The organism is Amycolatopsis sp. NPDC028719 (genome assembly GCF_055565395.1).
In genome coordinates this window covers 252,262-305,449 of the sequence record NZ_JBVHUL010000013.1, presented here as the reverse complement: position 1 = coordinate 305,449, position 53,188 = coordinate 252,262, and the positions used below count along the sequence as shown (strand labels likewise).

The 53,188-nt window shown below is 71.7% G+C and carries 49 protein-coding genes; 21 read left to right on the top strand and 28 right to left on the bottom strand.

The window, feature by feature from the left end; translation table 11 throughout:
• Positions 1-202 precede the first annotated feature (202 nt).
• The 14 genes from ACZ4TR_RS43195 to rsmD all read right to left on the bottom strand — a co-directional run bounded on the left by ACZ4TR_RS43195 (position 203) and on the right by rsmD (position 11,543).
• Positions 203-1,387, bottom strand: coding sequence for an MAB_1171c family putative transporter (locus ACZ4TR_RS43195; protein WP_465294117.1), 1,185 nt, complete (start codon positions 1,385-1,387; stop codon positions 203-205).
• A complete protein-coding gene (locus ACZ4TR_RS43190; protein ID WP_465294115.1) occupies positions 1,384-1,953 on the bottom strand; it encodes a hypothetical protein in 570 nt (189 codons plus the stop codon). The genes ACZ4TR_RS43195 and ACZ4TR_RS43190 overlap by 4 nt, the downstream gene beginning before the upstream one ends.
• A 521-nt stretch (positions 1,954-2,474) precedes the next feature.
• Entirely contained in the window at positions 2,475-2,909 is a 435-nt protein-coding gene (locus tag ACZ4TR_RS43185) for a helix-turn-helix domain-containing protein (protein ID WP_364522830.1), read from the bottom strand.
• A gap of 58 nt (positions 2,910-2,967) precedes the next feature.
• Positions 2,968-3,825 carry a bifunctional DNA-formamidopyrimidine glycosylase/DNA-(apurinic or apyrimidinic site) lyase gene (mutM, locus tag ACZ4TR_RS43180; RefSeq protein WP_465294113.1) on the bottom strand — a complete coding sequence of 286 codons (858 nt, stop codon included), beginning with the start codon at positions 3,823-3,825 and terminating at the stop codon, positions 2,968-2,970.
• A gap of 43 nt (positions 3,826-3,868) precedes the next feature.
• A complete protein-coding gene (locus ACZ4TR_RS43175; RefSeq protein ID WP_465294111.1) occupies positions 3,869-5,224 on the bottom strand; it encodes a chondroitinase-B domain-containing protein in 1,356 nt (451 codons plus the stop codon).
• A 90-nt stretch (positions 5,225-5,314) separates the two neighbouring features.
• Positions 5,315-6,064, bottom strand: a complete 750-nt coding sequence (rnc, locus tag ACZ4TR_RS43170) for a ribonuclease III (protein WP_465294109.1) — start codon at positions 6,062-6,064, stop codon at positions 5,315-5,317.
• 13 nt (positions 6,065-6,077) lie between these two features.
• Positions 6,078-6,260 (bottom strand): 50S ribosomal protein L32, encoded by a 183-nt coding sequence (gene rpmF / locus ACZ4TR_RS43165; RefSeq protein WP_013223689.1) that lies wholly within the window; start codon positions 6,258-6,260, stop codon positions 6,078-6,080.
• A 70-nt stretch (positions 6,261-6,330) separates the two neighbouring features.
• On the bottom strand, positions 6,331-6,933 hold the full coding sequence (locus ACZ4TR_RS43160; protein ID WP_465294107.1) for a YceD family protein: 603 nt from the start codon (positions 6,931-6,933) through the stop codon (positions 6,331-6,333).
• A 551-nt stretch (positions 6,934-7,484) separates the two neighbouring features.
• A complete protein-coding gene (locus ACZ4TR_RS43155) occupies positions 7,485-8,213 on the bottom strand; it encodes a DivIVA domain-containing protein (RefSeq protein WP_329050620.1) in 729 nt (242 codons plus the stop codon).
• 112 nt (positions 8,214-8,325) lie between these two features.
• Positions 8,326-9,009: a hypothetical protein gene (locus ACZ4TR_RS43150; RefSeq protein ID WP_465294105.1), complete on the bottom strand. Its 684-nt coding sequence runs from the start codon at positions 9,007-9,009 to the stop codon at positions 8,326-8,328.
• Complete coding sequence (locus ACZ4TR_RS43145; protein WP_465294103.1) at positions 9,006-9,509, bottom strand: SigE family RNA polymerase sigma factor; 504 nt, start codon at positions 9,507-9,509, stop codon at positions 9,006-9,008. The genes ACZ4TR_RS43150 and ACZ4TR_RS43145 overlap by 4 nt, the downstream gene beginning before the upstream one ends.
• A gap of 66 nt (positions 9,510-9,575) precedes the next feature.
• Complete coding sequence (locus ACZ4TR_RS43140; protein WP_465294101.1) at positions 9,576-10,286, bottom strand: ribonuclease domain-containing protein; 711 nt, start codon at positions 10,284-10,286, stop codon at positions 9,576-9,578.
• 155 nt (positions 10,287-10,441) lie between these two features.
• Positions 10,442-10,927, bottom strand: a complete 486-nt coding sequence (gene coaD / locus ACZ4TR_RS43135) for a pantetheine-phosphate adenylyltransferase (RefSeq protein WP_465294099.1) — start codon at positions 10,925-10,927, stop codon at positions 10,442-10,444.
• A gap of 58 nt (positions 10,928-10,985) precedes the next feature.
• Positions 10,986-11,543, bottom strand: coding sequence for a 16S rRNA (guanine(966)-N(2))-methyltransferase RsmD (gene rsmD, locus ACZ4TR_RS43130; protein ID WP_465294097.1), 558 nt, complete (start codon positions 11,541-11,543; stop codon positions 10,986-10,988).
• Positions 11,544-11,666: 123 nt separating this feature from the next.
• Between rsmD and ACZ4TR_RS43125 the strand changes: the two genes are divergently transcribed.
• Positions 11,667-13,784 carry a HelD family protein gene (locus ACZ4TR_RS43125; RefSeq protein ID WP_465294095.1) on the top strand — a complete coding sequence of 706 codons (2,118 nt, stop codon included), beginning with the start codon at positions 11,667-11,669 and terminating at the stop codon, positions 13,782-13,784.
• Between the two features lie 34 nt (positions 13,785-13,818).
• On the opposite strand, the gene ACZ4TR_RS43120 is transcribed toward ACZ4TR_RS43125, so the two are convergent.
• Positions 13,819-14,253 (bottom strand): MarR family winged helix-turn-helix transcriptional regulator, encoded by a 435-nt coding sequence (locus tag ACZ4TR_RS43120; RefSeq protein ID WP_465294093.1) that lies wholly within the window; start codon positions 14,251-14,253, stop codon positions 13,819-13,821.
• Between the two features lie 76 nt (positions 14,254-14,329).
• On the opposite strand from ACZ4TR_RS43120, the gene ACZ4TR_RS43115 reads away from it, so the two are divergent.
• Complete coding sequence (locus ACZ4TR_RS43115) at positions 14,330-14,728, top strand: nuclear transport factor 2 family protein (protein WP_364522855.1); 399 nt, start codon at positions 14,330-14,332, stop codon at positions 14,726-14,728.
• A 175-nt stretch (positions 14,729-14,903) separates the two neighbouring features.
• Here ACZ4TR_RS43115 and ACZ4TR_RS43110 read toward each other — a convergent pair whose 3' ends face one another.
• Genes ACZ4TR_RS43110 through ACZ4TR_RS43100 form a run of 3 tightly spaced genes read right to left on the bottom strand, consistent with a single transcriptional unit; the run spans position 14,904 to position 19,421 of the window.
• Positions 14,904-18,689, bottom strand: coding sequence for an nSTAND1 domain-containing NTPase (locus tag ACZ4TR_RS43110; protein ID WP_465294091.1), 3,786 nt, complete (start codon positions 18,687-18,689; stop codon positions 14,904-14,906).
• Positions 18,690-18,745: 56 nt separating this feature from the next.
• On the bottom strand, positions 18,746-19,213 hold the full coding sequence (locus tag ACZ4TR_RS43105) for a Clp protease N-terminal domain-containing protein (protein ID WP_465294089.1): 468 nt from the start codon (positions 19,211-19,213) through the stop codon (positions 18,746-18,748).
• A gap of 4 nt (positions 19,214-19,217) precedes the next feature.
• Positions 19,218-19,421 carry a helix-turn-helix domain-containing protein gene (locus ACZ4TR_RS43100; protein ID WP_155545168.1) on the bottom strand — a complete coding sequence of 68 codons (204 nt, stop codon included), beginning with the start codon at positions 19,419-19,421 and terminating at the stop codon, positions 19,218-19,220.
• A gap of 69 nt (positions 19,422-19,490) precedes the next feature.
• On the opposite strand from ACZ4TR_RS43100, the gene ACZ4TR_RS43095 reads away from it, so the two are divergent.
• The 13 genes from ACZ4TR_RS43095 to ACZ4TR_RS43035 all read left to right on the top strand — a co-directional run bounded on the left by ACZ4TR_RS43095 (position 19,491) and on the right by ACZ4TR_RS43035 (position 32,694).
• On the top strand, positions 19,491-20,870 hold the full coding sequence (locus ACZ4TR_RS43095; protein ID WP_465294087.1) for an FAD-dependent monooxygenase: 1,380 nt from the start codon (positions 19,491-19,493) through the stop codon (positions 20,868-20,870).
• An 8-nt stretch (positions 20,871-20,878) separates the two neighbouring features.
• Positions 20,879-21,871 carry an LLM class flavin-dependent oxidoreductase gene (locus ACZ4TR_RS43090; RefSeq protein ID WP_465294085.1) on the top strand — a complete coding sequence of 331 codons (993 nt, stop codon included), beginning with the start codon at positions 20,879-20,881 and terminating at the stop codon, positions 21,869-21,871.
• A gap of 374 nt (positions 21,872-22,245) precedes the next feature.
• Positions 22,246-23,040: an MlaE family ABC transporter permease gene (locus ACZ4TR_RS43085; protein WP_364522865.1), complete on the top strand. Its 795-nt coding sequence runs from the start codon at positions 22,246-22,248 to the stop codon at positions 23,038-23,040.
• A gap of 2 nt (positions 23,041-23,042) precedes the next feature.
• The gene (locus tag ACZ4TR_RS43080) at positions 23,043-23,894 is read left to right on the top strand and encodes an MlaE family ABC transporter permease (protein WP_364522867.1); all 852 of its coding nucleotides are present in this window, start codon (positions 23,043-23,045) and stop codon (positions 23,892-23,894) included.
• A complete protein-coding gene (locus ACZ4TR_RS43075) occupies positions 23,891-25,165 on the top strand; it encodes an MCE family protein (RefSeq protein ID WP_465294083.1) in 1,275 nt (424 codons plus the stop codon). The genes ACZ4TR_RS43080 and ACZ4TR_RS43075 overlap by 4 nt, the downstream gene beginning before the upstream one ends.
• Positions 25,162-26,166 carry an MCE family protein gene (locus tag ACZ4TR_RS43070; protein ID WP_364522870.1) on the top strand — a complete coding sequence of 335 codons (1,005 nt, stop codon included), beginning with the start codon at positions 25,162-25,164 and terminating at the stop codon, positions 26,164-26,166. The genes ACZ4TR_RS43075 and ACZ4TR_RS43070 overlap by 4 nt, the downstream gene beginning before the upstream one ends.
• On the top strand, positions 26,163-27,146 hold the full coding sequence (locus ACZ4TR_RS43065; RefSeq protein WP_465294081.1) for an MCE family protein: 984 nt from the start codon (positions 26,163-26,165) through the stop codon (positions 27,144-27,146). The genes ACZ4TR_RS43070 and ACZ4TR_RS43065 overlap by 4 nt, the downstream gene beginning before the upstream one ends.
• On the top strand, positions 27,143-28,177 hold the full coding sequence (locus ACZ4TR_RS43060; RefSeq protein WP_465294079.1) for an MCE family protein: 1,035 nt from the start codon (positions 27,143-27,145) through the stop codon (positions 28,175-28,177). The genes ACZ4TR_RS43065 and ACZ4TR_RS43060 overlap by 4 nt, the downstream gene beginning before the upstream one ends.
• Positions 28,174-29,235: an MCE family protein gene (locus tag ACZ4TR_RS43055; protein WP_465294077.1), complete on the top strand. Its 1,062-nt coding sequence runs from the start codon at positions 28,174-28,176 to the stop codon at positions 29,233-29,235. The genes ACZ4TR_RS43060 and ACZ4TR_RS43055 overlap by 4 nt, the downstream gene beginning before the upstream one ends.
• Entirely contained in the window at positions 29,235-30,434 is a 1,200-nt protein-coding gene (locus tag ACZ4TR_RS43050; RefSeq protein ID WP_465294075.1) for an MlaD family protein, read from the top strand. The genes ACZ4TR_RS43055 and ACZ4TR_RS43050 overlap by 1 nt, the downstream gene beginning before the upstream one ends.
• Complete coding sequence (locus tag ACZ4TR_RS43045; RefSeq protein WP_364522880.1) at positions 30,422-30,925, top strand: hypothetical protein; 504 nt, start codon at positions 30,422-30,424, stop codon at positions 30,923-30,925. The genes ACZ4TR_RS43050 and ACZ4TR_RS43045 overlap by 13 nt, the downstream gene beginning before the upstream one ends.
• A gap of 254 nt (positions 30,926-31,179) precedes the next feature.
• Positions 31,180-31,971, top strand: a complete 792-nt coding sequence (locus tag ACZ4TR_RS43040) for a hypothetical protein (RefSeq protein ID WP_465294073.1) — start codon at positions 31,180-31,182, stop codon at positions 31,969-31,971.
• 78 nt (positions 31,972-32,049) lie between these two features.
• Positions 32,050-32,694: a hypothetical protein gene (locus tag ACZ4TR_RS43035; RefSeq protein ID WP_465294071.1), complete on the top strand. Its 645-nt coding sequence runs from the start codon at positions 32,050-32,052 to the stop codon at positions 32,692-32,694.
• A 41-nt stretch (positions 32,695-32,735) separates the two neighbouring features.
• Here the strand turns inward: ACZ4TR_RS43035 and ACZ4TR_RS43030 are convergent, their stop codons facing one another.
• On the bottom strand, positions 32,736-33,608 hold the full coding sequence (locus ACZ4TR_RS43030; protein WP_465294069.1) for an RCC1 domain-containing protein: 873 nt from the start codon (positions 33,606-33,608) through the stop codon (positions 32,736-32,738).
• Positions 33,609-34,049: 441 nt separating this feature from the next.
• On the opposite strand from ACZ4TR_RS43030, the gene ACZ4TR_RS43025 reads away from it, so the two are divergent.
• Positions 34,050-34,688: a DUF6801 domain-containing protein gene (locus tag ACZ4TR_RS43025; RefSeq protein ID WP_364522888.1), complete on the top strand. Its 639-nt coding sequence runs from the start codon at positions 34,050-34,052 to the stop codon at positions 34,686-34,688.
• Positions 34,689-34,761: 73 nt separating this feature from the next.
• A complete protein-coding gene (locus tag ACZ4TR_RS43020; RefSeq protein WP_465294067.1) occupies positions 34,762-36,177 on the top strand; it encodes a DUF6801 domain-containing protein in 1,416 nt (471 codons plus the stop codon).
• A gap of 70 nt (positions 36,178-36,247) precedes the next feature.
• Here ACZ4TR_RS43020 and ACZ4TR_RS43015 read toward each other — a convergent pair whose 3' ends face one another.
• Positions 36,248-37,528: a PucR family transcriptional regulator gene (locus tag ACZ4TR_RS43015; RefSeq protein WP_465294065.1), complete on the bottom strand. Its 1,281-nt coding sequence runs from the start codon at positions 37,526-37,528 to the stop codon at positions 36,248-36,250.
• Between the two features lie 284 nt (positions 37,529-37,812).
• On the opposite strand from ACZ4TR_RS43015, the gene ACZ4TR_RS43010 reads away from it, so the two are divergent.
• Together ACZ4TR_RS43010 and ACZ4TR_RS43005 are read left to right on the top strand one after the other, a co-directional pair.
• Positions 37,813-38,508 (top strand): hypothetical protein, encoded by a 696-nt coding sequence (locus tag ACZ4TR_RS43010; RefSeq protein WP_465294063.1) that lies wholly within the window; start codon positions 37,813-37,815, stop codon positions 38,506-38,508.
• Positions 38,505-38,879, top strand: coding sequence for a GntR family transcriptional regulator (locus ACZ4TR_RS43005; RefSeq protein WP_465294061.1), 375 nt, complete (start codon positions 38,505-38,507; stop codon positions 38,877-38,879). The genes ACZ4TR_RS43010 and ACZ4TR_RS43005 overlap by 4 nt, the downstream gene beginning before the upstream one ends.
• A 61-nt stretch (positions 38,880-38,940) precedes the next feature.
• Here the strand turns inward: ACZ4TR_RS43005 and ACZ4TR_RS43000 are convergent, their stop codons facing one another.
• From ACZ4TR_RS43000 to ACZ4TR_RS42980, 5 genes are all read right to left on the bottom strand, one after another.
• A complete protein-coding gene (locus ACZ4TR_RS43000; protein ID WP_465294059.1) occupies positions 38,941-39,729 on the bottom strand; it encodes an arginase family protein in 789 nt (262 codons plus the stop codon).
• Between the two features lie 118 nt (positions 39,730-39,847).
• The gene (locus ACZ4TR_RS42995) at positions 39,848-43,225 is read right to left on the bottom strand and encodes a pyruvate carboxylase (RefSeq protein ID WP_465294057.1); all 3,378 of its coding nucleotides are present in this window, start codon (positions 43,223-43,225) and stop codon (positions 39,848-39,850) included.
• A 133-nt stretch (positions 43,226-43,358) separates the two neighbouring features.
• On the bottom strand, positions 43,359-44,261 hold the full coding sequence (locus ACZ4TR_RS42990; RefSeq protein WP_465294055.1) for a S8 family peptidase: 903 nt from the start codon (positions 44,259-44,261) through the stop codon (positions 43,359-43,361).
• A 37-nt stretch (positions 44,262-44,298) separates the two neighbouring features.
• Entirely contained in the window at positions 44,299-46,650 is a 2,352-nt protein-coding gene (locus ACZ4TR_RS42985) for a caspase family protein (RefSeq protein WP_465294053.1), read from the bottom strand.
• 53 nt (positions 46,651-46,703) lie between these two features.
• On the bottom strand, positions 46,704-47,843 hold the full coding sequence (locus tag ACZ4TR_RS42980; RefSeq protein WP_465294051.1) for an erythromycin esterase family protein: 1,140 nt from the start codon (positions 47,841-47,843) through the stop codon (positions 46,704-46,706).
• Between the two features lie 31 nt (positions 47,844-47,874).
• On the opposite strand from ACZ4TR_RS42980, the gene ACZ4TR_RS42975 reads away from it, so the two are divergent.
• Positions 47,875-48,510, top strand: a complete 636-nt coding sequence (locus tag ACZ4TR_RS42975; RefSeq protein WP_465294049.1) for a TetR/AcrR family transcriptional regulator — start codon at positions 47,875-47,877, stop codon at positions 48,508-48,510.
• Here the strand turns inward: ACZ4TR_RS42975 and ACZ4TR_RS42970 are convergent.
• From ACZ4TR_RS42970 to ACZ4TR_RS42960, 3 genes are read right to left on the bottom strand one after another with little or no spacing between them, the layout of a single operon-like run.
• Complete coding sequence (locus tag ACZ4TR_RS42970) at positions 48,470-48,940, bottom strand: GNAT family N-acetyltransferase (protein ID WP_465294047.1); 471 nt, start codon at positions 48,938-48,940, stop codon at positions 48,470-48,472. The genes ACZ4TR_RS42975 and ACZ4TR_RS42970 overlap by 41 nt on opposite strands.
• Complete coding sequence (recG, locus tag ACZ4TR_RS42965; protein WP_465294045.1) at positions 48,937-51,090, bottom strand: ATP-dependent DNA helicase RecG; 2,154 nt, start codon at positions 51,088-51,090, stop codon at positions 48,937-48,939. Before recG ends, ACZ4TR_RS42970 begins: the two co-directional genes overlap by 4 nt.
• Before the next feature lie 3 nt (positions 51,091-51,093).
• Positions 51,094-52,668, bottom strand: coding sequence for a DAK2 domain-containing protein (locus tag ACZ4TR_RS42960; RefSeq protein ID WP_465294043.1), 1,575 nt, complete (start codon positions 52,666-52,668; stop codon positions 51,094-51,096).
• Between the two features lie 143 nt (positions 52,669-52,811).
• Between ACZ4TR_RS42960 and rpmB the strand changes: the two genes are divergently transcribed.
• Entirely contained in the window at positions 52,812-53,003 is a 192-nt protein-coding gene (rpmB, locus tag ACZ4TR_RS42955) for a 50S ribosomal protein L28 (RefSeq protein ID WP_003091970.1), read from the top strand.
• Positions 53,004-53,188: the final 185 nt, after the last annotated feature.

The window sequence follows — 53,188 nt, the reverse complement described above, 5'->3', positions numbered from 1 at the left end:
ACCCAAAGTGGCGTTCGGTGCATGCCACGCACCCAAAGTGGCGTTCGGTGCATGCCACGCACCCAAAGTGGCGTTCGGTGCATGCCACGCACCCAAAGTGGCGTTCGGTGCATGCCACGCACCCAAAGTGGCGTTCGGTGCGTCCGGCTCACCCAATGCGGCGTTCGGTGCGTCCGGCGCACCCAACGCCACATTGGGGCGCTCAGCCGAGCGCGCCCTCCTTGACCCGTTCCACCACCGCGCCGCGCTGCCAGGCGCGGCTCACCCGGACCAGCCATGCCGCTTCCGCCACCACGTCCGCGTCCGCTTCCGCCTCTGCGAGGTGGCCGGGCTCGGCCCGTCCCGGCTCGAAGCGTCTTCCCTCGCGACCCGCTTCGATCGCCGCGGCCAGGGTCACCGCCTCCACCGTCGGGGCCAGCTCCGCTTCCGGGACTCCCGCCCGGCGGGCCGCCGTCTCCGCTCGGGCCGGGAGGTCCGGGTCGAAGTGGGCTCGGAGCGCCAGGTGACCGTCACGGATCTCGATGACCCTGCGGTACAGCGCGAACTCGGCGCCGCCCGTCAGCTCGCGGCCCGGGTCCAGTGCGATGCCCGGCACCGCCGCGCGCAACGCCGTCCACAGTGGCTCGATGCGGCGGTACGCCCGGTATGCCCGCACCCGGCCGATCACCGACGACACCGCCGGCGACCACGCGCTGAGCGTCGCGCCGGCCGTCACGAAACCGATCGTCGCCGCGGCGAGCACCGACGACGGCAGGTCCTCGCGAGCACCGATCCGGGCGGTCTCGGCGAGCCGGCGGACGTCGTCGATGTCCCAGAACGTCCACGCGAACGCCGCGCCCACGCCGACCACCAGCAGCCACAGCCCGGTGCGCAGCGGGCCTGGCTCGGCGTGCCACGCGCTGCGCGCGAACACCGCGATCAGCAGGCCGAGGCTGATTAGGCTGTAGACGAGGAAGATGAGCTTGTCGGCCACGGCGAAGGGCAGGCCGGCGTCCGGAAAGACCGTGTCGTCGCCGACGCGCCGCGGTTCCGACAGCGTGAAGCACGCCGCGAGCAGCACCATCGTCGCGCCGGTGAACAGCGCGTGTGGAGCGAGTCGGGCGCCTTCGCCGCGCCACACCGACTGCGTGAACGCCACGGCGAAGCCGATCGCGCCCAGCTTCAGCTCGTCGCCGGCCAGGCTGAGGACCCACTCGGCCACCGGGCCCGGGCCGGCGAGGGCCGCCATCGCGGGGGTCAGCACGCCGATGCCGGTGGCGATGCAGATCCCGAAGCCGGCGAGGAACCACATGGTGCGCACCGGCTGGCTGCGGCGCGCCTCGACGAGCTTGTACCCGAACCCGGCGAACCCGACCAGGCACAGGTGGTAGGCGAGGGTCTCGATCACAGCGTCCGGCGGCGGTCCCGGCCGCCGAAGAGGGAGTCGAAGCGCCGCACGCCGTCCGGGACGTCGGGCGCGAGTTCGCGCGGCTCCCCGGGCCGGACGACGCGCTGGGCGAGCAGGCTCGCGACGAGCTCTGCTTCGCGCTCTTCGACCTCGGTGTAGGTGGTGCGGCCGAGCACGCGCCGGACCAGCTCGGGCGAGAGGCTGGGCATGAGCTGCCGCCCGGCGGCGGCGTCGAGCGCGACACCGTCCGCGCCGCCGGCCGGGCCGGTGTGGCCGCAGAGCAGGTGGCCGACCTCGTGGAGCAGGATGTGCTGCCGGTGCAGGGCGGTGGTGGTGGTCGGGTAGAGGATGTAGTCGGCGCGGTCGGTGCTCATGAGCAGCCCGCAGGGAGCGCCTTCGGGAGCGCTGACGGGCATGAGCTCGATGGGGCGCCCCCGCTCGGTGGCCAGGCTCGCGACGAAGGCCTCGGCATCGAAGGGTTCGGGAAGGGTGACGGCATCGGCGACTTCCCGGGCCCGCTTCCACAGCACGCGCCCCGCCCGCCGGCGCCGAGATGTACGCGCCACGTCAGCCCTCCCTCACGCCGCGACCCCACGGCTCCGGCCGGTTCAACGCGACGACGGCGGCGGGGATACGCGCGGGAAGCAAGATCGGCCGCGCGAACTTCAGGCGGGCCATGGTGATGGGGGCGAACGACCGGCGGCCGGCAGGAGCGCTCGGCCGGCGGGGCGACGGAACGCTTGGTAGCGCGGGCAGTGCGGTACCCGGTCGGCAGCCGAGGGCAACGCCCGATCGGCAGCTCGATGCGGTGCCAGGCCGGCGCTTCAAGGCAACACCCGACCGGCCGCGGCGATCAACAACCGCCCAGCAACCCGGGGCGATGCCAAGCCGGCTGTTCAAGGTCGCACTCGGCCGACAGCCGAGGGCAACGTCCGCCCGACAACTCGGGGCGGTGCCAAGCCGGCCGCTCAAGGCAACACCCGACCGGTCAAGGTGACCAACGCCCGGTCGGCAGCTCGGGCCGGTGCCCCGCCCGTCGTCCGGAGCGGAAGTCGGCTCGCGTGCCGCATTCGCTGATGGCGTCACCTCAGCCCTCTCTCTTCGGTCCGCTGCGACCGGCCTCCCTTCGGGCGATCGCGTCGACCATGTCGCTGATCGTGTCCAGCCCGTCGGCCGACAACGTCACCGCTCGCAGTGCCAGGTCCCGCACCCCCGCGTCGCGCAGGGCCCCCAGCAAAGCCAGCTCCTCCGCGATCTTCGTGCTCTGCTCGTCGTCGAAGAAGTATGCCGGGGGCACTCCGAAGAACTGGGCCAGTGCTTCGAGGTGGCGCTTCGTCGGGTTGTCGCGGCGGCCCGTGCGCAGCTGCCACAGGTACGTCGTCGAGAAGCTCTCGCCTGTTGCCTCACGGCAGGCCTTCGCGACCTCTTCGTTGCTGTACGGCTCCCGATCGGGCCTGCGGACCACGTGGAACAGCCGGTCGATCTTGTCGGCCAGTGTCGACTTGCCGGGCTCCTTGACCACGATGCACTCCCTCAGCTACCAGGCACATTCATCCTAGCTGAAAGCTGAACACCATTTATCAACGCGAGTTCGCCCTCGGGCGCGGCTGGCAGCGGGGACAGGAGAACGACGACCGGTTCATGAACGGCTCCCGCCGGATCGCCGTGCCGCACCGGTGGCACGGCAGCCCTTCCTGGCCGTACGCGTCCAGCGACCGGTCGAAGTAGCCCGACTGCCCGTTGATGTTCACGTACAGCGCGTCGAACGAAGTGCCGCCCGCGCCCAGCGCCGCGTTCATCACGTCCGACGCCGCCGACAGCAGCTCGCGGCCCTTCGCCGGCGTCAGTTTCTCCGTCGGCCGGGACCAGTGCAGGCGAGCGCGCCACAGCGCTTCGTCCGCGTAGATGTTGCCGATGCCCGAAACCAGCGTCTGGTCCAGCAGCGCCCGCTTGACCTCGGTGCGCCGCGACCGCAGCGCGCGCACCGCCGCGTCGAGGTCGAACGCCGGGTCCATCGGGTCGCGGGCGATGTGCGCGATCGTGTCCGGGAGCAGCACCTCGTTGAGGTCGTCGAGCGCCAGGCCGCCGAACGTCCGCTGGTCGACGAACCGCAGCTCCGGCCCGTCGTCGTCGAAGCGCAGCCGCACCCGCAGGTGCTTCTCGTCCGGCGCGCCCTCGGGCTGGACGAGCATCTGCCCGCTCATCCCGAGGTGGGCCAGCAGCGCCTCCTTGTCGGACAGCTCCAGCCACAGGTACTTGCCACGGCGCCGCGCCGCCTCGACGCGGGTGCCGGCCAGCCGCTTCTCGAAGTCCTGCGCGCCGAGCGCGTGCCGGCGGATGGCGCGCGGGTGCAGCACCTCCGCCTCGCGGATGGTCCGGCCCGCGACGTGCGTCTGGAGGCCCAGGCGTACTACTTCGACCTCGGGGAGTTCGGGCATGCGTTCATTGTGCCCGGCGGGTACGACACTTTTGAAAAGGCGCTCAGGGTGCGGCCGGTCCGACGTCTGCCTTCGTCAGCGGAACCCGCGTCGCTCCCGAAGCGAAGTACTCGTCCGCGCCGACGTCAAAGGCACCCGACCGGGCCTGCAGGTCGAAGTCCTTCGCGGCGAACGGGTACGACCCCGCGCCCGCGTCGATCGCCGGGCTCCCCGGCGACAGCCGGTCCAGCCCGGCAGCGTCCTTGACCAGCTTCGGGTCCACCGACCGAGAAGGGATCCCCGCCGAGCCGCCGAAGGTGATGTTGCCTTCGTACTTCACCGTCGACCCGCTGGGCAGCGTCACGAGCGTGCCGGACGTCCCCCGCACGATGTTGTCCGCGACCACGCAGTCCTTCGGCTTGAAGTCGCCGCCGTCGCCGTCGATGACGCTCTTCGAACCCAGCACCGTGTTGTAGGCGACCGTCACCCGATCAGGTCGATCATGGAGCTTGCTCGACGGCCCGCTGTCGGCTTCGTCGCCGGAGCCGAACACGATCGCGCGATCACCGGAGTTCGCGACGTGATTGTTGACGATCTTGTGGTCGTTGCCGTGGAACCGGATGCCCGACCCGAACAGCAGGTTGCCCTCGACGACGCTGCGGTTGCCGTGACGCAGCACGATGTACCCCTTGCTGTCCCGGATCGTGTTGTACCGCACCACGTTGTCGGACGACTTGACCGAGATCGCCTCGCTGTCGCCGTCGGCCTTCTCGAAGAGGTTGTTCTCGATCAGCGCGTTCGCGGCGTAGGACTGGCGATCGCTCAGCCCGAGCCGGATCGACTCGCCGCCGTTGGACCCCGCGAACTGGTGGTTGAAGAAGTAGTTGTGGTGCACGTGGACGCGCTTCGCCATGGCGCCGGACGGCCCGAGGATCTGCAGGAACACGCCCTGGCTGGTGCGGTTCTGGAAGACGTTGCGGTCGACGACGGTGTCGTCACCGCTGACCGTCACCCAGTTCCCGTCGCCGGTGAGCTGGAAGTCGTTGCGCGTCAAGCGGTTGTGCGACGCGCCGGCGGGGACGCTCAGGGACGCGCCGCCCCGGAACTTGAAGCCCCGCAGGACCACGTTCGAGACGCCGCTCGCGAAGGCGAACGTCTTCGAGCCGGTGATGGTGGCCTTGCCGGTGTGCTCGGCGGCGACGGTCACGGGCGCGGAAGGGGTGCCGGACCGCTTGATCGAGAGCGTCGAGCCCGCCGGATACGAGCCGTCGGCCAAGACGATCGTGTCGCCCGGGTTCGCCTTGTCGAGCGCGGACTGCAGCGCCGGCAGCGAGGTCACGCGGACCTGCGCCGCCGACGCGGACGGGCCGGGCACGACGACGAGCGCCGCCACGAGCAGGGGAACGAAGAACAGACGCATCCGCCGGAACCTCTCAGTGAGTACGAGCGCGGCGGATGATCACCACGCTACTGAGCGGCAGGCGGAAACGTCAACGGAGGTTCCCGGTGATCAGGACTCCGTGTCGTCCTTCTTCTCGGCTTCGAGCTCGGCCGACAGCGAGCGCCAGGCCGTCTCGGCGGCCTTCTGCTCGGCTTCCTTCTTCGTCGACCCGGTGCCGTTGCCCAGCGGGCGGCCGGCGACGAGGACGGTGGCCGTGAACTCCTTGCGGTGGTCCGGCCCGGTGTCCTCGACCTTGTACTCGGGCACGCCGAAGCCGGCCGACGCGGTCAGCTCCTGCAGACTCGTCTTCCAGTCCAGCCCGGCGCCGCGCAGCGGAGCCTCGGCGAGCAGGCCGTCGAAGAGGTGGTGCACGAGCTTGCGCGCGATCTCGATGCCGTGCTCGAGGTAGACGGCACCGATGACCGCTTCCAGGCCGTCGGCGAGGATGCTCGCCTTGTCCCGGCCGCCGGTGAGCTCTTCGCCCTTGCCCAGCAGCAGGTGCGCCCCGAGCCCGCCCTCGCCGAGCCCGCGCGCGACCCGCGCCAGTGCGTGCATGTTGACGACGCTGGCGCGGAGCTTCGCGAGCTGACCCTCGGGCAGGTCGGGATGCGTGTTGTACAGGTGATCGGTGACGACCAGGCCGAGCACCGCGTCACCGAGGAACTCCAGCCGCTCGTTCGGCGGCAGCCCCCCGTTTTCGTACGCGTACGAACGGTGGGTCAGCGACAGCCGGAGCCGCTCGGGGTCGAGTGTGACCCCGAGCGCTTCGAGCAACGGCGCCGGATCGGCGGGTGGTCCCCCGGGCGTCTTGCCCCCCATGTCGGCTACCCGATCAGGCGGGCTCGACGACCTGGCGACCGTTGTGCTGGCCGCACGACGGGCACGCGATGTGCTGGAGCTTCGGCTGCTTGCAGGCGCGGTTGGAGCAGGGCACCAGCTGCACCGGAGCCGCCTTCCACTGGCTGCGGCGGGAGCGCGTGTTGGATCGCGACATCTTCCGCTTCGGGACGGCCACGAGTAGATCTCCTTATGACGGTCTGCTCGCGGTGCGAGCGAACTTCCTCCGCAACGAGCTGGGTCGCTCGTCAGGCTTGCTCAGCGGGACCCGGCGCAGGCTTCTCGCCCGCATTCTCGTCGAAGCGCTCGACCAGTGCGGCCCACCGAGGATCTATCTTCTCATGCCCGTGTCCGGGCTCGAGATCGGCCCACTTGACGCCGCACTCGATGCAGAGCCCGGCGCAGTCTTCGGTGCACAGCGGCGCCAGCGGCAGCGCGAGCACGGTGGCGTCGCGCACGATGGGCTCGAGGTCGATGCGGTCGTCGATCAGCCGGGGGATCTCGTCCTCGTCGGTGGTCTCCTCGGTGGCCGAGCCCGGGTAGGCGAACAGCTCCTGGACCTCGACCTCGATCTCCTCGGTCAGCGGGTCGAGGCAGCGCGCGCAAGTGCCCTTCGCGGTCGCCGTGGCGGTGCCGCTGACCAGGACGCCCTCCACGACGGACTCGAGCAGCAGGTCGAGCTTGAGCTCGGAGCCGGCGTCGATGGTGATGACATCGGGGACGCCGAGCGGCGTCTCCACCGGCACGCTGCGCGTGATCGCGCGGCTGAGGCCGGCGTGACGGCCGAGCTCACGGGTGTCGATCACCCAGGGGCTGCGGTCGTCGAGCTGGGGGGTCTTGTTCTCGGACATCCAGACCAGGGTACGCACCGGTCGCCACACCTTTTGCGCTGGCACCCGCGCAGGTCGGGCGGGACGCGGGGAGCGGTGTGCGGTGGGGGCTCGGGTTTGCGGAGGCGGTGCGGTGCGGCGAGGCGCCGTGAAGGGGGCGTTCGTGGCGCTCGGCGGGGCGCACGGCGGGTCCGGCGCGGCGAGGTCCCGTGAATGACTCATTTACCTCGTCGGACGACATGAATGGGTCATTCACGGCATCGGAGGAGCTACCTGGACGGCACCGACCCTAGTGAGCTGGCCATTCGCGGACGGCTCGCCCCACCGGTCAGCCCCTGCCCTCCTGGCAGAGTTCCGGCCAAGTCGCCCGGCCTGGCTGCCCGCTGGCAGGGGTCGACGGGTGTGATGTCCCGGGCAAACGTCTTGAATGAGTCATTCAAGACACTTGAATCCGGCTGCGGTGGTCGAGGCGGCCACCTGCCGAGGCGGTGGCGACACCGAACCGGGCTTCGCCGGGGTTCGGTGTCGCGAAACTCGCCCCGGCGGTCAGGACAGCGGGGTCGAGATCCTCGTCACACCTGGTAGTCGTACAGCGTCGGGCGCCCGCCTGAGCTCGGCAGGTTCGCCGGGGAACGCAGGTGGTTGCGGCCCGAATCGACCGTCCGCAGCGTCGTTGCCAGCAGCTCCGAGAACTCCGCCAGCTTGCCGTCCACGTACGCGTCGCAGTCCGCGCGCTGGCGGTCGGCTTCGGCGTGGGCTTCGTCGACGATGCGGGCCGACTCCGCGTGCGCCGCCTGGACCACCTCGGTCTGCGCCACCAGGCGGCCCTGCTCGGCGCGGCCGTCCTCGATGGCTCGGTCGTAGGCGTCGCGGCCGGCCTGGATCATGCGCTCGGACTCGGCGCGGGACCGGTCGGTGAGGTTCTGGTACTCCGCCTGGCCCGCCGCGACCGTGCGGTCGGCCTGGTCGTGCGCGTCGGCGAGCATCTGCTCGGCGCGGGCGCGCGCGTCGGCCAGGATGCGCTCGGCCTCGTCGGTCGCGTCGGCGATCGCGCGCTCGGCTTCGGCGTTCGCGCCGGCGACCGTCTCCCCCGCCTCCTTGCGGGCGGCGTGGATCAGGTCGTCGCGCTTGTCGAGCACGTCCTGCGCGTCGTCGACCTCCGCCGGCAGTGCGTCGCGGACGTCGTCGAGGAGTTCGAGGACGTCGCCGCGGGGCACCACGCAGCTGGACGTCATCGGGACGCCGCGCGCCTCCTCGACGATGGTGACGAGCTCGTCGAGCGCCTCGAAAACCCGGTACACGGCAACTCCAATCCCCTGTCGCTGGGACCAGTCTGCCCGTTCTCCCCGCGGAACCGGTGAACGCCACCGGCGCCGGGCGTGTCCCCCGGGACCACGCCCGGCGCCGGCGTCCCTAGGGCAGCGCGAAGGCCGGATCGGTGATCACCTTCGTGAGCTGCTCGTCGGTCAGGGGGTAGCCGAGGCCGCCGGTCACGATCACCGTCGAGCCGTCGGGGCGGTACAGGAACCCGGTGACGCCGTCGCGCACGGGAGCGCCGTTCCCGTCCCGGTAGACGAGTTCGGACAGCACGAGGACGCCGCCGCCGGGCTGCGGGAGCCGGACGCAGCGCGACTGCGAGCCGGGCGCGGTGCAGAGCCGGCCGGCCGGGACGACCTCGTGCGCGGCTCCCGTCCCGCGCACGGTCAGCTGGAAGTTGCCGGGCCGCCCGCTCGCGTCGACGAATTCGGCCGTCACGCTCATCCGGTCCGGGCCGATGCTGTCCGCCGGCGACCGGCCCAAGGTCAGGTCGTGGACGCCGGGCAGCGCCCGCGTGACCGCGTCGGCGAGGGCCAGGCGGAGCCGGGACTGCTCGGCGAGCGACGGCGGCACGGGGCCGTGGGCCGGGGACACGGGAGCGGGCCCGGGGCCGAAGAGGAACGCCGCCGCGACGGCAGCGCACGCGACGACCGTGACCGCGATCCCGGCGGCACGCGCACGCGACCGCGTGGCCGCCCGGTCGGCGACCACGTCCGGGTCGAAACCGAGGGGTGGCTCGTCGAGGTCGACGTCCCGCAGGCGGGTCTGGAGGTCGGTCACCACGTGCTCCTTTCCGTGCTGCGTTCGAGGACGCCGCGGAGGGTCTCGAGCCCGCGCGCGGCCTGGCTCCGGACGGTTCCTTCCGAGCAGCGCAGCACTTCCGCGACGTCCGCGGCCGGGAGGTCGGCGCAGTAGCGGAGCACCACGGCGGCGCGCTGCTTCGGCGGGACTTCGGCGAGGGCGCGCAGGAGCGGCGCGGAGATGCCGGCTTCGGGCGCGGACGAGGGCTGCTCGGGCACGACGCCGTCACGGCGTTCGCGGTGCCGCCACGGCCGTCGCCGCTCGTCGAGCCAGCAGCGCAGGAGGACCTGCCGGGCGTAGTTGTCGACCGGCCCGCGGCGGGTGATCTTCGGCCAGACCCGGTACAGCTTGACCAGGGCGTTCTGGACCAGGTCCTCGGCCAGGTGCCAGTCGCCGCAGAGCAGGTACGCCGTGCGTCTCAGTGCCAGTGCCCGTGCCCGGGCGAACTCCCGGAAGTCCGCGTCGTCCTCAGCGCGCATCGCGCCTCCCTCGTCCTGGTTCCGGTGTACCTCACGGACGGGGAGGCGCGGCGCGTTGCACGCGGGTCAGGAATTCAGGTCGATCCGCTTGAAGGTGACGTAGTGGTCGGGCGTGTAGGCCAGCTCGCCCGCCTTGCCGGAGATCACGCGGTCGTCAGTGCCGACGCTGAAGAGCTTGTAGTAGCCGGACGCGCAAGCCGGGAGCACGCCTTCGCGGTTCTCGTAGGTCGTGCTGCTGGAGGCTCCGCCGCGGACGTTGTCGACCACCGTGCGAGCCGCCGTGGAAAGCTGGGAGTAGCCGATCTTCGTGAGGCCGGACAGGTCGCCGCAGGCGTGCGTCGTGCCGCCGCCGCTGATGTCGATGACCTTGAAGGTGGCGTAGTGGTCGCCGGTGTAGAAGTACTCGCCGCCGGAGCCGGTCACGATGCGGCGCGTGCCGCGGTTGCTCGAGCCGGGCGTCGGCACCGTGTACTCGTGGTAGTAGCCCGACGCGCAGGACGGGAGGATGCCTTCCCGGTTGTCGAAGACGACGCCGTCGTTCTGCGGGTACGGGAACGGGCCGCCCTTCTGGATCAGGTTGTACGTCGTCGTCGCCTCGGCGGGCAGGGCCGGGAGCGTCGTGTGGGAGAACCCGGAGAGGTTCCCGCACGCGTTCTGGGCGGCGACGGCCGGTGAAGCCGGTGAAGCTGTCACCGCTTCGGCGGCGGTGACCCCCATGGACAGCGTGGCCAGGAGCGCGAACAGGACCGCGACCAGGCGTGATCGGTAGTTGGTCATTTTCGGACCGTAACCCGATCGGATGGTCGTCAGAAGACGCGCAGATGAACTCCGGCCGTGCGCGGCGGAAGTCCCGACGAACGTAGGGGGCCGAACGACGGGAACCGGACGTCCCGGGTTGCGCGCGGTCCAGTGTGGATGGACGCAGCGGAGAGTCAGCGCCCGAGCTTCGGGAACTTCTCCGAGAGGCGCTCGTAGACCACCGGCGGGACCAGGTGCTCGATGTCGCCGCCGAGCGCCGCGACCTCCTTGACCAGCGAGCTCGATACGAACCCGTATGCCGGGTTGTTCGCCATCAGCAGCGTCTCGACGCCGGTCAGCTCGCGGTTCATCTGCGCCATCTGCAGCTCGTAGTCGAAGTCGCTGACCGAGCGCAGGCCCTTGGCGATCGCCGCGATGTCGTTCTCGCGGCAGTAGTCGACCAGCAGGCCTTCCCACGAGTCCACCCGGATGTTCGGCAGCTTCGAGGTGATCTCGCGCAGCATCTCCAGGCGCTCTTCGATCTCGAAGAGACCCTTCTTGCTCTTGTTCACCCCCACCGCGACGACGACTTCGTCGAACAGGATGCTCGCCCGCTCGATGATGTCGAGGTGCCCGTTGGTGGCCGGATCGTAGGAACCGGGACAGACCGCACGCCGCATGGCGCGGACGCTACCGTGCCGCAGGTCGCGACGCCCGCTCTGCCGCGCGTGGGCCACGTCACGAAGTGCGGTAGTCCGCCCAGAAGACCGCCGTGTCGCCGTACTTCTTCGCGCGCGAGGGCTCGAAGCCCGCCGGCCAGTCCGGCTCGCCGTCGCGGGCCGCGCGTTCGACCACGACCAGCGCGCTCTCCCCCAGCCAGCCGCCCGCCGCCAGCGAAGCCAGCACCTTGCCGAGCGCGGCCGCGTCCACGGCGTACGGCGGGTCGGCCAGGACCAGGTCGTACGGCCGGGGCGCGGGCGCCGCGACCACCGTCTCGACCTGCCCGGCGCGGACCGTGCCGCCCAGGCCCAGCGCCGCGACGTTGCCGCGCAGGACGTCCACCGCGCGCCGGTCGGCCTCCACGAACAGCGCGTCGGCCGCGCCGCGGGAAAGCGCCTCGAGGCCGAGGGCGCCGGAGCCGGCGTAGAGGTCGAGGACGTGGGCGCCGTCCAGTTCGCCCGCCGTCTCCAGGGCGTTGAACAGGGCCTCCCGCACGCGTTCCGACGTCGGCCGGGTGCCCTTCGGCGGCACTTTCAGCCGCCGCCCGCCCGCCGTCCCGGCCACGATCCTGGTCACCCCCCGATTGTGGAGGGCGGACACGGCACGCGGATGACCGGGACACGGGTGTACCCGCCGGACCCACCGCGTAGAGTCGTTCTTCGCCCTCGGAGGCGATCCAGAGCTGTCAAGGAGCCATGCGTGTCGGAACCTCGGGTCAGACGGGCCGAGATCGCCATCGAACAAGCCCACGTCGATCGCGTGTACACCCGTCTGGACGAATTGCGCGTCCAAGCGGAGGCGATGCGCACCAAGGGCTACGAGATCGGCCAGGGCGCGCAGCGCGAGGCGATCTTCGAGCAGGCGTCGATGCTGTTCGAGCGGGACATGATGGTCTACCACGCCAATCAGACGCTCCAGACGCTCGACGCCGAGTACGAGGGGCTCGTCTTCGGCCGGCTCGACCACCTCGACGACGCCGAACGCACCTACGTCGGCAGGCTCGGCATCCGCGACGCGGAGTTCGACAACCTCGTGACGGACTGGCGCGCGCCGGCCGCGGCCGCGTTCTACCAGGCCACGGCCGAGGAACCGATGGACGTCGTGCGGCGGCGCGTGATCCGCTGCTCCGGCCAGAACGTCCTGGACGTCGACGACGACGTGCTGATCGCCGACGCCGTGCCCGAGGACATGCAGATCGTCGGCGAAGGCGCGCTGATGGCCGCGCTGGGGCGCTCGCGCGGCGAGAAGATGCGCGACATCGTCGCGACCATCCAGAAGGAGCAGGACGAGGTCATCCGGGCGCCGTGGCGCGGCGTCACCGAGATCACCGGCGGCCCGGGCACCGGCAAGACCGCGGTCGCCCTGCACCGCGCGGCCTACCTGCTCTACCGCTACCGCCGTCAGCTCGGCGGCGCCGGGGTGCTCGTGATCGGGCCGTCCGGGGTGTTCACCAGCTACATCTCGCGCGTCCTCCCCTCGATGGGGGAAACGAACGTCGAGCTGCGCGCGCTCGGCGAGGTCCTCGACGGCCTGGAGGCGACGCGGCAGGACGCGGCGCCGCTCGCCGCGATCAAGGGGTCGCTGCGGATGCGCAAGATCCTGCTGCGGGCGCTGCGGGACACCCCGCCGGAGGCCCCCGAAGAGATGCGGATCGTCTACCGCGGCGAGGTCCTCCGGCTGAACGCGCGGGAGCTCGAGAAGGTGCGCCGCAAGGCCCACACGCAGGGCGCGCCGCCGAACCGGTCGCGGATCCGGGCGGCCGAGCTGCTGCTCGACGCGCTGGCGGCGAAGGCCGAGGAGTACGCGAAGGCCGACGGCAAGCCGTTCGAGCGGGCGGACCTGATCACCGACCTGGGCGAGCGGATCGACTTCCACCGGTTCCTGGTCGTCTGGTGGCCGGTGCTGTACCCGGCGCAGGTCCTGAAGTGGCTGGGCGAGGAGAAGCGGCTCGCGTCGGTGTCGAAGGGCGTCCTGAACCGGCAGGAGATCTCGCTGCTGGCGGCGGACCTCGCGGACCGGTCACGGGGCTGGTCGATCGCCGACGTCGCGCTGCTCGACGAGCTGCGCGTGCTGATCGGGCCGCCGCCGAAGCGCAAGCGGCGTCAGATGATCGAGGTGGAGCCGCAGCGGTCCGGCGGCGCCCCGACCCGGCCCGAGCACTACGACGAGTACTCGCACGTGGTCGTCGACGAGTCGCAGGACCTTTCGCCGATGCAGTGGCGGATGGTCGGCCGGCGCGGGAAGTACGCGAGCTGGACGGTCGTCGGCGACCCGGTGCAGAGCTCGTGGCCGGACCCGGCGGAGGCGGCCCAGGCGCGCGACCAGGCGTTCGGGGTGAAGACGGCCCGGCGGCGGTTCACGCTGCGGACGAACTACCGGAACTCGGCGGAGATCTTCGACCTGGCGGCGAAGGTGGTGGCCGGGCACGCGGAGTCGGGCGAGCTGCCGGTGGCCGTGCGCAAGACGGGCGTGGAGCCGGAGGTCCGCCCGGTCGAGGCGGCAGGCCTCGCGTCCGCGACGCAGGCGGCGGTGAAGGAGCTGCTGGGCGCGGTCGAGGGCACGGTCGGCGTCATCACGGCGATGGACCGGGTGCCGGAGGTCGCGGGCTGGGTGTCGGCCCAGGCGGACGAACGGCTCAAGGTCGTCGGCAGCCTGGATTCGAAGGGCCTGGAGTACGACGCGGTGGTGCTCGTGGAGCCGAACGACCTGATCACCGAGTCGACGACGGGACGTCGGGTGCTGTACGTGGCGCTGACCCGGGCGACGCAGCAGCTCATCGTGCTGGCCTCGAACCCCGACTGGATCCCGGCGGCCTGACCCGGAGGGTCGGCTCGCGTGCCGGGAGGGTCGGTCACTCGTGGTGGGCCAGGACCTGCTTGAGCAGGCGGGCCAGCGTCCGCCGGTCCTCCTCGGGGAGCGGGGCGAGCAGGTCGGCTTGGACCTGGTCGAGGACCTCGTCCATGCGCCGCAGCTGACGCAGGCCGGCTTCGGTGAGCGTCACGCGGTTGCGGCGCCCGTGGTCCGGGTCCGGGGTGCGGTCGACCTGGCCCAGCTCCACCAGCTGCCCCACCGCCGCCACGACGTCGCTGCGGTCGACGCGGCACCGGCGGCCCAGCTCGGCCTGGCTCGCCGGCCCGAACTCGTGCAGCGCGGCCAGGATCCGGTAGTGGTACCCGCGCGCTCCCGCGGCGGCGAAGCCGTCGGACACCAGCCGGCGGACGTGCACGGCCAGCTGCGTGATCAGCCAGCTCGGCTTCGCCGTCAGGCGGCCCGGAATCTCGTCCATGCCGGGCCACTCTAATCGTGTTGGTGAGACCAACACCCTGTCGATAGTGTTGGTCCCACCAACACAACGAGCCCGGATGTCCGCCGAAGACCGCCTCGAGATCGCCGACCTCTTCGCCCGCCTGGCGAACCTGCTGGACGAATGCCGCCACGACGACGCCGGCGAGGTCTACAGCCCCGACGCGGTGGTGCACTCGCCGCGCGCGGACCTGCGCGGTCTCGACGAGGTGATCGCCTTCCTCAAGAGCAGCGAGGTCGAGGGGATCCGCACCCAGCACGTGCACGGGGACGTACTGGTGGAGGTCGACGGCGACCACGCGAAGGCCCGGGCCGGCCAGCTCGTGCACTTCTGGCGCGACGGCGAACCGCCGCACCGCAGCAGCGGCCTGCGCGTGTCCTGCACCGCGACGCGCACCCCGGCGGGCTGGCGGTTCGGCGAAATGGCCGCGACGCTCGCCTGGACCCGGGAGCAGTGACGCTGAAGGGCTCCTTCGAGGGGCGGGAGGCAGGTTCCCGTGCCCTTGAAGGAGCCCTTCAGACCCCCGGTGAGTGAAACGTCTCTCGGACGGAACCCGTCCGAGGGCATGTCTACTGGACAAGAGTTGTTCGGTGTCCGCGCACCGGCACCGAACAACAACATCGAACAACCGGTCAGGGGCAGGGCGGGGCGTAGTCGATGCCCGGCAACCCGGCCGACCACTCCGCCTCCGTGATCCGGGGCGCCGCGACCGCGCAGATCTTCGCCGCCGCCCGGGCGGGGTCGGTCTCGGCGAACCGGACCGTGCCGTCCGCGACGGTGGCCACCAGCGTATGGCCGTCCGGGGCGTACTGCACGGCGTAGACCCGGTCCGCTTCCTCGGGCAGCACCGCGTACGGCTCCCGCCGGGCGACGTCCCACAGCCGGACCGTGCGGTCGTAGCTGCCGGAGGCCAGCACGCCGCCGTCGCCGCTGAAGGACACCGACATGACGATGTCGGTGTGCCCGGCGAGGACCGCCGACCCGTGCGCGGCGGCGGGGTCGGCGACGTCCCACAGGCGGATCACGCGGTCGGCGGCGGCGGTCGCCAGTGTCCGGCCGTCGGGGCTGAACGCGACCGAGAAGATCGTGTCCGTGTGCCCTTCGAGCTTCGAGAGCGCCCGTGGCGACCGGGGCGCCGAGACGTCCCACAGCCGCGCGGTGTGGTCCCAGCCCGCGGTGGCCAGCGTCCGGCCGTCCGGGCTGAAGGCGAGCGTGTGGACGTCGTCCTCGTGGCCTTCCAGCCGGGCGATCTCCACCGGGTGCAGGCGGTCGGCGACGTCCCAGAGCCGGGCCGTGTGGCCGTCGCCCGCGGTGGCCAGGAGCCGGCCGTCCGGGCTGAACGCGACGGCGTCGATGTCGTCGTGCGGCCGCGAGAACACCACGGGCGGCCCGGGGTGGGCCGGGTCGGTGATGTCCCGCAGCGCCATCGTGTGGTCCCAGCTGCCGGTGGCCAGCGTCCGGCCGTCCGGGCTGATCGCGACGCCGCAGACCGGGTCGCCGAAGCCGCCGACGGTGGCGACGGTCCGGGGCGCGGCCGGGTCGGCGAGGTCGTGCAGCCGCACTGCCTCGTCGTAGCCGGCGGTGGCGAGCACGCCGCGGCCGAACGCGGCGTGGCACGCCTGCGCCGTGTGGGCCGGGATCGCCGGGCCGGGCAGGTCCCACAGCCGCGCGGTCTGGTCGTCGCTGGCGGTGGCGAGGGCGCGCCCGTCACGGGTGAACACCGCGGAGCCGACCGCGCCGGTGTGCCCGGGCAGCGACGACAGCTCGCGCGGCTGCCGCGGGTCGGCGACGTCCCACAGCCGCGCGGTGCGGTCGAAGCCGGTCGTGGCCAGGGTGTGCCCGTCGGGGCCGAACGCGACCGACCGCACGATCGCCTTGTGCGCCCCGAGCGACGCCCGTTGCCGAGGCATCGCAGGGTCGGTGACGTCCCACAGGCGCGCGGTCTCGTCGGCGCTCGCGGTGGCGAGGGTGCGCCCGTCGGTGCTGAACGCGACCGAGTGGACGACGTCGGTGTGCCCGGCCGCGACGCCGAGCTGACGCCGCGACGCGACGTCCCAGACGCGCGCGGTCTTGTCGGCCGACGCGGACGCGAGCAGCCGGCCGTCGCCGCTGAAGGCGAGGTTGTTGACGTAGGACGTGTGCCCGGCCAGCTCCCCCGCCGGACGCGGGTGAGCCGGATCAGTGGTGTCGTACAGCCGGAGCACGCCCGTGCCGTCGCCGGTCGCCAGCAGCGGCCCGACGGGGCTGAAGGCGACCGCGTAGGACTTCTTTTCGTGCTGTTCGACGATCACCCCGGGCCCCGGCCGGGCCGGGTCGCCGACGTCCCAGACCCGGACGGTGCCGTCGAACCCGGCAGTGGCGACGCTCCGGCCGTCGGCGCTGAAGGCGACGTTGTTGACGTTGCCGGTGTGCCCGGCGAGGACACCCTTCGGCACCGGGTGGTGCGGGTCGTGGACGTCCCACAGGCGCGCCGTGCCGTCCCAGCTCGCGGTGGCGAGGACCTGCCCGTCCGGCCGGAGGGCGACGGTGTTGACCCGGCCGGTGTGCCCGGTGACGCGGGTCGAGTACGGCGTCGCGAACATCCCGAGCACGCTGCTGCGCGCGTCGGCGCTCGGGTCGAGCCGGTACGCGGCGAGCGCGAGCTGCGCGGCCAGCGCGGGGTTGGTGGCGCGCATGGCCAGCGCCTGGCCGGCGACCTTCTGGGCGAGCGCGCTGTTGCGCTGGTCGGTGGCCGTGCTCTCGGCGCGCACGGCGTACGCGGTGGCCGCGACGGCGACGACCAGCAGCACGGCGAGCAGCGCGACGAGCTGCCGCAGCCGCCGCGTGCGACGGCGGTCGCGCTCCTGCTCGGCGTGCTCGACGGCGAGGCTCGCGTCGAGGAAACGCCGTTCCCGCCGGGAAAGCGCGGTGTCCTGGCGCGCCGCCCACTCCCGCGCGATGGCCAGCCGGGTGCCGCGGTAGAGCCAGCCGGGATCCTCCTCGACCGACTCCCACGCGTCGGTCGCCTCGGTGAGCTGCCGGTGCACGCGCAGGCCTTCGCGGTCCTGGGTGAGCCATTCCCGCAGCCGCGGCCAGCCGCGGATGAGGGCCTCGTGGGTGATTTCGATGCCGGTGTCGTCGAGGGTGACCAGGCGGGCCGCCGCCAGCTCGCCGAGCACGACGGCGGTGTCCTCGTCGTCGGTGTCGAGCTCGGCCCGGCTGATCCGGCGCTTGGTGTCCTCGGTGCCTTCGCCGAGCGCGGTCATCCGCAGGAAGATCTGCCGCGCCAGCCGCTGCTGACGCGCGGAGAGCGCCGCGAAGGTGCGTTCCGACGTCTGCGCGACCGCCCGCTCGATGCCGCCGGTGGATTCGTACCCGGCCAGGGTGAGCGTGGTGCCGCGCCGCCGGCGCCACGTTTCCAGGAGCGCGTGCGAGAGCAGCGGCAGCACGCCGGGCCGGCCGGTGGCGTCCGCGACGAGCCGTGAGACCAAGGCGTTCTCGACGCGGTACCCGGCGTCGACCGCGGGCCGCGAGATCGCCTGCCGGAGCTCCTCGGTGGTCATCGGGCCGACGAGCACCTGGGCGTCCTGCATGGCTTCGGCGAGGTCGGCGTGGCACGCGCAGTGGGTGTAGAAGTCGGTGCGGATGCCGAGGACGACCCGGGTCCGGCTGCCGGGTTCGGTGGTCGCGGTGACGAGCGCGCCGAGGAACCGCGCCCGTTCCCCGTCGTCCTGGCAGAGAGTGAAGACCTCTTCGAACTGGTCGACGACCACGACGACGTCGGTGTCGTCGGCTTCGGCGAGCTGCCGGGCGGCAAGGCCGAGGTTGCGCGGGTGCGCGGTGAAGTCGTCGAGCAGCGCGCCGGGGGCGACGCCGAGCGCCGCGGCGAACTTGACGGCGCACTCCTGCAGCGGCCGGGCGCCCGGGGTGAGCAACACGACCGGGTCCTTCACCGACGGCAGCAGGCCGGCGCGCAGCAGGGAGGACTTCCCCGATCCGGACGCGCCGAGGACGGCGAGAAAACGTTGTCTCGAAAGCCGGCCGACGAGCTTTTCGACCAGTCGTTCCCGGCCGAAGAATCGGCCCGCGTCGGCGGGCCCGAATGCGCTCAGGCCGACGTACGGCGGCTTTTCCCCGCTTTCCGGCTCGGGTGGTGAATCAGCACCCTCGGGGCGCGATCCGCCGGCCACGGCGTGCCAGCGTTCTTCCCATTCGCCGGGCACCCCGCCGCAGGCCCGGACGTAGGCCAAAGTGACCGCCAGGCTGGGGAGTTTCCGCCCACCGGCGGCCTCGGAAAGCGTCCCGGCCGAGTAGTGCGCGCGCCGGCCGAGCTCGCGGTACGTCGGATTCCCGGCGCTCTCCCGCAAACGCCGGAGATCGGCGGCGAATTCGGTCAGCGGGTCGTCGCCGGGATCCAAGGGTCGCTCCGGACGCGGCACCCCGTCCTCCCTTTGTCCGCCGGTTTGTCCCCAACCGTATCGGGTGCCGTGGCGCGTCAGGGTTCGTTCGGCGAAACCAGCCGCCGGTGGACGGCTCCGGCGTCGACGCCGAGTTCGGCGAGCAGGTCGGCGGCCGGATCGGGCGGGGTCACCTTCAGCAGCGCCCGCAGCAGTTCGGCGGGCTCCCGCGGCTTCCCGCGGATCGCCTCGTTGACGACCGCGCGGGCGTTCGACGTCAACGCGCCCGGCGTCAGGCGCCCGCGCTTCACCGGAACCTCCGGCGGCCGCAGCCCTTCCACTTCGATGCCGAGCGCCGCCAGGGCCGCGCGGTCGAGGCGGTCCAGGGCCGCGCGGGCCTCCTCGACGTTCTTGCCGAGGGCACGCGCGCTGTCCGGGTCGTGGAGGAGCCCGAGCAGCAGGTGCTCGGTGCCGAGGCGCCGGTCGCCCCGGCGGCGGGACTCCTCCAGGGCCGCCGTCACCACGACGGCGAACGGGCTCTTGGCGATCAGCCGGTCGAGCACCACGGCCTCACTTCCCGTACTTCGCGTGCACGGACTGGCGGGCGACGCCGAGCGCGTCCCCGATCTGCTCCCACGACCAGCCGCGCTCCCTCGCGTGCGCGACGGCGGCCGCCTCGACCTGCTCGGCGAGCCGGTGCAGGGCGCCGACCGCCCGCAGCGCGACCGCGGGGTCGGTTTCCGAGATCCGCCCGGAAAGCTCTTCCGCTTCCATGTGTGTCAGTCTAGCCTGACACCAGTTCGTCAGTTCAAACTGACAGTGCTGGCCGAAAAGGAGGACGTCATGGATGTCGCGGTGATCGGCGCGGGCCCGGTGGGCCTCATGCTGGCGGCGGAGCTGCGGCTCGGCGGGGCCGAGGTGGCGGTCCTGGACCGGCGGGCCGCGCCGGACGAGCGGCCGCGGGCGAACGGGCTCGGCGGCCGGATCGTCGAGCAGCTCGACCACCGGGGCCTGCTGGACCGGTTCCAAGCCGAAGCGGGCTTCGCCGGTCCGCTGCCCGGGTTCCCGTTCGGGCCGCTGCCCCTGGACTTCAGCGGCCTGGACTCGCCACTGCGCGGACTGATGCTGCAGCAGCCGCGGATGGAAGCCCTGCTGGCCGCCCGCGCGACCGAGCTCGGCGCCGAGCTCCGGCGGGGTCACGAGCTGGTGGACCTCGACACGGTCCGGGGTCCGGACGGTCCCTATCGGCTGGAGGCGAGGTACGTCGTCGGCTGCGACGGCGCGCACAGCCGCGTCCGCGAGCTGGCGGGCATCGGGTTCCCCGGCACCACCGACGACGAGCTGATGCGCCTCGGGCACTTCCGCGCCGACGTCGGCCTCTTCGCGACGGTGCCGGGGCTGGTACGGGGCTGGAACCGCCGGCCCGGCGGCCGGGTGCTGGTGACGTCGCTGACGCCGGGCGTCGTGATCGCCGGCGTTCGGGAGGTGGCGCCCGAGCCGGCCGGAGAGCCGACGCTCGGCGAGTTCCGCGACGCCGTCCGCCGCGTGCTCGGCACCGACCTGCCGCTGGAGGAGCCGCTGTGGCTGTCGCGGACGGTCAGCTCGGCCCGGCTCGCCGAGCGGTACCGCGCCGGGCGGGTCCTGCTGGCCGGCGACGCGGCACACGTCTTCCCCGCCGGGGGCTCTTCGCTCAACGTCGGGCTGCTGGACGCGGTCAACCTGGGCTGGAAGCTCGCCGCCGTCGTGCGCGGCGCCGCTCCGGAGAGCCTGCTCGACAGCTACCACGCGGAACGGCACCCGGTCGCCGCGCGGACGTTGACGCAAACCCGCGTCCAGGCGCTGCTGGACCGCCTCACCGGCGAAGACGGCGACGCGCTGCGGACGCTCTTCGGCGAACTCGCCGCGCTTCCCCAGGCGACGCGGCACCTGGCCGGGCTGCTGCGGGACGCCGACGAGCTGCCGTACGTCGCCGACCTGCCGCTGACCGTCGGCGGCCGCGCCACCCGCGTGGCCGAGGTCATGCGCGCCGCGCGTCCGGTGCTGTTCGACTTCGCCGACCGCGCCGACCTGCGGGAAGCCGCCGGCGCGGACGTGAAGATCGTCACGGCGGAGTGCGCGGGCGCCCCGGCCGAGGCGCTTTTCGTGCGCCCGGACGGCGTGGTCGCGTTCAGCGGCGACGATCCGGCGGCGTTGCGGGAAGCAATGACGGCACCGGGGCGTTGACCCCGGTTGTGAGCTCACTGCCTGACGTGCCGCTGTCCGTGCTCGACCTGTCCCCCGTTTCCGAGGGGGCCACCGTCACCGAGACGCTGCGAAACACCTTGGACCTCGCCCGCGCCGCGGAACGGCTGGGCTACCACCGCTACTGGCTGGCCGAGCACCACAACATGCCCGGCATCGCCAGCTCGGCGACGGTCGTGCTGATCGGCCACGTCGCCGACGCGACCGAGCGCATCCGCGTCGGCTCGGGCGGGATCATGCTGCCCAACCACGCGCCGCTGGTGGTCGCCGAGCAGTTCGGCACCCTGGAGGCGTTCCACCCGGGCCGCATCGACCTCGGCATCGGCCGCGCGCCGGGCACCGACCAGCGGACGGCGCTGGCGCTGCGCGGCCCCGGCGGGCTGTCCGCGGAGAACTTCCCGGAGCACCTGCAGGAGCTGATCGGCTACTTCACCCACTCGGAGGCGCGCGGCGTCAACGCGGTGGTGGCCGAGGGCAACCAGCCGCCGGTGTGGCTGCTGGGCTCGAGCGGCTTCAGTGCGCAGCTGGCCGGTCGGCTCGGGCTGCCGTTCTCCTTCGCGCACCACTTCGCGGCGGAGAACACCATCCCGGCGGTGCAGCTCTACCGGGAGAACTTCCGGCCCGGCGTCCTCGACGAGCCGTACGTGATGCTCGGGGTATCCGTGGTCGCCGCCGAGACCGACGACCGTGCGCAGTTCCTGGCCGGGCCGTCCGGGCTGACGTTCCTGAGCCTGCGCCGCGGCCGCCCGATCGCGCTGCCGACGCCGGAAGAGGCGGCCGAGTACCCGTACACGGAGATGGACCGCGCGTTCCTGGCCGAGCGGTTCGGGTCGAGCATCGTCGGCTCGCCGGAGACGGTCCACAAGGGACTCGAGCAGCTGCTGGCCGACACGGGCGCGGACGAGCTGATGATCACGACGATGGTCCACGGCCACGCGGATCGCGTCCGCTCCTACGAACTGATCGCCGGCCTCAAGTCCTGACCCGCGAGCTGAAGGGCACCTTCCTCGCACGAGACGCGACGAAGGTGCCCTTCGGCGCGTCCGGTGTTACAAAGGTGCCCTTCAGCCACTTCCGGCAGCCGGGTCGGTATTTTCTCTTGCCTCTTTGACAACAAGATCGGGCGCGGTTGTCAGCGCCGCACAAGAAATGCGCGGTTACCAGCCCGTGACCGCGCGATCCTGCTCAAGTTCTTGTCTCCCAGCAGGGCCGTGGTTAGCGTACCGACCAGTAGGAAACGGCACGGTGTCCCCCGAGACCGTGAATGGCCGACAATTTTTACCCCGTTCGGACCATTCCCCCTTGCACGACTCGGGTGTATTCGACGTGCCGTCGAAACCGCTGGGGAGGCACACGAATGGCCGAACGGACGACGACGCCGTCGTTCCCCGGGGCCGCCGCACTGCGGCAGACCGGACGGCTCTACGGGCTCGGCCTCGACGTCGTCCGGCTGACGTTCCGCCGCCCGTTCCAGGTGCGTGAGCTGATCCAGCAGTTCTGGTTCGTCGCGAGCGTCTCGATCCTGCCGACGGCGCTGGTCTCCATCCCGTTCGGCGCGGTGATCGCGCTGCACATCGGGTCGCTGACCACGCAGATCGGCGCGCAGTCCTTCACCGGCGCGGCCAGCGTGCTCGCGATCATCCAGCAAGCCAGCCCGATCGTCACCGCGCTGCTCATCGCCGGCGCAGGAGGAAGCGCCATGTGCGCCGACCTCGGCTCGCGCACCATCCGCGAAGAGATCGACGCCATGGAGGTCCTCGGCGTCTCGCCCGTCCAGCGGCTGATCGTGCCACGGGTGCTCGCCGCGATGGGTGTCGCGGTCTTCCTCAACGGCATGGTGAGCGTCGTCGGCGTGCTCGGCGGCTACTTCTTCAACGTGATCATGCAGCACGGCACGCCGGGGGCGTACCTGGCCAGCTTCTCGGCCCTGGCGCAGCTGCCCGACCTGTGGATCAGCGAGATCAAGGCGGTCATCTTCGGCTTCGTCGCCGGCGTGGTCGCCGCCTACCGGGGGCTGAACCCCAAGGGCGGCCCGAAGGGCGTCGGCGACGCCGTCAACCAGTCCGTGGTCATCACGTTCCTGCTGCTGTTCGTGCTGAACCTCGTGCTCACCACCGTCTACCTGCAACTCGTGCCGCCCAAGGGGAGCTGATCGTGACGACCACGGAAGTCCCCAAGGCCGCGCGCGTGCGCGAAGCCGTCGACCGCCGGTTCGGGTTCCTCGACACCCTCGGCGACCAGATCCTGTTCTTCCTCCGCGCGATCGCGTGGACGCCGCGGGCGCTGCGCCGCTACCTGCGCGAGGTCGTCCGCCTGCTGGCCGAAGTCAGCTTCGGCAGCGGCGCCCTCGCCGTCATCGGCGGCACGATCGGCGTGATGATCGGGATGACCGTCGCCACCGGCACGGTCGTCGGCCTGCAGGGCTACTCCGCGCTCAACCAGGTCGGGACGTCGGCGTTCGCCGGGTTCGTGTCCGCCTACTTCAACACCCGCGAGATCGCCCCGCTCGTCTCCGGCCTCGCCCTCTCCGCCACCGTCGGCTGCGGTTTCACCGCGCAGCTCGGCGCGATGCGGATCTCCGAGGAGATCGACGCCCTGGAGGTCATGGGCATCCCCAGCGTCCCGTACCTGGTGACGACGCGGGTGATCGCCGGCTTCCTCGCCGTCATCCCGCTCTACGCGATCGGCCTGCTGTCGAGCTACCTGGCCTCACGGCAGGTCACCGTGTGGTTCTTCGGCCAGTCCGCGGGCACCTACGACCACTACTTCCTGCTGTTCCTCCCGCCCGGCGACGTGCTGTGGTCGTTCGGGAAGGTGCTCGTCTTCAGCGTCGTCGTGGTCCTGGCCCACTGTTACTACGGCTTTCGCGCGAGCGGCGGCCCGGCCGGCGTCGGCGTGGCGGTCGGGCGCGCCGTGCGCACGGCGATCGTCGCGATCAGCATCATCGACTTCTTCCTGAGCCTGGCCATCTGGGGTGCGACGACCACCGTGCAGGTGGCCGGATGAGACGGGAGACCCGCCGCAAGGCCGGGATCCGCACCGCGGGCGTGCTGTTCCTGGTGGTCATGGGCGTGCTCGTGACGCTCTCGATCAAGGTGTACGACAAGGACTTCGTCGCCACCGTCCCGGTGACGCTCAAGGCGGACCGCATCGGCAACCAGCTCTCCCCGGGCGGGCAGGTCAAGGCCCGCGGCGTGCTCGTCGGCGAAATCCGCGAAGTACGGGCGACTCCGCAGGGCGCCGAGATAGCGCTTGCCCTGGAGCCGGGCAAAGTGGACATGCTGCCCCGCGACGTTTCCGCGTTGCTCGTGCCCAAGACGCTCTTCGGCGAGCGGTACGTCCAGCTGTCCATCCCGGACGGTGCCCGGGCCCCGCACCTGACCGCGGGCGACACGATCGCCCAGGACCGCTCGGCCAACGCGATCGAGCTGGAACGCGTCTTCGACAACCTCCTGCCGCTGCTCAAGGCCGTCCAGCCGCAGAAGCTCGCGACGACGCTGACCGCGGTGTCGACGGCGCTGCAGGGCCGCGGCGAACAGCTGGGACAGACGATCGGCACCGCGGCGGACTACCTGAAGGACTTCACGCCCGACCTGCCGACCTTGACCCAGGACATCCGCGACCTGGCCACGGTTTCCCGCCTCTACGGCGACATCGCCCCGGACCTGCTCGACGCGCTCACCTCCTCGGCCGTCACGCTCGACACGGTCAAGGACAAGCAGGCCGACCTCGCCGGGGTCTACCAGCAGGTGACGTCGTCGTCCCAGGAGGTCACGAACTTCCTGCGGAACAACCGGGACAACCTCATCGCCCTGGCCGCCGACAGCCGCGCGCCGCTCGAGATCGCCGCGAAGTACTCCCCCAGCTTCGCCTGCACCATCAGTTCGCTGAGCGCCCTGAAGGAATCCATGGACAAGGTCCTCGGCGTAGAACGGAAGGAACCGGGCCTGCACGCCGAGGTCTCCGTGACCGCCGACAGCGGCAAGTACCTGCCCGGCCGGGACGACCCGCGCTTCACCGGCGGCGGCGAACCGCGCTGCTACCCCTCCGGCGTCGCCCCGACCACCGGCACCGCCGCCGCGACCCCCGGCAGCACCGGCCACCCGCTGCTCACCGGCGGCCAGGGCGACCTCGGCGTCGCGAACTCGCCGCAGGAGGAACAGCTGCTGGCCACGCTGGTCGCGCCGTCGATCGGCGTACCGGCCGCGCAGGTCCCGGAGTGGAGCAGCGTGCTCGTCGGGCCGCTCTACCGCGGCACGGAGGTGAAGCTCAAGTGAGGAACATCGCCTCCCCGCTCATCAAGAGCCTCATCTTCATCGTCGTCACCGCCCTCGCGACGACGCTGCTGGCCGTGTCCATCACGAACTCCGGCGTCGGCGCGGGCGAGCACTACACGGCGAAGTTCCTCGACGCCACTTCGCTCAACGCCGGGGACGACGTGCGCATCTCCGGCGTCCGCGTCGGCCAGGTCGAGTCACTGGAGATCAGCGACCACAACCGGGCGCTCGTCGGGTTCTCCCTCGAGCAGGGCCGCCGGCTGCCCGCCGACGTCCACGCGGTCATCAAGTACCGCAACATGGTGGGCCAGCGGTACATCGCGCTCGAACGCGGGACCACCGGCACCCGGGACCAGCTGCCCGAGGGCGGCGAGATCCCCCTCGACCGCACGACCCCCGCCCTGGACCTCACCGACCTGTTCAACGGCTTCAAGCCGCTGTTCCAGGCGCTGTCGCCGAACGACGTCAACGAGCTCTCCGGCGAGATCGTCCAGGTGCTGCAGGGCGAAGGCGGCACCGTCGAAAGCCTGCTGGCCCACACCGGTTCGCTGACCACCACCCTCGCCGGGCGCGACAAGGTGATCGGCGAGGTGATCGGGAACCTCAACTCGGTGCTCAAGACCGTCAACGGCAAGGGCGACGCCCTGGCGAACCTGGTCTCCACGCTGCGGCAGCTGGTGTCCGGGCTGGCCGGCGACCGCGCCGCGATCGGCGACGCGATCGGCGGGATCGGCGACCTGACGCAGTCGACCGCGGGCCTGTTCGAGCAGGCGCGCCCGCCGCTGAAGGAGAGCATCGCCGGGCTGCAGGAGGTGGCGGGCACGCTGGCGCAGAAGCAGTCCGATGTGGACAGTTTCCTGACGAACCTCCCGGTCAAGTTCACCGAAATCGGCCGGGTCGCTTCGTACGGGACGTGGATGAACTTCTTCCTCTGCCGCGCCACGCTCCAGACCACGCCCCCGCGCGGGGTCTACGTCCCGACGGCGAGGTGCGACTCGTGAAGTCGTTCAAGGAGCGCAACCCGATCGCCCTCGGCGTGGTCGGCAGCGTCGCGCTGGCCGCGCTGCTCACCGTCACGTTCAACTACGACAACCTGCCGATCGTCGGCGGCGGCACCACCTACCAGGCCGAGTTCTCCGAGGCCGCCGGCCTGCAGCCGGACGACGAGGTCCGGATCGCCGGCATCAAGGTCGGCGCCGTCCGCGACGTCGAGCTGGCCGACGACCACGTCCTCGTGTCGTTCCGGGTCAAGGACGCGTGGATCGGCGACCGCACGACCGCCGACATCAAGATCAAGACGTTGCTGGGCCGCAAGTTCCTCTCGCTGAACCCGACCGGCGACGGCGTGCAGGACCCGGACCGGCCGATCCCGCGCACCCGGACCGTCACGCCCTACGACGTCACCGACGCGTTCAACGGCCTGGCCGACACGGTCGGCGCGATCGACACGAAACAGCTCGCGGACAGCTTCACCACGCTGTCCGACACCTTCCGCAACTCCCCCGAGCACGTCCGCAGCGCGCTCGACGGCCTGTCGCAGCTGTCCAAGACGGTCTCCAGCCGCGACGGCCAGATCGCCGAGCTGCTGGCCAACGCGCGGAAGCTGACCACGACGCTGGCGAACTCGAACGACGACTTCGAGAAGCTGATCGACGACGGCAACCTGCTGCTGACCGAGCTGAACCGCCGCCGCGACGCGATCCACGACCTGCTCACCGGCTCGGCGCGGCTGGCCGACCAGCTCCGCGGCCTGATCGCGGAGAACTCCGACCCGCTCGAGAAGGCGCTGCAGTCGCTGTCGCAGGTGACCGACCTGCTGAAGAAGCAGAACGACAACCTCACCCGGGGCCTGCAGCTGGCGGGGCCGTACTTCCGCGTCGTCACCAACACCACCGGCAACGGCCGCTGGATCGACGCTTACCTCTGCGGCCTGCTGCCGGAGAACCACGACCCCTGCACCGCGCCGGGAGGCACCAAGTGAGCGCGCTGACCACCACCCGCGCCGGGGTCCTGACCACCCGCTTCGTCGCCGCCGCGATCCTGCTCGCGCTGGTCGTGACGGCCGCCCTCTGGTGGGTGTTCTCCGGATCGGGCCAGCACCACGTCACGGCGTTCTTCTCCCGCGCGGTCGGCGTCTACTCCGGCTCCGACGTCCGCGTGCTCGGCGTCCGCGTCGGCCAGGTCGACGCGGTCACCCCGCGGGGCGAGCAGGTGCAGGTGGACATGACCGTCGACGGCTCGGTCGGCATCGCCGAGGACACCACCGTGCTGGTGATCGCCCCCAGCGTCGTCGCCGACCGCTACGTCCAGTTCGCCAAGCTCGCCCGCGGCGGCCCGCGGCTGAAGGACGGCGCGTCGATCCCGGTCCAGCGGACCGCGACCCCGGTGGAGCTCGACCAGCTCTACGCCAGCCTGGACACGCTGTCGAAGGCCCTTGGCCCGAACGGCGCGAACTCCCAGGGCGCGCTGTCGGACCTGCTCAAGACCGGGGCGCGGAACCTGCAGGGCAACGGGCAGGCGTTCAACGACAGCGTCCGCAACTTCGCCCAGCTCGCCCGGACCCTGGCCGGCAACTCGGGGGACCTGTTCGGCACCGTCGACGAGCTGCAGCGGTTCACGACCATGCTCGCGACCAACGACCAGCAGGTGAGCGGCGTCAACCAGCAGCTGTCGCAAATCTCCGGCACCCTGGCCGCCAACAGCGGCGAGCTGGCCCACGCCCTCGACAGCCTCGGCCAGGCGCTCGGCGACGTCCAGGCGTTCATCCGCGACAACCGCGGCGCCATCAAGTCCAATGTGGACAATCTGGTGACGACGACGCGGACGCTCGTCGAGCAGCGCCGGTCGCTGGCCGAGACGCTCGACGGCGTGCCGCTGGCGGTGTCGAACGTCCTCAACGCGATCGACCCGGCGACCGGGCGGCTGAGGGGCCGCGACAACGTCCTCGAGTACTACCCGGCGCTGCCGCTGCCGGCCACCGGCGACGTCTACACGAACGGCGGTGGGCGGTGAAGCGGATCCTCACGGCCGTGACCATCGGGTGCCTGGCCCTCGCGGGGTGCTCGGGCGGCGAGTTCAAAGGCGTCTACGACCTGCCGCTGCCCGGCGGCGCCGACCTCGGCGACCACCCGTACGCGGTGACCGCGCAGTTCGCCGACGTCCTCGACCTCGTGCCGCAGGCGGCCGTCAAGGTCGGCGACGTCCCGGTCGGGCGGGTGCGGGAGATCCGGCTGGGCGCCGACGGGTGGACGGCCGAAGCCGTGCTGGACGTCAACGGCGACGTCGTGCTGCCGGCCGGCGCCCTCGCGCGGCTGCGCCAGTCCAGCCTCCTCGGCGAGAAGTTCGTCGAGCTCGCCCCACCGGACGGCGAAGCGCAGAACGCGAGCGGTGCGCGACTGGTGAACGGCGCCACGATCCCCCTGGCGCGCACCAACCGCAACCCCGAGTTCGAAGAGATCTTCGGCGCCCTTTCGCTGCTGCTCAACGGCGGCGGGATCGGCCAGCTGCAGACGATCAACCGCGAGCTGTCGAAGGTGATGGACGGCAACGAGGCGCAGATCCGCTCGTTCCTGTCCGGGGTGAACACCCTCATGACGGACCTGGACGCGCACCGGTCGGACATCACCGAAGCGCTGGACGGGCTCAACCGGCTGTCCGCGACGCTCGCGAACCGCCACGAGCAGGTGTCCGGTGCGCTGACCGACCTGACGCCCGGCCTGCAGGCGCTGTCCGACCAGCGCACCCAGCTCGTCTCGATGCTGCAGGCGCTGGATCGCCTCTCCACGGTGGCCACCGACGTCGTCGACCGCAGCCGCGACGACATGGTGGCGGACCTGCGCGCGCTCGCGCCGATCCTGGGGCAGCTGGCCGACGCCGGGGCCGACCTGCCGAAGTCGCTGCAGATGCTGCCGACGTTCCCGTTCCCCGACTCCGTGCTCCCGGCGATCAAGGGCGACTACGTCAACGCGTACGCGTCGATGATCCCGGCGCCCGGCGTGCCCCTGCCCGCGCCCGGCGAGGGCGTGCCGCCGGGCCTGCCGCCGCTCCCGATCCCTTCGGGAGGCCGATGATGCTGACGCGCAGAGTGCGGATCCAGGTCGTGCTGTTCATCGTGATCGCCCTGGGCACGACGGCGTTCGTGGGGGCGAACTACGCCGGGCTCGGCCGGCTCTTCGGCTCGGGCAGCTACACGGTGAAGCTCGAGCTCGCCGAAGGCGGCGGGCTGTTCGCAGGCGGCGAGGTGACCTACCGCGGCGTCGCCGTCGGCCGGGTCGGCGAGCTGCGGCTCACCGTCACCGGGACCGAGGCCGACCTGCTGATCGACGACGGCGCGCCGCCCATCCCGGCGGACTCCCGCGCGGTGGTGGCGAACCGGTCGGCCGTCGGCGAGCAGTACGTCGACCTGCAGCCGCGCACGGCCGACGCGCCGTACCTCGAAGCGGGCTCGGTCATCCGGCGCGAGTCGACGACGCTGCCGCTGCCGGTGAACAACCTGCTGACGGACCTCGATTCGTTCACCGCGTCGGTGCCGACGCAGGACCTGCGCACGGTGGTCAACGAGCTCGACGACGCGCTGCGCGGCGCCGGCCCAGACCTGCAGACGCTGCTGGACTCGGCGACGACGTTCACGCACGAGGCGAGCGCGAACCTGCCGCAGACGTCGAAGCTGATCAACGACGGGGCGACGGTGCTGCGGACGCAGGTCGGCTCGTCGTCGGAGTGGCGCTCGTTCAGCAGCAACGCCCGGGTGTTCGCCCAGCAGCTCGCCCGCTCCGACGGGGACCTGCGGCGGTTGATCGCGACCGCGCCCCCGGCGGCGACGGAGCTTTCGGCGCTGCTGAAGGAGAACGACCCCGGACTGCCGATCCTGCTGGCCAACCTGCTGACGACAGCCAGGGTGTTCGGCACCCGCACCGCGGCGGAGGAGTCGCTGCTGGCGAACATGCCGCGCGCGGTGGCGGGCGTGGGGTCGGCGCTGAACCCCCGCGGCGACGCCCTGCGGATGGCGCTGGTGCTGAACTTCGACAACCCGCCGCCGTGCGTCCAGGGCTACGAGGCGACGCAGCACCGGCCGAGCGACGATCTTTCGCCCCTGCCGCTCAACACCGGAGCGGCCTGCACGCTGCCGTACGGGAACGAGAGCTCGGTGCGCGGCGTGCAGAACGCACCGCACCCGCCGGTGCCGGAGCCGGCGGTGCCGGGCGGGCTGACCGGACTCGACGGGCAGGCGACGTCGACGAGCCTCGAGGAGATGCTGTGGCTGCGCTGAAGCACGGTGCGGTGGCGGTCGCGGCGGCCGCGGCCGTGTTCGCGGGCTGGTCGGGCTATTCGTGGTACGCGGCGTCGCACGACGCGTCGCTGACGTACGGAGTGGCGCGCGACGAGGCGCTGGCGAGCGGCCGGACGCTGGTGGCGGAGCTGAGCAGCCTCGACTACCACGACGTGAACGGCGGGCTGGGCAAGTGGCTGGCGGCGTCGACGGGCCCGCTGCACGACCAGCTGGCCCGCACGGACCCGAAGACGAAGGAAACCCTGGCGGCGAACGCGACGGTGGCGACGGGCCGGGTCCTGGACGCGGCGCTGAGCGAGCTGGACGAGCACGCGGGCACGGCGAAGATGCTGGCTTCGGTGGAGATCACGATGGCGAAAGACGGAACGGCCCCGGCGGTGAAGCGCAACCGCTTCGCGGCAGCGTTGTCACGGACGGCTGATGGGTGGAAGTTGAGTGCGCTGGACCAGCTGCCGGTGGGTGCCCGATGAGCCGCGCGAGGGTGGTCGAGGTGCGGGCCGAGGAGACTCCGGCAGAGGTGGAGGCCCGGGACGGCTTGCGCGAGGGTGGAGCTGAGGACAGTTCGCCCGCCACCGAGCCCGGCGACAGCCCACCCGCGGCCGAGGCTGAGGCTGAGGTCAGCTCACCGGCGAACAGGTCCGAGGTCAGCTCACCCGCAACCGAGCCCGGCGACAGCCCACCCGCGGCCGAGACTGAGGTCAGCTCACCGGCGAACAGGTCCGAGGTGAGCTCACCCGCAACCGAGCCCGGCCACATTCCCGGAGCCGAGCCTCAGGCAACCGCCGAGCCGGCCGCGATCGCCGAGACCGAGTCCATCGAGTCCACCGAGTCCAGCGAACCGTCGGGCGAGTTCGCCGGCTCGCCGGAGAGCCGCGCGACCGAGGCCGAGCCGGCCAAAGCCACCGAAGGCGAAGCCGGAGCCGACCAGGCGACCGAAGCCGAACCGCCCGAGGCCGCCGACAGCGACCCGGCCGAAGCCGAAGCACAGCCTGAACCCGCCAAGCCACGCCCCGCCTGGCTCCGCCTGCCGGCCCTCCTCCTGGCCGCCGCCCTGGTCCTCACCGGAACCGGCCTCTGGTTCACCCTCGAAGCCCGCTCAGCGGTCGGCAACCCCGCCGCCGCGAACCTGGCGCTCACCGATGTCGGCGCCACCGCCGATGTCACCTCGGCCGTCACCCTCGCGATGAACCGGATCTTCTCCTATTCCTACGACAAGACCGACGTCACCGAAAAAGCCGCCGCCGCCGTGCTGCGGGGATCCGCGAAGGATTCCTACGACAAGCTCTTCGCCCAGGTCCGGCAGAAGGCACCCGAGCAGAAACTCGTGCTCACTTCGCGCGTTTCCGCGATCGCCGTGCAAGAACTCCGGAATGGTCACGCGCGGTTACTCGTCTTTCTCGATCAATCAGCCGTCCGAGCTGACAACAATGCGATCGACAGCGCCGCGGCGCAGCTTTCCGTGACCGCGGAACGCACGGGTGACGGCTGGGTCGTCACCGCACTGGAACCCCGCTGAAAGCAAGCTGCACAACGAGTACTTCACCGTTTCCGGGAGCACCCGGAAACGCTCGGGAAACGCAAAAGGAGGACAACCATGTCCGTGGCAACGCAGCTGAGGAGAATGGCCGTGCTCACGTCGGCGGCGGCCGTCGTGCTGACCGGGGTCGTGGTGACCCCGGCCTCGGCCGACGTCATCCCGATCCCCGTGTCCTACAAGGTGACCGGCAGCACCACGGTGAAGAAGACCGGCAGCGCCATGAAACTCGGCCCCGGCTCGCTCAAGGGCAACCTGCTGATCGACGACCAGACCGGCTCGGTCGGGCTCAGCGCGGACCTGGCGCTGCCGCCTTCCCAGGCCGACATCTCCCTGCTCTCGGGCGTCTTCCGGATCAAGGCCAAGGTCAAGGTGACCCCGCTCGGCCCGGCCACCGGCACGATCTCCGACGGCAACCTCGTCACCAAGGCCAAGGCCAACATGGAGATCTACGACATCTGGGCCGGGCCGATCATCCCGATCTTCCCGCTGCCGACCGTGCCGGGCAGCTGCAAGACGAAGACCCCGCTCGACCTGACGCTGTCCGCACAGGACATCGACATCACCGCGCCGGCCATCACGGTGACCGGCACGTACACGATCCCCGAGTTCAGCAACTGCTTCGTCGCCGACATCGCCCTCGGCGCCCTCGTTTCGGGGCCGGGCAACACCATTTCGCTCGACCTGGCCAGCGACGCCACCTGAGTGACCACGGGTGGCGGGCCGCGGCCCGCCACCCGCCGGCGTCAGCAGGGAGCGGCCGGATCTTCCTTCAGCGCGAAGCTGTCGTTGTCCCCGGCCGAGATCGCGTACACCGGTCCGCACCACGGGAAGTAGGACTCTCCGACGAAGTTCGAACCCCAGGTCACCACCGAGCCGTCGGTTTTGACGGCGATGTTGTGGTTGAACCCGGCGTCGATGCCCGCGACGTCGGACAGCGCCTCCGGCGGCACCTCGATCTGGTGGAAGTTGTCGCGGCCCCAGGCGTAGACCTGGCCGTTCTTCAGCGCCAGGCTGTGGTTGAACCCGGCGGACACCGCCGTGACACCGGAAGAAAGCCCGGCCGGCACCGTCGTCTGCCCGTAGGTGTTGCTCCCCCAGGCCAGCACGCCGCCGTTCTTGAGCGCCAGGTTGTGGTCGCCGCCCGCGGAGATCGCGGTCACGCCGGACTGGGCGGCCGCCGGCACGTCGGTCCGCGTCCCCCAGCTCACCACCAGCCCGCCCTGCTTGAGTGCCAGGCTGTGCATGTTGGACGTCGAGATCGCGAGCACGCCACTGGACACCGACGCGGGCAGCGTGGTCTGGCCGTACCAGTTGTTCCCCCAGGCCAGGACCTTGCCGTTCTTGAGGGCCAGCTCGTGCCCCCAGCCCGACGCGATCTGGCTGACCCCGGACGTCGCCGCGGAGGGGATCTCGTTGGCGCCCCAGTTGTTCGCGCCCCACGCGAGGACCGCGCCGCCCTTCAGCGCGAGCGCGGTGGTGCTCCCCGCCGACACGGCGGTGACGCCGGAAAGCGCGCCCGGCGGCGGGATCGTGACGTCGTAGTCCGGCTTGCCCCAGGCGATCACGCCGCCGACGGTGGCCGCGGACGCCGGCTGCGCGAACACCGAGGCGGCCATCGCCGCCGTCACCGCGAATGCGGCGCCCTTCAGTGATACCCGTCCACAACGGGAAGTACCCGGCACGGTAGCCTCATTTCTCCGGTTTCGTTATCGGGGATTGCTCCGGCAAGATCACAAATGGTAGACCGTGCCGAACAGTGCTTCGGCGCGGCGGCCGTTCTTTGTCAAAATACGCCAAATCCGGTCGTGCACCTTCGCTGCCGCGCACAAGAAACCGATACTGCCTCGCACCGCCTCACCCACGCCGGGGCGAAGTCTTGTTCCTTACTGAACTGGCGAGTAGCCTCGATTCCGGCAGATGGACCTCCACCTCGCACGCCGATGAATCGCGACCCGCCGCCCGGGGCAATGGGGACGGTGAACGCGATGGGGGCTCACGGCGGCGAGCAATCGATCAGCCAAAGCCGAGACTGAACTGAATCAAAGGAGATGACAGGTATGTCCCGACTCAGCAGGCTGTCCGCCGGTTTCGCCACCACTGCGACCGCCATCGGCGCCATCGCGGTGCTGACCGCGGGTACCGCGGCCGCGGCCACCACCACCTACACCGCCGGGGGCACGGCGGGCATCACCTACAACTGCACCTTCCCCGGCATCTCGCCGCAGCCGGTCGCCATCGGCGCGCACCTGGACGCGCCGGACGTCGTCCCGGCCGGCACCACCGTCACGCCCACCAACGTCGGCGGTAGCGCGACGATCAGCGCGACCGTCCACTCGCTGCTGACCGCGGTCGGCTACGACGGCATCCGGGGCAAGGCGACGGTGCCGGTCACGGCGTCGGCGGGCACGCTGTCGCAGCCGTCGGCCTCCGGGCTGGACATCCCGGAGGTGATCTACCCGACCGGCGGGCCGATCACGGTGGTCATCTCGCAGGACGCGGGGTCCAGCATCCCGAACTGGACCGCGCCGGCCGCCGCGGGCAGTGCCACCCTGTCGCTGACGAGCGGGCTGTCGGCGAACCTGGAGTTCCACAAGAAGTCGACGAACACCTGGTCGCCGTGGACGATGAACTGCACCCTCAAGGTGACCAGCCCGGCGCAGAACACCGCGTTCAGCCCGAGCATCACCGTTTCCTGACCGGGTTTCCCGGTGCGGGCGCCCGCCCGCACCGGGACCACCCCGCCGCTTCCGCACGCACCCAGGGAAACCGATGCCACTTCGAGTCCGGCCCCGCACCCTCACGATCTCCGCGCTGGCGGCCGTCGGCCTGCTCTCCGCGGTGAACGGCGCGCTGACGGGGGTCGGCTCGGCCGCCCCCGCGCCCGCGGTCCCGCCGGACGCGAAGGCCACGGCGTCGGTTTCGGTGACCTGCCCGTTCGCGGACCCGCTCGGCGCGCGGAAGCTCACGGCCGAGACGGCGGCGACGCTGCCCTCGCAGGCGAAGACCGGGACGTCGGCCAAGATCGGCGCGTTTTCGGCGAAACTCACGCTCCCCCGCGACATCGCGCTCTCGTTCCTTCCGGAAGGCACCACCACCGGGTCGCTGCGCGGCGGCGTGCACCTCGCCCTGGCCGTGCACCAGGGCGACCGCGCGGACCAGGTGCCGATCGACCTGACCGTCCCGGCCACGCCGCTGCCGGAGACCGGTGACGTCACGCTGACGGCCACCGGCACCGTGCCGGAGATCGCACTGAACACCGTCGGCGCCGTCACGTTCGACGTCACCGCGCCGACGCTGGCCCTCGAAGCCGTGCCGCCGCCGGACACCGCGGTAACGCAGCCGGCCCCGCAGGTCGCGTGCACCCTCGACCCCGAGCAGCAGACGACGCTGGGCAAGATCCTGGTCCTGCCGAAGACGGTGCCGGGCACGAAGCAGAAGCAGCAGGTGGCGGCCGCCGCCGAGCCCGGCCCGGGTGATCCGCCGACCGAAGACGAGTTCGCGGTGCCGCTGAGCCTGGTCACGATCCTGACGAAGTCGACGGTCAAGAAGCTCGGCGCGACCGTCGCGGCCGATCCCGCGTTCCTGTTCAACGGGTTGTTCATCCTCAACCTCATCACCAACGACTCCCGGGTCACCGGGTCGACGACCTTCAACCCGGCGACAACCTCGTTCCTGGGCTTCGGGTTCGTGCCGGTGACCGCGACCGTCGAGTTCCTGCCCGTCGACTACCGGAACAGCAAGGTCATCGAGATCGCCGGCAAGATCACGACGGACCCGGACACCGGGGCCACCTTCCTGGACACGACGCTGCAGGTGATGGCGCGGTTGAGCAACGCGAAGGTCAACGGCGTCCCGCTCGACCTCGGCCCCGACTGCGTGACGAAGGAAAGAATGACCCTCACGCTGAACGGCCCGTACGAAGCGTTCGGCGTGGGCCACATCCGGACCGACGAGAAGACGGGCTTCAAGCTCCCCGCGTTCACCGGCTGCGGCGCGGGCGGCCAGGACCTGAACCCGCTGCTGTCCGGGATGAGCTCGGGTGAGGGCAACCAGGCCTTCGTCGACACCTACAACCTCATCGTGTGCACCGAACCGGACCACACCCAGTGCCCGCCGGGCTCCGACGGACCCCCGCCCGAGGCGGCGGCAGCGGCGAAGAAGGCGGCGGTCAAGCACCCGAAGTGAGGGACGCGGCAGCCGTTCACCGCGGAACGTCCGGGAGTTCACGTCTTCCGGGCAAAGGCGCGCGCCCGCCCTAGCTGGACGTCCACTGCGGACGCGAAACCCCAGCCCGCTGAGCCGGCAGCAGCTCGCTCACCGGGTACCGCAACGGCAACGGTGCCGCGCCCGCGCGCAGGGCCAGCTCCATCTCGAAGCGCGACGCCGGGTCGCGAAGGCTGTCGCCGAACGTGGCCTGGAGCTGTCTCATGCGGTAGCGGACCGTCTGAGGGTGAACACCCAACCGCTCCGCGATCTCCACCACGTTGCCCTGACTGTCGAGCCACGCCCGCAGCGTCTCCAGCAACCGCTCCTGCTGCTTGCCCGTCATGTCCGCCAGCGGCGCGAACAGGCGGTGCCGCAGCGTGCCGACCAGGCCCGTGTCGGAGTTGACCAGCAACGTCGCCAGGTGCTCCTCGGCGCGCAGCACCGGGCGCGGCATCAGCACCCCGCGCTCGGCCAGCTGGAGGGCATTGCGGGCCCACCGCAGGGAATCCGCGACCGACGCCAGCGGGACGCACGGGCCGATCGAGAGCCGGCAGTCCGGCAGGGCCACCTGCAGCGTCGCCAGCCGGGCGCCGCTGAGCTCGCCCGGAACCACCAGCTTCGGCTCGGGTGTGTCGAGCTCGGCGAGGATGTCCGCGTCCAGCCCGGCGTGACGGCGGGCCGGGGCGACGCCGTCGGCCGGGCAGACCGCCACCGGTGTCGCGTCGGTCGGCACCGGCCAGCCGATCAGCTGGGCCAGCTCGGCGATCGCCTTCGGGGACGCGGGCGGCGTCTCGAGGATGAGGTGCAGCAGCTTGCGGCGCCACGTGTCGAGCGCGCCCGCCGTGCGCGCCTTCGCCTCCAGGTAGCCGTCGAGCGCGACCGAAGCGAGCTCGTCCATGAACGCCAGCATCGCGTCGGCCAGCTGGGACATCACCGCCGACGAAAGCCCGCTCCGGCGCCCGACGCGCATGATCCGCCGCCACGACACGCGCGCGCCGACCCGGTACGCCGACTGCAGCGTGTCGAGGCTGCGGCCTTCGCGCATTTCGTTCTGCCCCAGCCGGTGGTGCACCTCGTGGGACTGCTCCTTGGACACCGTCGGGTCGGCGATCTGCGCGACGAACAACGTGATCGCGTACTCGACGCCGGCGCGGATCGACTTGCCGTAGGGACCGTCGAGCGGGCGCGCGTAGGCCGGGATGGTCGCGCGGATCTCGTCGACGATCTCGGCCGCGAGGCTGGCCAGCTCGGGCCGCAGGATGTCGGCGAGCTTGCGAGGCAGTGCGGCAGGTGGCGGCGCAGCGTGATCGAATCCGCGCTCCACCGACATCGCAGCTCCTTCGCTCCGCCCCGGGACCCCGGCCCGCGCACCCCGCCTGGCGCGGGGTGACACCGGACACATCGAAAAACTAGTCCCGAACGTGTCACACCTTCGAAGGGAAACCGATTTCTTGTCATCTTCGTGACAAGTTCACGAGGTCGGACTGCGGAACGCTGACAACCACCCCGCCGACTGCTCACGATTGTACGTACGAACGGGCGAACCCGGAACCGGCGCGCACGCCGCGCCGGACGCTTGTATCGTATGGTTGATACAAGCGAGGAGGTCCGGACATGCCGTGGGACAACGTGCTCGCCGTCGCGCTCTTCACCGGGTTGATCGGCCTGGCGATCCTGATCGTGCTCTGGCCGGGCGAAAAGCACGGGAAACGCTTGCTCGAACGCTGGGGCGTGCCGGAGCCGGACGCCGCCGAGGTGGCGCTCGCCGTCCGGTACCTCAAGCGGCGCCGGCTCTGGTACCCGTGGCTCTACCTGGCGATCCCGCCCGTGCTCGACGACACCGGGCCGGGCTCGATCATCACGACCCTGCTCGTCGGCGGCTTGATCGCCGAACTCCTGGCCCAGCGGCCGTCTCGCACCGCGCGCCGCGAAGCCGTGCTGGCCCCGCGGACACTGCGCGACACCGTCCCGGCCTGGGCGCTGGTGCTGAGCGGCCTGGCGTCGGCGGCCGCGATCGTGCGCCTGGCGTGGACCGCGCAGTGGACGCTGCTGGCGGCGGCCGCCGTCACCACGGCGGTCTGCTGGGTGATCACGGCCCTGGCGGTGCGCCGCCCGGCGGCCGGGGAGCCGCGGGCCGACCTGGCCCTGCGCCGCCGCAGCGGGCGCGTCGCGATCGGGCTGGGGATCGCCGCCTGCGCGGCGATCGGCTGGCCGGCCGGGAACTTCGGGTCGCTGCTGGCGGTCGTCGCCGGCCTGGCCGCGTTCCTGGCGGTGACCGCACCGGTGAAACGGCAGCCGGCCCCGGCGTGAAGATCGTCGTCGACACCGAAAACGGCCTGGCGCCCTGGCGGCAGGTGCACGACCAGATCGTCCGCGCGGTGACGGCGGGCGCGCTCCCGGACGGGACGCGCCTGCCGCCGATCCGCCAGCTGGCCCGGGACCTGGGACTGGCGTCCGGAACGGTGGCCCGCGCGTACCGCGAACTGGAGGCGGCGGGCTGGGTGATGACGGCCCGCGCGCGCGGCACGGTCGTCACGACCCCCGCGAACCGCCCGGACCCGACGGCGCTGCTCCTCACCGCGGCGATCGAGTTCGCCGTCCGCGCCCAGGACCTCGGCGCGGACGTGGAAGCGGCGGTGACCGCGGTCCGCTCCGCCTACGAGCCCGGCCAAGGTCCGTGAATGTCGCATTGAGGGACTTGAAGTCCCTCAATGCGACATTCACGGACTTCGGGAAACCCGCTCAGCGGTGGTCGAGGAGGCGGCCGATCGCGGCCAGGACCGGTTCCAGCACCTCGACCTGGCGGGACGTGCCCACGCACTCGGTGATCCCCGCGCCCACGACCTCGTATCCGGCCAGGGCGTCCAGCTCGGCCACCAGCCGCTCGATCGGCCAGCCGTCCGGCTCCGGGTAGTCGAGGCCCGCGAACTCCGCGGGATCCAGCACGTCCAGATCCACGTGGACGTACAGCTTCTCCACGCCCACCAAGGCATCCACCGACGTGACCGCCAGCCCGCGCACGACCGCCGCCCGTTCCTCCGGGTCGAACACGCGCGTCCCGGCCAGGGCCACGTTCCCGGGAGTCAGCGCCGGGGCGGCCGCGAACTCCGGGTCGCCCTCGCCGAACAGCGACCGCAGCACCATGCCGTGGAACGCGCCCGACGGGGACGACTCCGCCGTGTTCAGGTCGGCGTGCGCGTCGAACCACACGACGCCCAGGCCCGGGCCGTGCCGGAAGCGGGCCACCCCGATCGGCACCAGCTCGACCCCGCAGTCGCCGCCGACCGTCAGGACCGGGCCACCGGGGGCCTCCAGTGCCGCCAGCTGAGCCGCGCGGTTCGGGCCGGTCAGCACCGCGCGCGAAGCGATCCCACGGTCCACCTCGGACACTTCCCGCGTCTGCCGGACGTGGTGCACGGGCCGGCCGAGCACGTGCCCGGCCAGCTCCGCGAGCGCCAGGCAGCCGTCCGGCAGCTCCGCCGCCCGTGGTCCCACCGCGCCCTGTCGTTGCGGCACCGCGTTGATCAGCATCCGGCGATGTTAGCAATCCGGCCAAGAGCAGGCCGACCCGCGAACGGCGCGTAACCGTTGCTACGGGCCGATTCGGCCGTGGCTGTGGTCGGATTGCCAACGAACGGCACAGTAGCGGTCACTCCAGGACGAGCAGAAGATCTCCGCCCTCGACCTGCTGGACGTTCGTGATCGCCAGCCGGCCGACCTTGCCCCCGGCGGACGCGGTGATCGATGCCTCCATCTTCATGGCCTCGATCGTCGCGACCGTGGCCCCGGCCTCGACCGTGTCGCCCTCAGCCACCTGCAGCGTGACGACGCCGGCGAACGGGGCCGCGACCTGCTTCGGGTTGCCCTTCTCCGCCTTCTCGGTCGCCGGGATGTCCGACGCGATCGACCGGTCGCGGATCTGGATCGGCCGCAGCTGGCCGTTGAGCGTCGACATCACCGTGCGCACGCCGCGTTCGTCGGCCTCGCCGATCGCCTCCAGCTCGATGAGCAGCCGCACGCCCGGCTCGAGGTCGACCTGGTACTCCTCCCCCGGCCGCAGCCCGTAGAAGAAGTCCTTGCTCGGCAGCACGGACGTGTCGCCGTACGCCTCGCGGTGCGTCTCGAACTCCTTGGTGGGCGCCGGGAACAGCAGCCGGTTGAGCGTCCGGCGGGGGTTCTCGGAAAGCGCCGTCCGGTCCTCTTCGGACAGTTCAGCGACCGGCTTCGCCGCCGCGCGGCCCTCGAGGGCCTTCGTGCGGAACGGCTCCGGCCAGCCGCCCGGCGGGTCGCCGAGCTCGCCGCGCAGGAAGCCGATCACCGAGTCGGGGATGTCGAACTTGTTCGGCTCCGCCTCGAAGTCGGCCGGGGAGACGCCCGCGCCGACCAGGTGCAGCGCGAGGTCGCCGACGACCTTCGACGACGGCGTCACCTTCACCAGGTGCCCGAGGATCTTGTCGGCCGCCGCGTACATCGCCTCGATGTCCTCGAAGCGGTCGCCCAGGCCCAGCGCGATGGCCTGCGTGCGCAGGTTCGACAGCTGCCCGCCGGGGATCTCGTGGTGGTAGACGCGCCCGGTCGGCGACGCCAGCCCGGCCTCGAACGGCGCGTAGATCTTGCGCACGCTCTCCCAGTACGGCTCCAGCTCGCCGACCGCGTCGAGGTCGAGCCCGGTGGTGCGGTCGGAGTGGTCGGTGGCCGCCACGATCGACGACAGCGACGGCTGCGACGTCGTGCCCGCCATCGACGACACCGCGCCGTCGACGGCGTCCGCGCCCGCGTTGATCGCCGCGAGGTAGGTGGCCAGCTGGCCGCCCGCGGTGTCGTGGGTGTGGATGTGCACCGGCAGGTCGAACTCCTTGCGCAGCGCGGTGACCAGCCGGGTCGCCGCGGGCGCGCGCAGCAGCCCGGCCATGTCCTTGATCGCCAGGACGTGCGCCCCGGCGCCGACGATCTGCTCGGCCAGCTTGAGGTAGTAGTCGAGCGTGTAGAGCTTCTCGCCCGGGTCCGACAGGTCCGAGGTGTAGCAGAGCGCCACCTCCGCGACGGCGGAGCCGGTCTCGCGCACGGCTTCGATGGCCGGGCGCATCTGCTCGACGTCGTTGAGGGCGTCGAAGATCCGGAAGATGTCGATGCCGGTCTTCGTCGCCTCCTGGACGAACGCGTGCGTCACCTCGGTCGGATAAGGCGTGTACCCGACGGTGTTGCGCCCGCGCAGCAGCATCTGGAGGCAGATGTTCGGCACGGCTTCGCGCAGCGCGGCCAGCCGCTCCCACGGGTCCTCGGCGAGGAACCGCAGCGCGACGTCGTAGGTCGCGCCGCCCCAGCACTCCAGCGACAGCAGCTGCGGCAGCGTGTTCGCGACGACCGGCGCGACCGCGAGGAGGTCCTTCGTGCGGACGCGGGTGGCGAGCAGCGACTGGTGCGCGTCGCGGAACGTCGTGTCCGTGACGCCGATGTGCGGCGACTTCCGCAGCCACTCCGCGAACCCGCCCGGGCCGAGCTCGACGAGCTTCTGCTTCGACCCCGGGGCCGGCTGGGCGTCCTTCGGGAGCTTCGGCAGCTTCAGCGTCGCGTCCGGGGTCTTCGGGCGCTCGCCGTTCGGCTTGTTGACCGTCTGGTCGGCGAGGTAGGTCAGCAGGCGCGTGCCGCGGTCGGCGGACTGCCGCGCGGTGAGCAGCTGCGGGCGCTCCTCGATGAACGACGTCGTGACGCGCCCGGCGCGGAAGTCCTCGTCGTCGAGAACCGCCTGCAGGAACGGGATGTTCGTCGCGACCCCGCGGATCCGGAACTCGGCGACGGCGCGGCGTGCGCGGCCGACGGCGGTCTTGAAGTCGCGCCCGCGGCAGGTGAGCTTCACCAGCAGCGAGTCGAAGTGGGCGCTGATCTCGGTGCCGGAGAAGGCGGTGCCGCCGTCGAGCCGGATGCCCGAGCCGCCCGGGGAGCGGTAGGCGGAGATCATCCCGGTGTCCGGGCGGAAGCCGTTGGCCGGGTCTTCGGTGGTGATGCGGCACTGCAGCGCGGCGCCGCGCAGGTAGATCTTGTCCTGGCTCAGGCCCAGGTCGTCCAGGGTCTCGCCGGAGGCGATCCGCAGCTGCGACTGCACGAGGTCGACATCGGTGACCTCCTCGGTGACCGTGTGCTCGACCTGGATGCGCGGGTTCATCTCGATGAAGACGTGGTTGCCCTGCTTGTCGAGCAGGAACTCGACGGTGCCGGCGTTGCGGTAACCGATCTGCTTCGCGAACTTGACCGCGTCCGCGCAGATGCGGTCGCGCAGCTCGGGGTCGAGGTTCGGCGCCGGGGCGAGCTCGACGACCTTCTGGTGGCGCCGCTGCACCGAGCAGTCGCGCTCGTAGAGGTGGATGATGTTGCCCGCGCCGTCGGCGAGGATCTGCACCTCGATGTGCCGCGGCTCGACGACGGCCTTCTCGAGGAAGACGGTCGGGTCACCGAAGGCGGACTCGGCCTCGCGGGCGGCGGCCTCGATGGACTCGCGCAGCTGGGCGGGGTCCTCGACGCGGCGCATCCCGCGCCCGCCACCGCCGGCGACGGCCTTCACGAAGACGGGGAAGCCCAGGTCGCCGGCCGCCGCGACCAGCGCGTCGACGTCACTGGACGGCTCGGACGACCCAAGCACCGGCACGCCGGCCTCCCGCGCGGCCTTGACCGCACGTGCCTTGTTGCCGGTGAGCTCGAGGATGTCGGCGCTCGGCCCGACGAAGGTGATGCCCGCTTCTTCGCACGCGCGCGCGAGATCGGGGTTCTCGGAGAGGAAGCCGTAGCCGGGGTAGACGGCGTCGGCCCCGGCCTTCTTCGCCGCGCTGACGATCTCGTCCACCGAGAGGTAGGCGCGCACGGGGTGACCGGGTTCGCCGATCTCGTACGCCTCGTCGGCCTTCAGCCGGTGCAGCGAGTTGCGGTCTTCGTGGGGGAACACGGCGACCGTGCCCGCGCCCAGTTCGAAGCCGGCGCGGAACGCGCGGATGGCGATCTCGCCGCGGTTGGCCACCAGCACCTTGCGGAACATGCCCGGTCCTTCCCGTATGGATCGGTAAGTCAACGCACGTTACCCGGTTCTTCCCGCTCTGCGGGAGTTCAGTACCAGGTGATGGACATCATGCGCCGCGGAAGATTGGCCGGGAGCGCGTCCGGGCAGCTTCTCAGGATCCCGGCGGCGCGTAAAGCAGCCGGTTGGCCGTGCCGTCGGGAACCCCGTTGAGCGCGTCCGGCGTCGCCGCCTGAACAAGCGCTTGGTCCACCTGGTCGGGCGCCGCTTCCGGGTGCTGGGCGCGGTACAGCGCCGCCACTCCCGCCGCGAACGCCGCCGCCATCGACGTACCCGACTCGGGGCCCGCGCCCGTGCCACCGGCGAGCGGAGTCGGGACCGCCACCCCCGGCGCGTACAGGTCGACGTCCTGGCCGAAGTTCGACTTCGGGTCGGGGTGGTCCTGGGCGTCGGTGGCTCCGACCGTCAGCGCCTCCGGCACCCGGCCCGGGGAGAACCCGCTCGCGTCCGCCGTCTCGCTGCCCGCCGGGACCGCGATCGGGACCACCGCCGCCAGCCGCTTCACCGCCGCGTCGAGCTGGTCGTTCGGGACGCCGCCGATGCCGAGGACGGCGACCGCCGGCTGCTGGGCGTTCTGCGCGACCCAGTCGATGCCCGCGATGATCTGGTCGGTGGCGCCGCCGCCGTCCTTGTCGAGCACCCGCACCGGCACGATCTGCGCGCCCTTGGCGACGCCGTAGTCCTTGCCCGCGGCGATCCCGGCGAGGCGCGTGCCGTGACCGTTGGTGTCGGACGTGTCGGAGCCGCCGTTCAGGAAGTCCCGCCCGGGTGCGACGCGGCCCTGGAAGTCCGGGTGCTTCGCGTCGACGCCGCTGTCGATCACGTAGATCGTGACACCGGAAGCGTCGCTCCCGTAGTGGTAGGCGTGGTCGAGCCCGGCGCGCTGGTCGATCCGGTCGAGCCCCCAGCTGGGCGGATCCGGCTGCACCCCACCGGCGGCGACGGCCGGCGTCTGTCCGGCGAACACGATGGCCACGGCGGCGAGCAGGATCCTCATGATCGTCGTCGTACCCCGGCGGAGGCGGGGCGACAACTCAGGACTGTCGCCCGTTCGGCTGATTCCGGAGCCGGACACCCCAGACGACGGTGAGCACCAAGAGCCCCGCGAGTCCCACGCTCGCGGTGATTTCGCCGGCGAGGATCACCGAAGTGTTGTCCCGGAGGGTCGAATACGTCGGGCCCAGCACCCCCGCAAGCCCCGCAGTCCCGGCGCCCAGCACGGCACACGCGACCGCCGGCGGGCGCAGAGCCGCCACGGCGACCACCAGCAGGAGGACCAGGAGCGGGCCGAGCGTGAAGTAGGCCGTGGCACGGCCGGCTTCGCTCGGGTCAAGATGGTCCAGATCGTTGAGCTGAGTGATCCAACCCTCCGTGACCACTCCGGCGAGCGCTACCGCCACCCAGGGCTGCCAGCCCCGCACGCGGCCGGCGCCGAACGCGAGACCCGGGCTGCGGCGCAGCGCCGCGAGCGCGAGCAGGGCCGCGACCACCACCGCGGCGTGGGCGATCAGCTCGAAGACGTAGCCCGCGTTCAGTTCGGTGTCCGAGGAGCTCGCACCGAGGGTGATCCCTTCGCCGACGAACCGCAGCAGTCCGAAGAGCGCGGCGAAGCCGGTGCCCAGCAGGACGGCCGGACCGGTCCGCCGCCTCGTCCGCGGTGCCATGGCGAGGACCCCGCCCAGCAGCGCGCAGCCCGCGACCACGATGGCGTAGAACGGCATGCCGGGCCGGTATTGGCCGAGGGTGTACTCGTCGTAGCGGTAGTTCAGGCCGAGCCCGATCACCGCGAACATCGCCCCGGCGATCGCGAGGATCCCGGCGGTGCCGGCGACGGGATCCGCCTGCTCGGCCGGGCTGACGAGTTGCCGCGCTTCGGCTTCCGCTTCCGCGACGACGGGTTCAGGTGCGGAGCCGGAATCGGCCGCCACCACGGGTTCGGAGGCACGGTCCCCTGCGGCGGCAGCTGGGTCAGACGCACCCAATGTGGCCTTCGGTGCGTCTGACGCACCCAATGTGGCCTTCGGTGCGTCTGACGCACCCAATGCCACATTGGGGCGCTCCGGCGGCTCGGGTTCCGGCCCGGTCTCGGGTTCCGCCATGGTCTCCGGTGCCGCCTCGGCTACCGGCTCCGGCTCGACCACGGGCTCGGGTTCCGGCGCCGGGACCGCCTCGATCTCCACCGCCACCACGGCCTCCCCGGTCGGCCCGGTCACCACGACCTTCCCCTGCCGCACGCCCGGCTCCCCGGCCGTCACCGACAGTTCGGCACCCGAAGCCGTCGGCGTGACCGCGATCCACGCGTGCGACGCCTCGAACCGCACCTCCCGCGCCACCGGTGGGCCCGACACCCGCAGCGCAGCCGAAGCACTCGAACCCGACGCCGCCGACAACCGCACCGACGGCACGTCCACCCGCACCACCGCGAACCCGAGCGCGTCCGAAGCCGCCGCCGCGACGTGCTGGATGTCCGTCGCCGCCATGGACTTCAGCGCCTCGAACGCTCCCATCGCCACCGCGAGGTTGTCGCTCGCCAACCGGCGGCGCAGCTCCGCCACCGCGCCCAGCCGCGTGAACGGGTTCTCCGCCGTGATCGCGCCCGCGAGGTCGGCCGGGATCGGGGACGGCTTGATCCGGCGGCGCCTGCTCTTCGCCAGGTACAGCTCGCCCTGCATCTCGATGTCGCGGCTCGGTGTCTGCTTCGGGTTGCGCTCGCGGACGCGGTCGAACAGGTACTCGTACAGCTCCCCCAGCGCGATCCAGCCGTCCTCGTCGCGGTCCGCCTCGCCCGTGCGCAGCCCCTCCACCAGCGCCGCCGTGAACACCGACGGCTGCGCGGGCTGTCCCTCGGCCAGCCGGGCGCCCTCGAAGGCGTACTCGATCGAGTTCGACGCCGTGATGACCGCGCGGCCGCGACCGCCGCGGAAACTGTCGAGCACGTTCGCGTCGCCCGACGCGCGCACCGCCACGCCCTGCCCGAACGCCCCGCCGTAGCAGCAGTCCAGCAGCAGGACGACGCTGCGCGAGCGGCTCTGCCGGAGGCACTGCTGCACGAACTGCGCGGGCACCGCCGTGGACCGGAGCCGGTCGGGCCGGGTGTTGCGCGCGGCGAAGTACAGCCCGCCCGAGTCGTCCTTCAGGCCGTGGCAGGAAAAGTGCATCAGGAGGACGTCGTCGGGCCGGCCCTCGGCGCAGAGGTCCTCGATCTCCGCCTGCACGACGTGCGCGGTCTCGTTGCGGACCACCCGCACCTCGAAGTCGCTGATCGCCCGGTCGGACAGCACCTCCACGAGGGCGTCCGCGTCCGCCGCGGGCGAGCCCAGCCGCTGCAGCCCCGCGTTGTCGTACTCGCCGTTGGCGACGATCAGCGCTCGCCTTCGCCCGGCCATACCGGTAGGAAACGCCCCTCGGCCCCGGCACGGCAACGGCCGAACGGGCAGACCTAACCGGCGGCGTCCCGGAAAATCGTTTCCTGCCCTTTCAGGCAGACGACGGCGTCGAAGGCCGCGGCCACGTCGACCGGCACAGAAGTGTGCGCGTGCCGGATGCTCGACGCGGCCGGCCGCGCGACGACGCACGGCGCGTCTTCGGCCAGTGCCGCCTCGGCGCTGCCCTCCGCGGGCGCGTCCAGGGCCTGCTCGAACATCCGGAACCCGAGCCGGCCGTCCGGGTCGGGCGCGAGGCCGGTCGTCGTCCCCGAGACGGCGGTCAGCGCGAGCGCGAAGTACTTTTCGCCCAGCTCCGCGGCCAGGTGGGTCCCCGCCGACGGCGCCGTCATCCCGGGCATCGGCGAGAACGGCACGCGCTGGAGGTGTCCGTTGTGGAGCATCAGGACGATCTTCTCGCCCGGGTGGAGCCGGCGCAGCAGCCGCACGGTCGCCGCCATGTACGTGTCCCGCGACGAACTCTGCGGTTCGGGCGCGCGGCCCGCCATCAACGCGGCCAGCTCCCGCAGGTAGAGGTCGATCCGCAGCGCGCCCTCGGCGTGGTGCGCGGCGACTTCGCCGTAAACGTGCGCCAGTGATTCCACGTGTCCTCGGAGGACGGTCAACGCGGTCGTCGCCGCGTCCTGCGCTTCGGCACTCATCGCCCCGTGGAGACCCGGTGCGACCGCACTGCTGACCGACGCATAAGGCTCACAAGCCGCCAACGCGTTGTCCACAAGGGACACATTGGCCGGGTCCACGCGCAGGACGTGCTCACGGACCGCCCGCAGGGAAGGCGCCGGCGACCCCGCCGAACTCGGCAGGTCCAACCCGGCGAACCGGACACCGCGGCCGCGCAGCCACGTCAGCATCGAGTGCACTTCGGCCGAATCGCCGAGGCCGAAGGTGAAGCCGTCCCGCGCGATGTCGGCGACGTCACCCGGGCCGCCGGACAGCCAGGTGTCGACCAGGTGCCCTTCGGGAAACCCACCTTCGAAGCCGAGGACGGTGAACCCGCGTTCGGAGACCAGGTGCCGGAGGAGGCGGTCGCGCAGCACCCCGAACTCGCGGATGTGATGGTTGTTCTCGCCGATGGCGACGACCTCGGCGTCGCCGATCAGGTCGGCGATCTCGGTGATGGCGACGGTTCCTGGCATACTGGGCACACTAACGCAACAGGAGTAGCAGTTGGCAACCGAGATTTCCGGCACGCGGCGGCCGGGCGGACGCACCGAGCGGACCCGCCTCGCCGCGTTGAACGCCACCCTCGAGCTGCTCGGCGAACGCGGCTACGCCGAGCTGACGGTCGAGGCGGTCGCCGAACGCTCCGGCGTGCACAAGACGACGCTGTACCGCCGGTGGGAGTCCGCCGAAGGCCTGGTCGCGGCGGCCCTGCTGCTGGGGACCGAGCAGGAGTGGACGGCCCCGGACACCGGTTCCCTGGAAGGCGACCTGCGCGGCATCAACCTCGAGCTGGTGCACTACTTCACCTCGCCGGGCGAACGCGAGCTCCCGACGGCGTCGATCTCGGCGGCCTTCCTCTCCTCTCGCGCGGCGGACGCGCTGCAGGAGTTCTACGTGGACCGGCACGCCCGCTCGGCAGTGGTGGTCGACCGGGCCGTCGAACGCGGCGAAGTCCCGCCGGGCACGGACACCGTCGAAGTCGTGCGGGTGGCGTGCGGGCCGATCTTCTACCGCCTGTTCGTTTCCCGCGAAGGCGTGACGCCGCGGGACGCCGATCTCGCCGCGAAAGCCGCCGCGGCCGCCGCGAAAGCGGGAGTGTTCACCGCAAACGCAGACGGAAGCGCCGCTCCTCCAGCGTGACGCGCCCCTCGTCGATCGTCTCGGTCTGGGTGGCACCGTCGTCCACCCACCCCTGCCGGACGTAGAAGGCCTTCGCGCGCTCGTTCGTCGACAGCACCCACAGGACGGCGCTGTCCCCGGACATCTCTTCGACGACCCGGTCGTGCAGCGCCCGGCCGAGGCCCCGCCCCCAGTACCCGGGCAGCAGGTACAGCGCGTAGAGCCGAGCGTCTCCGTACGCGGCGAACCCGGCGATGACGCCGTCCTCCTCGGCGACCAGCACCGGGCCCCCGTCGCCGATGCGCCGGGCCCACGACGCGGCGCGCGACTCCGCCGAGAGCCGGGCGAGGAAGTCCGCCGGGATCAACCCCGCGTACGCCGCCTGCCACGACCGCACGTGGACCTCGCCGATCGCGGTCGCGTCGGCCACCGTGGCGGCGCGGATGGTCAACTCTTCTCCAGGTACTCCGCACGGTCGACGTCGACGACGTCGGCGACCATCTGCGCCAGGCCGGAGTACTTCGTCAGATCCGGGTCCTTCTCCACGATCTCCTGCGCGCTCGCCCGCGACGCGGCGATCACGTCCTCGTCCCGCAGCAGCGACAGCAGCTTGAGCCCGGACCGCTTCCCGGACTGCGCGGCGCCGAGGATGTCGCCCTCGCGGCGCAGCTCCAGGTCGAGGCGCGACAGCTCGAAGCCGTCGGTCGTCGACTCGACCGCCGCCAGCCGCTCGCGCGTCGCGGTGCCGTCGAGGGCCTCGGTGACCAGCAGGCAGACGCCCGGGTTGCTCCCCCGGCCGACGCGGCCGCGCAGCTGGTGCAGCTGGCTGACGCCGAACCGGTCGGCGTCCATGATCACCATCGCGGTCGCGTTCGGGACGTTGACGCCGACCTCGATCACCGTGGTGGCCACGAGGACGTCGAGCTGCGCCGCGGAGAACGCGCGCATCACGGCGTCCTTCTCGTCGGCCGGCATCCGGCCGTGCAGCACGCCGATCTTCAGCCCCTGCAACGCGCCGTGCTCCAGGTCGGGCGCGACGTCGAGGACCGCGAGCGGCGGCCGCTTGTCGCTCTTGTCCGACGGCGGCTCGTCGCCGATCCGCGGGCACACGACGTAGGCCTGGTGGCCCTTGCCGACCTCTTCGCGGACCCGTTGCCAGATCCGGTCGAACCAGGCCGGCTTTTCGGCGACCGGCACGACCGTGGTGGAGATCGGCGAGCGCCCGACCGGCATCTCGCGCAGCGCGGACACCTCGAGGTCGCCGTACACGGTCATCGCGACCGTGCGCGGGATCGGCGTCGCGGTCATGACGAGGACGTGCGGGCTCGTGTCGCCGGCGCCGCGGGTGCGCAGCGCGTCCCGCTGCTCGACACCGAACCGGTGCTGCTCGTCGACGACGGCGAGGCCGAGGTCGGCGAACTCGACGTGGTCCTGGATCAGCGCGTGCGTGCCGACGACGATGCCCGCTTCGCCGCTGACGATCTCCAGCAGCGCCTTCTTGCGCTCCTTCGCGCCCATCGACCCGGTGAGCAGCGTGACGCGGGTGGCGTTCTCCGCCGCCCCCAGCTCACCCGCCTGGCCGAGGTCGCCGAGCATCTCCCGCAGCGAGCGCGCGTGCTGCGCGGCGAGGACCTCGGTCGGCGCGAGCATGGCGGCCTGCCGCCCGTTGTCGACGACCTGCAGCATCGCCCGCAGCGCGACGATCGTCTTGCCCGAGCCGACCTCGCCCTGCAGCAGCCGGTTCATCGGGTGCTCGGAGGCGAGGTCGGTGGCGATCTCCTCGCCGATCCCCCGCTGGCCCGCGGTCAGGTCGAACGGCAGCCGCTTGTCGAAGGCGTCCATCAGACCGCCGCTGACGTGCGGGTTCGCCTTCGCCGGCCGCGAGATGGCCGAGTGGCGCCGCTGCGCGAAGATCAGCTGGACGGCCATGGCCTCGTCCCACTTGAGGCGTTTCTTCGACGCCTCCAGGTGCGCCCAGTTGTCCGGGCGGTGGATGCCGTGCAGCGCGGTGTCGAGGTCGGAGAGGCGATGCAGCCGCCGCAGCTCCGCCGGCATCGGGTCGTCGTCGACTTCGAGGACGTCGAGCACCTGGCGCACGCACTTCGCGATCGACCACGTCGGCATGCCCTGCGCCGCCGGGTACACCGGGATGATCGCGGCGAGGAAGTCGTCCATCGCCTCGGCCTCGCGGTCGGCCTCGAACAGCTCGTACTCGGGGTTGGTCAGCTGCAGGGTGTCGCGGAAGGCGGACACCTTGCCGGCGAACAGGCCGGTCTTGCCCGGGACGAGGTCCTTCTCGCGCCAGGCCTGGTTGAAGAAGGCACAGGTGAGCCGGCGCTTCCCGTCGGTGATCACCATGTCGAGGATGGTCCCGTTGCGGGACTTCATCCGCCGCTTGCTCACCTTTTCGACGCGCGCCAGCACGGTGGCGTGCTCGCCGAGCTCGAGGCCCGCGATGTCGGTGAGCTCGCCGCGCTCGGCGTAGCGGCGCGGGTAGTGGCGCAGCAGGTCGCTGACCGTCTCGATGTCCAACGCCGTGGCGAGCGCCTTCGCCGTCTTGGCGCCCAGCAGCAGCGGCAGCTTGTCGCGCAGTCCGGCCATCGGCTATTCGACTCCCATCAGCAGCACGGCCTCCGCCTGGCCACTGGCGTAGCTGGTCAGCTCCACCTCCGGGTGCTCCAGCCGCACCTGCTCGGCGAGCTCCTCGGCGACGCCGGGCGGGGCGGCGACCCCGCTCAGCACCGTCACCAGCTCACCGCCGAGCGCCAGCATCCGGTTCAGCACCTTCATCGCGGCCGCCACCAGGTTCGTCTCCGACGCCGGTGCCGGCTCGATCAGCACCACCTCGTCGTCGACCAGGCCGACCACGTCGCCGGACTGGGCCCGGCCCACCCAGGTTAGCGACTCCTCGCGCGCGATCCGCAGTTCGCCACGCCTGGTCGCGGCGGCCGCCTCGGCCATCGCGACGACGTCGTCGTTCGTGCGGCGCCCGGCGTCGTGCACGGCGAGGGCGGCCAAGACCTGCACCGGCGAGACGCACGGGATGACCACGACGTCCCGGTCGGCGGCCATCGCGTGCCCGGCCGCGGCGTCGACGGCCGCGGTGAGCGCGACGCTGCCCGGCAGCACGGTCACGTGCCGCCCGGCGGCTTCGTTGAGCAGGCTGATCACGTCCTGGACGCTCGGGGTTCCGCCCTCGGGCACGGCCAGCACCGGGATGCTCTCGGCACGCAGCAGCTCGGCCAGCTCGCCGCCGTGCACGACGGCGACGACCGTGCGGTCGATCCCGCCGCCCGGCTCGATCGGCGTGGGTGTGAGCAGCGGCTCGACGCGGATCTTGCGCGGGCGGCCGAGCGCGAGCCCGGCCTCGATGGCGGCGCCGATGTCGGCGCAGTGGACGTGCACGGCGTGGCTGCCCGAGCCGTCGCCGGCCACGGTGACGCTGTCGCCGAGGCCGCTCAGCTCCTTGCGCAGGGTCGGCAGGCTCTGCTCGTCGACGCCGTCGAGCAGGTACATGACCTCCCAAGCGAAGGCCTGCTCTTCGGCGGTGGGGACTTCCAGGGCGTGCTCCCGCTCGAGCGCGGTGCCGGTGAGCACGCCGACCAGGGCGTCGAGCACGGCGACCAGCCCGCGGGCGCCGGCGTCGACGACCCCGGCCTTGGCCAGCGCGGGCAGCTGCAGGGGCGTCTTCTCGAGGGCGTGCGCGGCTTCCTTCGCGGCCTCCTGGGCGACCTCGGCCAGGGAGCGGGTGTCGTCGCGCACGGCGAGGGCGACGGCGTGCAGGACGGTGAGGATGGTCCCGGCGACCGGGCGGCTGACGGCGCCGGTGGCGACCTCGTCGGCGTGCCCGAGTGCCCTGGCCAGCCACCCGCCGTCGAGGTCGCCTTCGGCACGGTCGGCCAGCCCGCGCACGACCTGCGAGAGGATCACCCCGGAGTTGCCCTTGGCCGAAGCGACGGCGCCGCGCGCGAGGATCTTCAGCGCTTCGGCGGCGTCCTTCGGTTGCGCGGCTTCGAGTTCCTTCGCCGCGCCGGTCATCGTGAAGAGCATGTTGGAGCCGGTGTCGGAGTCCGCGACGGGGTAGACGTTGATCTCGTCGATGGCCGGGCGCAGGCTCGCCAGGCTGTGCACACAGCCCGTCGCCCAGGCCGACACCATCGCCGTGTCCAGCACCCGCACCCGTAACCTCCTGACCGGTCCGGGGCAGCGTATCGACCCGGTGCGGGACCTCGCGAAGCCAGTAGTTACTATGGTCGAGTTGCCCAGTGCATCTGGGCTCGGTTTTATGTCTCAGCTATGACCCAGATCCAAAGGAGTTCGACGTGGCTGCCGTGTGCGACGTCTGTGGCAAGGGACCCGGCTTCGGCAAGTCGGTCTCGCACTCCCACCGCCGTACCAACCGCCGGTGGAACCCGAACATCCAGACCGTGCACGCCAAGGTGGGTGTGTCCCAGCGCAAGCGCCTGAACGTGTGCACCTCGTGCATCAAGGCGGGCAAGGTCGTTCGCGGCTGAGGCGAGAAGAGTTCGAAATGGCGGGTGCTCCTCGGAGCACCCGCCATTTTTTCGCGCCCACCCCGGCTCCCGCTGTGGTCAGGTCGCCGGCGCCCCAATGTGGCGTTGGTTGCGTCAGACGCACCCAATGTGGCGGGGGGTGGGTTCCCCCCACCCAACCCCCCAGTGGGGTGCTTTGGGGTCTC

Bases quoted from the DNA above. Each gene is read 5' to 3' on its own strand.
- ACZ4TR_RS43160 (WP_465294107.1), bottom strand. From the start codon at position 6,933: ATGTCCGAGAACAAGACCCCCCAGCTCGACGACCGCAGCCCCTGGGTG.
- ACZ4TR_RS43120 (WP_465294093.1), bottom strand. From the start codon at position 14,253: ATGGACGAGATTCCGGGCCGCCTGACGGCGAAGCCGAGCTGGCTGATC.
- mutM (WP_465294113.1), bottom strand. From the start codon at position 3,825: ATGCCCGAACTCCCCGAGGTCGAAGTAGTACGCCTGGGCCTCCAGACG.
- ACZ4TR_RS43010 (WP_465294063.1), top strand. From the start codon at position 37,813: ATGCCGTGGGACAACGTGCTCGCCGTCGCGCTCTTCACCGGGTTGATC.
- ACZ4TR_RS43115 (WP_364522855.1), top strand. From the start codon at position 14,330: ATGTCCGCCGAAGACCGCCTCGAGATCGCCGACCTCTTCGCCCGCCTG.
- recG (WP_465294045.1), bottom strand. From the start codon at position 51,090: ATGGCCGGACTGCGCGACAAGCTGCCGCTGCTGCTGGGCGCCAAGACG.
- ACZ4TR_RS42990 (WP_465294055.1), bottom strand. From the start codon at position 44,261: ATGAGGATCCTGCTCGCCGCCGTGGCCATCGTGTTCGCCGGACAGACG.
- ACZ4TR_RS43000 (WP_465294059.1), bottom strand. From the start codon at position 39,729: ATGCTGATCAACGCGGTGCCGCAACGACAGGGCGCGGTGGGACCACGG.
- ACZ4TR_RS43140 (WP_465294101.1), bottom strand. From the start codon at position 10,286: ATGACCAACTACCGATCACGCCTGGTCGCGGTCCTGTTCGCGCTCCTG.
- ACZ4TR_RS43050 (WP_465294075.1), top strand. From the start codon at position 29,235: ATGCTGACGCGCAGAGTGCGGATCCAGGTCGTGCTGTTCATCGTGATC.
- ACZ4TR_RS43100 (WP_155545168.1), bottom strand. From the start codon at position 19,421: ATGGAAGCGGAAGAGCTTTCCGGGCGGATCTCGGAAACCGACCCCGCG.
- ACZ4TR_RS42995 (WP_465294057.1), bottom strand. From the start codon at position 43,225: ATGTTCCGCAAGGTGCTGGTGGCCAACCGCGGCGAGATCGCCATCCGC.
- ACZ4TR_RS43085 (WP_364522865.1), top strand. From the start codon at position 22,246: ATGGCCGAACGGACGACGACGCCGTCGTTCCCCGGGGCCGCCGCACTG.
- ACZ4TR_RS43095 (WP_465294087.1), top strand. From the start codon at position 19,491: ATGGATGTCGCGGTGATCGGCGCGGGCCCGGTGGGCCTCATGCTGGCG.
- ACZ4TR_RS42985 (WP_465294053.1), bottom strand. From the start codon at position 46,650: ATGGCCGGGCGAAGGCGAGCGCTGATCGTCGCCAACGGCGAGTACGAC.
- ACZ4TR_RS43035 (WP_465294071.1), top strand. From the start codon at position 32,050: ATGTCCGTGGCAACGCAGCTGAGGAGAATGGCCGTGCTCACGTCGGCG.
- coaD (WP_465294099.1), bottom strand. From the start codon at position 10,927: ATGCGGCGTGCGGTCTGTCCCGGTTCCTACGATCCGGCCACCAACGGG.
- ACZ4TR_RS43015 (WP_465294065.1), bottom strand. From the start codon at position 37,528: ATGTCGGTGGAGCGCGGATTCGATCACGCTGCGCCGCCACCTGCCGCA.
- ACZ4TR_RS43030 (WP_465294069.1), bottom strand. From the start codon at position 33,608: ATGGCCGCCTCGGTGTTCGCGCAGCCGGCGTCCGCGGCCACCGTCGGC.
- rnc (WP_465294109.1), bottom strand. From the start codon at position 6,064: ATGGGGGGCAAGACGCCCGGGGGACCACCCGCCGATCCGGCGCCGTTG.
- ACZ4TR_RS43175 (WP_465294111.1), bottom strand. From the start codon at position 5,224: ATGCGTCTGTTCTTCGTTCCCCTGCTCGTGGCGGCGCTCGTCGTCGTG.
- ACZ4TR_RS42980 (WP_465294051.1), bottom strand. From the start codon at position 47,843: ATGCCAGGAACCGTCGCCATCACCGAGATCGCCGACCTGATCGGCGAC.
- ACZ4TR_RS43075 (WP_465294083.1), top strand. From the start codon at position 23,891: ATGAGACGGGAGACCCGCCGCAAGGCCGGGATCCGCACCGCGGGCGTG.
- ACZ4TR_RS43145 (WP_465294103.1), bottom strand. From the start codon at position 9,509: ATGCGCGCTGAGGACGACGCGGACTTCCGGGAGTTCGCCCGGGCACGG.
- ACZ4TR_RS43025 (WP_364522888.1), top strand. From the start codon at position 34,050: ATGTCCCGACTCAGCAGGCTGTCCGCCGGTTTCGCCACCACTGCGACC.
- ACZ4TR_RS43020 (WP_465294067.1), top strand. From the start codon at position 34,762: ATGCCACTTCGAGTCCGGCCCCGCACCCTCACGATCTCCGCGCTGGCG.